The 56,222-nt window shown below is 69.5% G+C and carries 52 protein-coding genes and 5 pseudogenes (2 of these 57 running past the window's edge); 28 read left to right on the plus strand and 29 right to left on the minus strand.

Features of this window, described 5'->3' with window-relative positions; genetic code table 11:
- Window positions 1–378, minus strand: the 5' end (the start) of a protein-coding gene (locus OHA64_RS06080) for a PepSY-associated TM helix domain-containing protein (protein ID WP_405609012.1). The gene continues 1,065 nt to the left of window position 1, outside the view; the window shows 378 of its 1,443 coding nt (coding positions 1–378); the start codon lies at window positions 376–378; the stop codon falls past the left edge of the window.
- Window positions 379–522: 144 nt separating this feature from the next.
- Here OHA64_RS06080 and OHA64_RS06085 point away from each other — a divergent pair, with 144 nt between their 5' ends.
- Window positions 523–1,170: a peptide deformylase gene (locus OHA64_RS06085; RefSeq protein WP_405609015.1), complete on the plus strand. Its 648-nt coding sequence runs from the start codon at window positions 523–525 to the stop codon at window positions 1,168–1,170.
- Between the two features lie 162 nt (window positions 1,171–1,332).
- On the opposite strand, the gene OHA64_RS06090 is transcribed toward OHA64_RS06085, so the two are convergent.
- Window positions 1,333–2,766, minus strand: coding sequence for a dihydrolipoyl dehydrogenase family protein (locus OHA64_RS06090; RefSeq protein ID WP_405609018.1), 1,434 nt, complete (start codon window positions 2,764–2,766; stop codon window positions 1,333–1,335).
- A gap of 119 nt (window positions 2,767–2,885) precedes the next feature.
- Between OHA64_RS06090 and OHA64_RS06095 the strand changes: the two genes are divergently transcribed.
- The gene (locus OHA64_RS06095) at window positions 2,886–4,535 is read left to right on the plus strand and encodes a recombinase family protein (RefSeq protein WP_405609021.1); all 1,650 of its coding nucleotides are present in this window, start codon (window positions 2,886–2,888) and stop codon (window positions 4,533–4,535) included.
- Here OHA64_RS06095 and OHA64_RS06100 read toward each other — a convergent pair.
- Together OHA64_RS06100 and OHA64_RS06105 are read right to left on the minus strand one after the other, a co-directional pair.
- A protein-coding gene (locus OHA64_RS06100; protein WP_405623876.1) for an IS5 family transposase occupies window positions 4,505–5,331 on the minus strand; the annotation gives its coding sequence in 2 pieces (ribosomal slippage) (window positions 4,505–4,972 and window positions 4,975–5,331; 825 coding nt in all). The two genes, OHA64_RS06095 and OHA64_RS06100, sit on opposite strands and share 31 nt — an antisense overlap.
- 44 nt (window positions 5,332–5,375) lie before the next feature.
- Window positions 5,376–5,960, minus strand: a complete 585-nt coding sequence (locus tag OHA64_RS06105; RefSeq protein ID WP_405609024.1) for a DinB family protein — start codon at window positions 5,958–5,960, stop codon at window positions 5,376–5,378.
- Between the two features lie 370 nt (window positions 5,961–6,330).
- Between OHA64_RS06105 and OHA64_RS06110 the strand changes: the two genes are divergently transcribed.
- Window positions 6,331–7,170: an IS5 family transposase gene (locus tag OHA64_RS06110; RefSeq protein ID WP_405609027.1), complete on the plus strand. Its 840-nt coding sequence runs from the start codon at window positions 6,331–6,333 to the stop codon at window positions 7,168–7,170.
- 114 nt (window positions 7,171–7,284) lie between these two features.
- Here OHA64_RS06110 and OHA64_RS06115 read toward each other — a convergent pair whose 3' ends face one another.
- The 4 genes from OHA64_RS06115 to OHA64_RS06130 all read right to left on the minus strand — a co-directional run bounded on the left by OHA64_RS06115 (window position 7,285) and on the right by OHA64_RS06130 (window position 12,637).
- Window positions 7,285–8,559, minus strand: a complete 1,275-nt coding sequence (locus OHA64_RS06115) for an IS701 family transposase (RefSeq protein WP_405606877.1) — start codon at window positions 8,557–8,559, stop codon at window positions 7,285–7,287.
- A 257-nt stretch (window positions 8,560–8,816) separates the two neighbouring features.
- Window positions 8,817–10,193 carry an IS1380 family transposase gene (locus OHA64_RS06120; protein ID WP_405609030.1) on the minus strand — a complete coding sequence of 459 codons (1,377 nt, stop codon included), beginning with the start codon at window positions 10,191–10,193 and terminating at the stop codon, window positions 8,817–8,819.
- Between the two features lie 140 nt (window positions 10,194–10,333).
- The gene (locus OHA64_RS06125; protein WP_405609033.1) at window positions 10,334–12,025 is read right to left on the minus strand and encodes an ISAzo13 family transposase; all 1,692 of its coding nucleotides are present in this window, start codon (window positions 12,023–12,025) and stop codon (window positions 10,334–10,336) included.
- Window positions 12,026–12,079: 54 nt separating this feature from the next.
- Window positions 12,080–12,637: a hypothetical protein gene (locus OHA64_RS06130; protein ID WP_405609036.1), complete on the minus strand. Its 558-nt coding sequence runs from the start codon at window positions 12,635–12,637 to the stop codon at window positions 12,080–12,082.
- 53 nt (window positions 12,638–12,690) lie between these two features.
- Between OHA64_RS06130 and OHA64_RS06135 the strand changes: the two genes are divergently transcribed.
- A complete protein-coding gene (locus tag OHA64_RS06135) occupies window positions 12,691–13,299 on the plus strand; it encodes a hypothetical protein (protein WP_405609039.1) in 609 nt (202 codons plus the stop codon).
- Here the strand turns inward: OHA64_RS06135 and OHA64_RS06140 are convergent.
- From OHA64_RS06140 to OHA64_RS06150, 3 genes are read right to left on the minus strand one after another with little or no spacing between them, the layout of a single operon-like run.
- The gene (locus OHA64_RS06140; protein WP_405609042.1) at window positions 13,283–14,143 is read right to left on the minus strand and encodes a helix-turn-helix domain-containing protein; all 861 of its coding nucleotides are present in this window, start codon (window positions 14,141–14,143) and stop codon (window positions 13,283–13,285) included. The two genes, OHA64_RS06135 and OHA64_RS06140, sit on opposite strands and share 17 nt — an antisense overlap.
- Before the next feature lie 19 nt (window positions 14,144–14,162).
- On the minus strand, window positions 14,163–14,687 hold the full coding sequence (locus tag OHA64_RS06145) for a DUF6879 family protein (protein WP_405609044.1): 525 nt from the start codon (window positions 14,685–14,687) through the stop codon (window positions 14,163–14,165).
- A complete protein-coding gene (locus OHA64_RS06150) occupies window positions 14,668–14,901 on the minus strand; it encodes a hypothetical protein (protein ID WP_405609047.1) in 234 nt (77 codons plus the stop codon). The genes OHA64_RS06145 and OHA64_RS06150 overlap by 20 nt, the downstream gene beginning before the upstream one ends.
- Window positions 14,902–15,075: 174 nt before the next feature.
- On the opposite strand from OHA64_RS06150, the gene OHA64_RS06155 reads away from it, so the two are divergent.
- From OHA64_RS06155 to OHA64_RS06165, 3 genes are all read left to right on the plus strand, one after another.
- Window positions 15,076–15,288 carry a hypothetical protein gene (locus OHA64_RS06155; RefSeq protein ID WP_405609050.1) on the plus strand — a complete coding sequence of 71 codons (213 nt, stop codon included), beginning with the start codon at window positions 15,076–15,078 and terminating at the stop codon, window positions 15,286–15,288.
- 5 nt (window positions 15,289–15,293) lie between these two features.
- Window positions 15,294–15,548, plus strand: coding sequence for a hypothetical protein (locus OHA64_RS06160; protein ID WP_405609053.1), 255 nt, complete (start codon window positions 15,294–15,296; stop codon window positions 15,546–15,548).
- Window positions 15,549–15,735: 187 nt separating this feature from the next.
- Window positions 15,736–15,960: a hypothetical protein gene (locus OHA64_RS06165; protein ID WP_405609056.1), complete on the plus strand. Its 225-nt coding sequence runs from the start codon at window positions 15,736–15,738 to the stop codon at window positions 15,958–15,960.
- Window positions 15,961–15,981: 21 nt separating this feature from the next.
- Here OHA64_RS06165 and OHA64_RS06170 read toward each other — a convergent pair whose 3' ends face one another.
- Window positions 15,982–16,581: a hypothetical protein gene (locus OHA64_RS06170; RefSeq protein ID WP_405609059.1), complete on the minus strand. Its 600-nt coding sequence runs from the start codon at window positions 16,579–16,581 to the stop codon at window positions 15,982–15,984.
- An 89-nt stretch (window positions 16,582–16,670) separates the two neighbouring features.
- Entirely contained in the window at window positions 16,671–16,901 is a 231-nt protein-coding gene (locus tag OHA64_RS06175; protein WP_405609062.1) for a hypothetical protein, read from the minus strand.
- A 532-nt stretch (window positions 16,902–17,433) separates the two neighbouring features.
- On the opposite strand from OHA64_RS06175, the pseudogene trxA reads away from it, so the two are divergent.
- A pseudogene (gene trxA, locus OHA64_RS06180) lies at window positions 17,434–17,850 on the plus strand (thioredoxin); the annotation flags it as partial.
- Between the two features lie 136 nt (window positions 17,851–17,986).
- Here the strand turns inward: trxA and OHA64_RS06185 are convergent.
- The 3 genes from OHA64_RS06185 to OHA64_RS06195 all read right to left on the minus strand — a co-directional run bounded on the left by OHA64_RS06185 (window position 17,987) and on the right by OHA64_RS06195 (window position 21,513).
- The gene (locus OHA64_RS06185) at window positions 17,987–19,423 is read right to left on the minus strand and encodes a benzaldehyde dehydrogenase (protein WP_405609065.1); all 1,437 of its coding nucleotides are present in this window, start codon (window positions 19,421–19,423) and stop codon (window positions 17,987–17,989) included.
- Between the two features lie 224 nt (window positions 19,424–19,647).
- Complete coding sequence (locus OHA64_RS06190) at window positions 19,648–20,682, minus strand: LacI family DNA-binding transcriptional regulator (protein WP_405609068.1); 1,035 nt, start codon at window positions 20,680–20,682, stop codon at window positions 19,648–19,650.
- A 159-nt stretch (window positions 20,683–20,841) separates the two neighbouring features.
- Entirely contained in the window at window positions 20,842–21,513 is a 672-nt protein-coding gene (locus OHA64_RS06195) for a TetR/AcrR family transcriptional regulator (protein ID WP_405609071.1), read from the minus strand.
- Between the two features lie 118 nt (window positions 21,514–21,631).
- Between OHA64_RS06195 and OHA64_RS06200 the strand changes: the two genes are divergently transcribed.
- Window positions 21,632–22,195, plus strand: a complete 564-nt coding sequence (locus OHA64_RS06200; RefSeq protein ID WP_405609074.1) for an NAD(P)H-dependent oxidoreductase — start codon at window positions 21,632–21,634, stop codon at window positions 22,193–22,195.
- 187 nt (window positions 22,196–22,382) lie between these two features.
- Here OHA64_RS06200 and OHA64_RS06205 read toward each other — a convergent pair whose 3' ends face one another.
- Entirely contained in the window at window positions 22,383–23,351 is a 969-nt protein-coding gene (locus tag OHA64_RS06205; RefSeq protein WP_405609077.1) for a TerC family protein, read from the minus strand.
- Between the two features lie 246 nt (window positions 23,352–23,597).
- On the opposite strand from OHA64_RS06205, the gene OHA64_RS06210 reads away from it, so the two are divergent.
- From OHA64_RS06210 to OHA64_RS06220, 3 genes and pseudogenes are all read left to right on the plus strand, one after another.
- On the plus strand, window positions 23,598–24,572 hold the full coding sequence (locus OHA64_RS06210) for an alpha/beta hydrolase (RefSeq protein WP_405609080.1): 975 nt from the start codon (window positions 23,598–23,600) through the stop codon (window positions 24,570–24,572).
- A 304-nt stretch (window positions 24,573–24,876) separates the two neighbouring features.
- Window positions 24,877–25,866 carry a helix-turn-helix domain-containing protein gene (locus OHA64_RS06215; RefSeq protein ID WP_405609083.1) on the plus strand — a complete coding sequence of 330 codons (990 nt, stop codon included), beginning with the start codon at window positions 24,877–24,879 and terminating at the stop codon, window positions 25,864–25,866.
- Window positions 25,867–25,917: 51 nt separating this feature from the next.
- Window positions 25,918–26,166, plus strand: a pseudogene (locus OHA64_RS06220) (MarR family transcriptional regulator); the annotation flags it as partial.
- 166 nt (window positions 26,167–26,332) lie between these two features.
- On the opposite strand, the gene OHA64_RS06225 reads toward OHA64_RS06220, so the two are convergent.
- Window positions 26,333–27,256, minus strand: a complete 924-nt coding sequence (locus tag OHA64_RS06225; protein WP_405609086.1) for an NADP-dependent oxidoreductase — start codon at window positions 27,254–27,256, stop codon at window positions 26,333–26,335.
- A gap of 179 nt (window positions 27,257–27,435) precedes the next feature.
- On the opposite strand from OHA64_RS06225, the gene OHA64_RS06230 reads away from it, so the two are divergent.
- A complete protein-coding gene (locus OHA64_RS06230) occupies window positions 27,436–28,629 on the plus strand; it encodes a CaiB/BaiF CoA transferase family protein (RefSeq protein ID WP_405609089.1) in 1,194 nt (397 codons plus the stop codon).
- Window positions 28,630–28,651: 22 nt separating this feature from the next.
- Here OHA64_RS06230 and OHA64_RS06235 read toward each other — a convergent pair whose 3' ends face one another.
- The 9 genes from OHA64_RS06235 to OHA64_RS06275 form a co-directional block, all read right to left on the minus strand.
- A complete protein-coding gene (locus tag OHA64_RS06235) occupies window positions 28,652–29,482 on the minus strand; it encodes a transglutaminase-like domain-containing protein (RefSeq protein ID WP_405609092.1) in 831 nt (276 codons plus the stop codon).
- Between the two features lie 112 nt (window positions 29,483–29,594).
- The gene (locus OHA64_RS06240; protein WP_405609095.1) at window positions 29,595–30,263 is read right to left on the minus strand and encodes a formylglycine-generating enzyme family protein; all 669 of its coding nucleotides are present in this window, start codon (window positions 30,261–30,263) and stop codon (window positions 29,595–29,597) included.
- 31 nt (window positions 30,264–30,294) lie between these two features.
- Entirely contained in the window at window positions 30,295–32,355 is a 2,061-nt protein-coding gene (locus OHA64_RS06245; RefSeq protein ID WP_405609098.1) for a beta-galactosidase, read from the minus strand.
- Window positions 32,356–32,394: 39 nt separating this feature from the next.
- Window positions 32,395–33,228 (minus strand): carbohydrate ABC transporter permease, encoded by an 834-nt coding sequence (locus tag OHA64_RS06250; RefSeq protein ID WP_405609101.1) that lies wholly within the window; start codon window positions 33,226–33,228, stop codon window positions 32,395–32,397.
- Window positions 33,225–34,178, minus strand: a complete 954-nt coding sequence (locus tag OHA64_RS06255; protein ID WP_405609104.1) for a carbohydrate ABC transporter permease — start codon at window positions 34,176–34,178, stop codon at window positions 33,225–33,227. Before OHA64_RS06255 ends, OHA64_RS06250 begins: the two co-directional genes overlap by 4 nt.
- 14 nt (window positions 34,179–34,192) lie before the next feature.
- A complete protein-coding gene (locus tag OHA64_RS06260; RefSeq protein WP_405609107.1) occupies window positions 34,193–35,542 on the minus strand; it encodes an ABC transporter substrate-binding protein in 1,350 nt (449 codons plus the stop codon).
- Between the two features lie 84 nt (window positions 35,543–35,626).
- Complete coding sequence (locus tag OHA64_RS06265) at window positions 35,627–36,706, minus strand: LacI family DNA-binding transcriptional regulator (protein ID WP_405609110.1); 1,080 nt, start codon at window positions 36,704–36,706, stop codon at window positions 35,627–35,629.
- A gap of 206 nt (window positions 36,707–36,912) precedes the next feature.
- Entirely contained in the window at window positions 36,913–37,791 is an 879-nt protein-coding gene (locus tag OHA64_RS06270) for a hypothetical protein (protein WP_405609113.1), read from the minus strand.
- Window positions 37,792–38,080: 289 nt separating this feature from the next.
- Complete coding sequence (locus OHA64_RS06275; protein WP_405609116.1) at window positions 38,081–39,112, minus strand: LacI family DNA-binding transcriptional regulator; 1,032 nt, start codon at window positions 39,110–39,112, stop codon at window positions 38,081–38,083.
- A gap of 475 nt (window positions 39,113–39,587) precedes the next feature.
- Between OHA64_RS06275 and OHA64_RS06280 the strand changes: the two genes are divergently transcribed.
- From OHA64_RS06280 to ppk2, 13 genes and pseudogenes are all read left to right on the plus strand, one after another.
- Window positions 39,588–40,607: a sugar ABC transporter substrate-binding protein gene (locus OHA64_RS06280; RefSeq protein ID WP_405609119.1), complete on the plus strand. Its 1,020-nt coding sequence runs from the start codon at window positions 39,588–39,590 to the stop codon at window positions 40,605–40,607.
- Between the two features lie 5 nt (window positions 40,608–40,612).
- Window positions 40,613–41,683 (plus strand): ABC transporter permease, encoded by a 1,071-nt coding sequence (locus tag OHA64_RS06285; RefSeq protein WP_405609122.1) that lies wholly within the window; start codon window positions 40,613–40,615, stop codon window positions 41,681–41,683.
- Window positions 41,684–41,687: 4 nt separating this feature from the next.
- On the plus strand, window positions 41,688–42,608 hold the full coding sequence (locus tag OHA64_RS06290; RefSeq protein WP_405609125.1) for an ATP-binding cassette domain-containing protein: 921 nt from the start codon (window positions 41,688–41,690) through the stop codon (window positions 42,606–42,608).
- 66 nt (window positions 42,609–42,674) lie between these two features.
- Window positions 42,675–43,526 carry a sugar phosphate isomerase/epimerase family protein gene (locus tag OHA64_RS06295; RefSeq protein ID WP_405609128.1) on the plus strand — a complete coding sequence of 284 codons (852 nt, stop codon included), beginning with the start codon at window positions 42,675–42,677 and terminating at the stop codon, window positions 43,524–43,526.
- Window positions 43,527–43,674: 148 nt separating this feature from the next.
- The gene (locus OHA64_RS06300; protein ID WP_405609131.1) at window positions 43,675–44,289 is read left to right on the plus strand and encodes a PfkB family carbohydrate kinase; all 615 of its coding nucleotides are present in this window, start codon (window positions 43,675–43,677) and stop codon (window positions 44,287–44,289) included.
- Window positions 44,290–44,293: 4 nt separating this feature from the next.
- On the plus strand, window positions 44,294–45,166 hold the full coding sequence (locus tag OHA64_RS06305) for an aldolase (protein WP_405609134.1): 873 nt from the start codon (window positions 44,294–44,296) through the stop codon (window positions 45,164–45,166).
- Window positions 45,163–46,042 (plus strand): annotated as a pseudogene (gene iolB, locus OHA64_RS06310) (5-deoxy-glucuronate isomerase). Before OHA64_RS06305 ends, iolB begins: the two are co-directional and overlap by 4 nt.
- Window positions 46,039–46,782 (plus strand): annotated as a pseudogene (locus OHA64_RS06315) (thiamine pyrophosphate-binding protein); the annotation flags it as partial. The pseudogenes iolB and OHA64_RS06315, both read left to right, overlap by 4 nt.
- Window positions 46,754–47,290: pseudogene (locus tag OHA64_RS06320) on the plus strand (aldehyde dehydrogenase family protein); the annotation flags it as partial. The pseudogenes OHA64_RS06315 and OHA64_RS06320, both read left to right, overlap by 29 nt.
- A 195-nt stretch (window positions 47,291–47,485) precedes the next feature.
- Window positions 47,486–48,685 (plus strand): Gfo/Idh/MocA family protein, encoded by a 1,200-nt coding sequence (locus tag OHA64_RS06325; protein WP_405609137.1) that lies wholly within the window; start codon window positions 47,486–47,488, stop codon window positions 48,683–48,685.
- A gap of 25 nt (window positions 48,686–48,710) precedes the next feature.
- The gene (locus tag OHA64_RS06330; protein ID WP_405609140.1) at window positions 48,711–49,709 is read left to right on the plus strand and encodes a sugar phosphate isomerase/epimerase family protein; all 999 of its coding nucleotides are present in this window, start codon (window positions 48,711–48,713) and stop codon (window positions 49,707–49,709) included.
- 429 nt (window positions 49,710–50,138) lie between these two features.
- Entirely contained in the window at window positions 50,139–50,711 is a 573-nt protein-coding gene (locus OHA64_RS06335) for a carbonic anhydrase (protein WP_405609143.1), read from the plus strand.
- A 67-nt stretch (window positions 50,712–50,778) separates the two neighbouring features.
- Window positions 50,779–51,690, plus strand: coding sequence for a polyphosphate kinase 2 (ppk2, locus tag OHA64_RS06340; protein WP_405609146.1), 912 nt, complete (start codon window positions 50,779–50,781; stop codon window positions 51,688–51,690).
- 67 nt (window positions 51,691–51,757) lie between these two features.
- Here the strand turns inward: ppk2 and OHA64_RS06345 are convergent, their stop codons facing one another.
- Window positions 51,758–52,747 carry a phosphotransferase family protein gene (locus tag OHA64_RS06345; RefSeq protein ID WP_405609149.1) on the minus strand — a complete coding sequence of 330 codons (990 nt, stop codon included), beginning with the start codon at window positions 52,745–52,747 and terminating at the stop codon, window positions 51,758–51,760.
- Between the two features lie 163 nt (window positions 52,748–52,910).
- Here OHA64_RS06345 and OHA64_RS06350 point away from each other — a divergent pair, with 163 nt between their 5' ends.
- A complete protein-coding gene (locus tag OHA64_RS06350; protein ID WP_405609152.1) occupies window positions 52,911–53,972 on the plus strand; it encodes a YihY/virulence factor BrkB family protein in 1,062 nt (353 codons plus the stop codon).
- 108 nt (window positions 53,973–54,080) lie between these two features.
- Here OHA64_RS06350 and OHA64_RS06355 read toward each other — a convergent pair whose 3' ends face one another.
- Window positions 54,081–55,475: a glycoside hydrolase family 43 protein gene (locus tag OHA64_RS06355; RefSeq protein ID WP_405609155.1), complete on the minus strand. Its 1,395-nt coding sequence runs from the start codon at window positions 55,473–55,475 to the stop codon at window positions 54,081–54,083.
- A 278-nt stretch (window positions 55,476–55,753) separates the two neighbouring features.
- Between OHA64_RS06355 and OHA64_RS06360 the strand changes: the two genes are divergently transcribed.
- Window positions 55,754–56,222: the start of an amidase gene (locus OHA64_RS06360; protein ID WP_405609158.1), read on the plus strand. Its footprint extends 956 nt past the window's final position; 469 of the gene's 1,425 nt are visible here — the first part of the coding sequence; its start codon is at window positions 55,754–55,756; its stop codon lies off the right edge, out of view.

The following is a 56,222-nucleotide window of genomic DNA, read 5'->3' on the forward strand; positions in this document are numbered from 1 at the left end:
GGTCGTCGCGTCGGCCTCCGGCGAGGGGCGCACGGCGGCCACCGTGCCCTCGGGGTGCGCTTCGCGGGCGGCGGCCACCTGCTCGGATATCGGCAACTTGGCGTCACCGACGGCGGAGACGGTCATCTCGTCGGCGTACACGAACTTCTCGGCCTGGAACGAACCGGCGTACAGGAAGCCGGTGACGGCGGCTACGAGCAGGAACGGTGCGACGAGCACTCCGGCGTAGAAGTGCAGGCGCAGCACCAGTGGGCGCAGGGTGGCCCATCTGCCGGGGGACGGCGCCGGGGCGGCGGGGCGTTGCGGGGCCTCGTCCGATGGGGGTCCCCCCGCTGGAGCGGAGCCGGAAGTGGGGGAGGTCGAGGGAGCGGTGGACATCGGCGGGCTTCTCCCGGGGCAGGGGACGTTTCTCGGTAGCGGTCCAGTAGTCGGGAGGAAGGAGCGCCGAGTTCCGGGGCGCGCTAGTGGCGTGCGTCACACAGGAGTGGCAGGTGGTCCCGGGTGCCGTGGCATGCTGTCGCGATGGCATCTCCCCGTGATCGCGCCCCCGTTGCCGAGCTGGTCGAGGAACTCCTGGCCACGGACGGCCCGTTGCCCATCGTCGCGGCCGGCCATCCGGTGCTGCGCCGGGGCGCGGAACGCTTCGACGGCCAACTCGGCCCCGCACTCCTGTCCCGTTTCGTCGAGGCCCTGCGGGTGACCATGCACGCGGCACCCGGCGTGGGCCTGGCCGCGCCGCAGGTCGGGGTACCGCTGCGGATCGCGGTGATCGAGGATCCCGCGCCCGTGCCGGAGGAGGTACGGCTGGCGCGCGGCCGCGTCCCGCAGCCGTTCCGGGTCCTGGTCAACCCGTCGTACGAGCCCGTCGGCCCCGCCCGTGCCGCGTTCTTCGAGGGCTGCCTGAGCGTGCCCGGCTGGCAGGCGGTGGTGGCACGGCATGCCGAGGTGCGGCTGACCGGCGAGGACGAGCGGGGCAGCGCGGTGGACGAACTATTCACCGGCTGGCCCGCGCGGATCGTCCAGCACGAGACCGACCACCTCCACGGCACCCTGTACCTCGACCGCGCGGAGTTGCGTTCCCTGTCCTCGAACCAGGCGATGGCGGAGCGGTGGACGCAGCCGACACCGGAGGAAGCGGCGAGCGCACTGGGTTTCGGGCTACCGCGCTGATTCGGGCCACCGACGGCCACAGGCGGCTGGGCAACCGGTCCCGGGCGGGGGCGGCAGGCGGAGCAACCGGCCCGGGCGAGAGCGGCCAGGGGTCCGCCCCGCCTCCTCCGTCCGAGGCTGTCCCGCGCCTGGCAGGACCGCCTCGGAGTGGGCTGAGCGGCGTCAGTTGTCCCGGTACGCCTCCAACAACCGCAACCAGACCTCGCTGATCGTCGGATACGACGGAACCGCGTGCCACAGCCGGCCGATCGGGACCTGGCCGGCGACGGCGATCGTCGCGGAGTGGATGAGTTCGCCGACGCCGGGGCCGACGAAGGTGACGCCGAGGAGGACCTCGCGTTCCAGGTCGACGATCATGCGGGCGCGGCCCCGGTAGCCGTCGGCGTAGAGGCCGGCGCCGGAGACCGAGGCGAGGTCGTAGTCGACGGCGCGGACGCGGTGGCCCGCCTGTTCCGCCTCGGCGAGGGAGAGGCCCACGGCGGCCGCCTCGGGGTCGGTGAAGACGACCTGGGGGACGGCGGCATGGTCGGCGGTGGCCGTGTGGGCACCCCAGGGGTCGGATTCCAGGATGGGGACGCCCGACGCGCGGGCCGCGATGGCGGCACCCGCGATGCGGGCCTGGTACTTGCCCTGGTGGGTGAGCAGAGCGCGGTGGTTGACGTCGCCGACGGCGTAGAGCCACTCGCTGCCGGTGACGCGCAGGCTGTCGTCGACGTCCAGCCAGGAGCCGGGTTCGAGGCCGATGCTGTCGAGGCCGATGTCATCGGTGTGCGGCGCGCGTCCGGTGGCGAAGAGGATCTCGTCGGCCTCGATGCGGTCACCGGTGGCGGTGACGACCACGACAGTGCCGTTCTCCCGGGTGACCGACTCGACGGACGTTCCGGTGCGGATGTCGGCGCCCGCCTCGGCGAGGCCTTCGGCGACCAGCTCACCGGCGAAGGGCTCCATGCGGTTCAGCAGACCCTTGCCGCGGACGAGCAGGGTGACCTGCGAGCCGAGTGCCTGCCAGACGGTGGCCATCTCGGTGGCGACCACTCCGCCGCCCACGACGACCAGCCGGCCGGGCACCGCCTTGGCGCTGGTGGCCTCGCGACTGGTCCACGGCCTGACATCCGCGATTCCGGGCAGCTCGGGCAGGACGGCGCGAGTGCCGGTGCAGACGGCCACGGCGTGCCGGGCGGTGAGCACGTGCCGCTCGCCGTCGGGGCCGGTGACGGTGATCGTGCGCGGTCCGGCGAGGCGGCCGTGGCCGCGGTAGATGTCGGCGCCGATGCTCTCCAGCCACTGGACCTGGCCTTCGTCCTTCCAGTGGGAGGTGTAGTAGTCACGGTGGGCGAGGACCGCCGACGCGTCGAGGGGGCCCTGCACCGACTGGCGCAGACCGGGGACGCGGCGGGCGTCGGCGCGGGCGATGACCGGGCGCAGCAGGGCCTTGCTGGGCATGCACGCCCAGTACGAGCACTCGCCGCCGATCAGTTCGCTCTCCACGACCGCGGTGGAGAGGCCGGCCGCACGGGTGCGGTCGGCGACGTTCTCCCCCACGGGTCCGGCACCGAGCACTACTACGTCGTAGGCGATGGATTCCGTTTCCGTCATGGGGCCAGTCTGGTGGGTGGTGTGCGCGCAGGCCACATGGGTACGTGCGCGGAATACCGACCAGGGCTGCCGCGTTGTGCCGACGGCTTCGCCCCGACATCAGGAAGAGGGATCACGCCATGAGCAGCACCGTGTTGCTGCTTGCCCTTTGGGTGCATGCTTGGGGCATGGCCACTCCACCGCTCACCGGACGCGAGTACCTCCGCGTCAGCTTCGACCGCTCCGGCGAAGAACGCTCCAACGACGATCAGCACGATGACAACGTCGACATCGCCGCAGAGCTGGACGTCACGCTGGGCGACTACTACAGCGACGTGGGAAGCGCCTCCAGCAAGGGACGCAGCAAGCGGGGCGACTTCGGCCGCCTCATGGCCGACCTGACCGGCGGCACGTTCGGTGCCGACCTGCTCGTCATGTGGGAGGCGTCGCGAGGATCCCGCCAGCCCGAAGAATGGCTCAACCTGATCAACGCCTGCCGGGCACAGAGCGTCAAGATCCTGGTCACCACGCACCGGCGCGTCTTCGATCTGGAGCAGTGGCGCGACCGGCACGCCCTGCAAGAGGAGTCGCTGAAAGCCGAGGCGTACAGCGAGGAAACCTCCGAGCGCGTGATTCGCACCCTGAAAAGCAACGCCAGGAAGGGCAAGCCGCACGGCCTCATTCCGTACGGCTACACCCGCACCTATGAGCAGGTGCGCAATTCCAAGGGCCGTCTCGTCACCCGGCCCGACAAACAGCTCCCCGAGAAGTCCGAGGCGCTGAACGTCATCGAATTGTTCACCCGTCTCGCGGCAGGCGACTCACTGGGCGAGATCGAGCGCGACTGGAAGAAACGCGGCATCAAAACCCGCAAGGGCGCGGAGTTCAGAGTGTCTGTTCTGTCGCAGACGGCGCGGCGCATCTCCTATGTCGGCAAGCGGGTGCGCATGAAGAGCGTCACCAACGAAAAGACCGGCAAGCGCAAAAACGTCATCCTCGGCGAGACCGACGCCGCATGGCCGGTCATCGCCGATTTCGACGACTCGCCCGTCTCACCCGAGGAATTCGTGGACCTGTTCCATGAGGTGCAGACCCTGCTCGGTGCCAACGGCCGCCGCACCAATCCGGGCGGCGGCGCACAGCACGTGTTCACCCTGACCGTGCGGTGCGCTGCATGTCTCGGACCGATGACGGTTACCCGGCACCTCACGCCCGGCGGCGGACAGGCATATACCTGCCGCGACAAGGGGTGCCTCCGCGTCAACGACAAGGACGGTCTCGACGACTACCTGACCGGGATCATCCTCGCCTACCTGGCTCGCCCGGAGGTCTACGCGTCGCTCGGCGACGGCCACGACGTCGGCGAACTCCGCACCGTGCGCGCCCAGTTGGACGTCAAGCGCGCCGACCTGGACGCCACCCGCAACACCGAGGCGGAGTCGCTGGCCCACGAGGCGCGGCTGGCCAAACGCGAGGACAAGCTGACGGGTGAGATCCGGCAGCTTGAGGACCGCGAGCGCGCACTGACCCGCCCGAACCCGTTGGCGGAGCTGTTCGAGCAGGGGCCGGCCGCCACGGTGGCCCGACGCTGGGCGCGCACCCCCATCCATCGCCAACGTGCCATCGCTAGGCTGCTGTTGAGCCCGGAGCTGCTCGGTGAGGTGCGTATCCGCCGCACCCGTGACTCCGCCTCGGCCGAAGTGACGGACCGGGTGGTTTGGCGGAGAGTCGCTACCGGGCAAGCAGCTAAGAGGGCGTCTCACGTGGCAAGTTTCGCGAGCTTCTTGTAGCAGGTCAGGGCAGCGGCCAGGCCGAGGAAGGCGAGGAAGTGCGAGCCCTTTCGTTCGTATCGGATGGTCAGGCGGCGGTAGCCGAAGAGCCAAGCGATCGACCGCTCGATCTTCCAGCGGTGCCGACCGAGGCGTTCGCCGGACTCGATGCCTGGCCGCGCGATGCGCGCGACGAGCCCACGCTCGCGCAGCCAGATGAGGTGTTCGGCGGAGAAGTACGCCTTGTCTGCGCGGAGTTTGACGGGCCGGCGCCGCCGTGGTCCCCGGCGGGACCGGACGGCGGGGATGCCGAGGATGAGCGGCTTGAGGGCGAGACTGTCGTGCATGTTCGCACCTGACACCGCGACGGCGAGCGGGATGCCCTGAGCATCGGACAGCACGTGCAGCTTGCTGCCCTTCTTGCCGCGATCGACCGGGTTCGGCCCTGTCAGCGATCCCCCCTTTTGGCGCGAACGGAGGCCGCGTCGACGATCGCCGAGGTCCAGTCCACTTCGCTCCGGGCCCCGAGTTCGTCCAGCACCGCCCGATGCAGCCGACGCCACAGGCCGACCTCGGTCCATACCGTGAAGCGGCGATGCGCGGTGGCGGTGGACGTGCCGAACGTCGGCGGCAGATGCCGCCAGGCACAGCCGCTGGTCAGCACGTACACCACTGCGGTGAACACGGCCCGCTGGTCGCGCGGAGCGGTCCCGCCACCTTGCGGTCGAGCCGCGAACGGCGGCAGCAACGGGGCGACCAGCCTCCAGAGCTCATCAGGAACCAGACGCTTCGACAGATCAGCACTCACGGCCGGCATCATGCCGCTCGAACATCAAGCATCACGTCACGGGGGACAGCCTTCTATGCCTCGACTGATGCGGCCGATCTGGCGGCCTGCTCGATCTTCGCGCAGTAGGCGGTGCGGGCGTCCTCATCGATCTGCATCTCGTGTTCGGGGCGCATCCCGGTTCGGCCGTCCACGCCTTCGCGCAGGATGTCGGCGTGCCCGGCATGCCGGTTGGTCTCGCCGAGGACGTGGACCAGGATGGCGAACAGGTTCGCGTTGGCATAAGGCTCCGGCCACCACGGCACGTGGCCCGGGGCATCGAGGGCAAGCTCGTCGATCGTCGCGTCTGAGTGTTCCCACGTGCGCCGGTAGGACTCGATGATCTGATCGCGCGCCTCGTCCTCAGCCGCCCACAGATCGCTGCCGTCGTGGTCCTGCCACCGGGGCAGCGGTTCTGGGGACGGCCGGTCGAAGACCTCGCCCAAGTACCTGGCCTCGACGCTGGCCACGTGTTTGACCAGGCCGAGGAGGTTGGTCCCGGTCACTGTCAAAGGTCGGCGAGCATCGTATTCGGACAGGCCGTCGAGCTTCCAGAGCAGCGCCTTGCGGTCCCGCCGCAGTCGCCCGTGCAGGGTGCCCTTCGCGAATTCATCGATCATGCGGCATGAGCCTGCCATGGGCTACTCGTGGCCTCAAGATCCCGTACGTGGACCGCACCGACCGGCAGTGCTGAAGCTCGGCCATGGCCACCGCCCCGAGCTACTGAAGAAGCTCGCGGAACTTGCCACGTGAGACAGCCTCTAAGAGGGTGTTTACGCCTCTTTAGCTAGCTTTTGATGCGTTATATGGCCTGGCTTCGATGGTACTGATGCCGCTGGAGGGGTCTGTGAAGCTGGAGGGGCGACGGTGCGGTGGTCTTGAACGCACTCCTCCTGTTTCATCCCAGGACGCGCCGTTGCACTCCGTTCGCTTCGCGCGCCTGATGCATGCGCCTGGGCCGGGCCGGCGGCACCCGGTACTCCAGGAGACATGGCTGAGCGTCGTCACTATCCCAGCGATTTATCCGATGCCCGCTGGGAGTTGGTCGAACCGATCCTGACCGCCTGGCGGGCCGAACGCCGCGGCCGTGGACTGGACATCGGCCGCCCGCAAAACCATGACCTGCGCAGTCTCCTGGACGCGATCCTCTATGTGAACCGCACCGGGATCCCCTGGCGCTACCTCCCGCACGACTACCCGCACTGGAACACCGTCTACGCCTACTTCGCCCGCTGGCAGGAGGAAGGCGTCTTCGACCAGCTCAACAGTCTCCTGCGCCGCCAAGTCCGCAGGCAGGAAGGCCGGGACGCCGAGCCCAGCGCATGCGTCATCGACTCGCAGAGCATCAAGACCTCCGCCAACGTCCCCGCCGCCGGCCAGGGCATCGACGCCGGCAAGAAGATAGTGGGCCGCAAGCGGAGCATCGTCATCGACACCGTCGGCCTGCTGCTGGCGGTGCTGGTCACGGCCGCGAGCGTGCAGGACTCCGTCGCAGGCCGGGCCCTCATCGAGAAGGTCGCCGCCGAGCACCCCACCGTCCGCAAGACCTGGGTCGACGGCGGCTACCGCCAACACCTCGTCGAGCACGCCGCAACCCTGGGCATCGACATGCACATCGTCCGCCGCGACCCCACCGTCAGAGGATTCACGGTCCTGCCCCGCCGCTGGACCGTCGAGCGCACACTGGGCTGGCTCATGAACCACCGCCGCCTGGCCCGCGACTACGAAGCCCACCCCCACCGCTCCGAAGCCATGGTCCAACTCGCAATGATCAACCTCATGACCCGCCGCCTCACCGCAGAATCCACCCCGAGCTGGCGCGGAACCTAGAACAACCCGAACTAGTAGGACTCCGTTAGGTTGCTCTGGCTCTTGGGTTCGGGCTGGTGGTGGATGTTCTGGACAGGGGGCGGTGGCAGGTGGTGCAGGTGCCGGTCCAGCGGTTCAGCAGGTCCTGGATGGTGTCGAGGATCTGGTAGAGGGTGAGCCCGCTGTATCGGCTTTTGGGGCCAGGCGCTGTTCGGTGAGGAACGCGTGGGCGGCGGTGACCAGGGTGACGTGGTGATGCCACCCCGCCCAGGAACGTCCCTCGAAGTGGTCCAGGCCGAGGCCGTGCTTGAGTTCCCGGTAGTCGTGCTCGATGCGCCAGCGGATCTTCGCCAGCCGGACCAGTTCGGCGAGGGAGAGCGTGTCGGGCAGGTTGGACAGCCAGTAGCCGGTGGGCGCCTCGGCGCCTTCGGGCCATTCGACCAGCAGTGTGACCTCGGGCAGGACACCGTCCCAGCAGTTTTCGTCTGTGGCGACGGCCTGGGCGAGGCGTCGGGACTTGACCCCGGCCGGCCGCACCCGCAGGGACAGGAAATCCGAACGCATCGGTCCGCGGGAGCCTTCCCGCCAGGTCACCTCGGTGAAAGCCTGCCGCCCCTGGTCCGCAACGAGCGCGGCCACCGGGGACGGTTTGTCGCGGTAGCGGGGCTGGGGCTTGCGGCCGTTGCCGGACCAGGGCGGGGCACTGGGCACGGCATCGTGCGGGTGGACGGTCACGTCCGAGCGGATCGCCGCCACGTAGCCGATGCTCCGACGGTCCAGCCCGTCGCGGAAGCCGGCGTTCTGCCCGTAGCCGGCGTCGGCCACCACCACCGGCGGGATGAGACCCCAACCGGCCAGCTCGTCCAGGACATCCAGGGCCAGGCGCCACTTCTCCCGGTGCCCGATCTCCTCAGGGACCCCCGTCTTGCGTCGGCGGACCCAATCGTCCGCCCACTCCTGGGGCACGAACAGGCGCCACTGCAGCGGGCAGGAGGCGGTGTCGGAGACCGCGTGCACGCTCACCGCGACCTGACAGTTGGCCTGCTTGCCCAAGGCTCCGCAGTACTGGGGCGCGACCGCCACCGACATCTTCCCGTCTTTGGGAAACGACACATCGTCCACGGCCCAGGCATCCGGGCCGATCAGCGGCACCATCCGCTCCGCGATCCGCCGCCGCACCGGCACCGGATCCCACGTCGACTGGTTCACGAACTGCTGCAGATTCTGCTCGTTGCCGTCCGGCAGCCGCTCCGCCATCGGCTGGATCGACTTGCGGCGACCGTCCAGCATCAGCCCCCGCAGATAGCAGTCGCTCTTCGCCCGCTGGTCCTTGCGCGGCACCGACGCGAACACATCAGCAACGAACAACGCCAACTTCGCCCGAACACGGTTCACTTCATGTGCGTCCACACACCCACCATGCCGCTGAACACCACCGACGAAAAGACCTAACGGAGTCCTACTAGGACATGAAGGGACTAAACATTGGACGAAAACGCCCTCTAGCCTCGAAGTTTCGTGACGGTCCGCCGACGGAGTCGGTGGACCGTTTTCGTGCCGTGGGCTGAGGCTGGGCGGAACGAAGACCCGAGTGTCGCCTCGGGGTGGCGCCGGGTTCCACTTGCCCGGCTGTTGAGGTGCTGTCGCAGGGACGGGAAAGCCCCTGGTCATCCGGGGTTCGGCAGGCGCGCGAGCCGGTCGAGGGCTGCGGTGATGTGACCGGTCCAGGGCCAGTGCCGGGCCAGGCGGAGGATCCGGCGGCGGCCGGTGGTGACGAGCTGTCCGGCCGCGGTGAACAGGCGGAGCCGTAGGCGGCGGGGTTCCCAGAGCCTGGCCTTGCCGGTCAGGGCGAGCATCGGCATCCAGGCCAGCAGGTCGAGAGCGATCTGCACGATCTCCAGCCAGATCCGGTTCTGGGCAGTGCGGTGCAGGGGCAGGTTGCGCAGGCCGGTGGCCCGGGCGGCGCGGATGCGGTCCTCGGCCCGGGCCCGCAGCCGGTGACGGAGTTCGAGCTCGGTGATCGGCCGGCCCGAGGTGTTGGTGGCGAAACAGGTCAGCCGCATGCCGTCCGCATCCGTGAGCCGCAACTGGGCCCCGGGGTGCGGTCGTTCCTTCCTGACGATCAGCCGCATGCCCTTGGGCCAGCCGTCCAGAACGTCGCCGGTGAGTTCAGCGACCCAGGCGCCGTCGCGGATCTCGCCATCGGCCTCGACGGCCGCCGTCCAGGCCGATGCCGGAACCTTCAGCACCTGCTGGTGGATCGCGTCGGTGATCACCATGCCGACCGAGTAGGACAGCCACCGGCCTCGCTGAGCGAGCCAGGCGACGAAGTCGTGGGTGCCGCCCGCGGAGTCGGTGCGGATCAGGGTCCGGCGTCCGCGCCGGTACTTCTTCGGCAGCTGGGCCAAGGCCAGTTGGGCGGCGGTGATGTGGTCGGTGGCCGTGTTCGATCCCGCGTTGCCTGGTCTGAGCAGGGCCGCGACCGGTTCACCCGTGCCGCCCGGTCCGTGGTCGACGAACCCCATCAGCGGGTGGTGGCCGTAGGTTCGCTTCCATGTGGGTGCGGCGTCCTCCTTGTCCGAGTGCGCGATCACCAGCACCCCGTCGAGGTCCACGGTCACTGTCCCGCCCGCATCAGGCGCTTCCCGGCCGGCCAACCGCCAGACATGCTGGCGGACTTCGGTCCGCGCGGCACGGATGGCCCGCAGGGCTTTCTCTCCGGAGGCGGCGAGGGTGTCGATGAGGCGGGAGACCGTCGGGTCGGAGGCCACCGGCCCGAACACGGCCGGCTCGGCCCGCAGCATGGCGACATCCGCGAGGCAGTCTCCGCCCAGCGCGACCGCCAGGGCCACGTCCAGCAGGATCTTGCCCGGATCATGCACCGCCCGAGTTTTCCGCCACGGCGTCAGCGCCGCTGATATCGCGGTGTCCAAGCCGGCCTTGCGGACGGTCTCGACCAGCAGCACGCCCCCGGCCTGCGAGACCACCGTCCGGCCGCCGCCCTCGATGCGGACACGCGGGTACGACCCGATACGCTTCTTCACCTGGAGAGTGCTTCTTTCCGTGCAGCCAACAGGACCCTAGACAAGTCCCATCGTTGCAGTTCAGGAGCACTCTCCGCTTATTTGATCAAGCCTCGGACACCCCACCTCGTGAAAGCGCGAGGCTAAGGGCCCGTAAAGAATCAACACGTTGCTGCGGTCTCTGTTGTGAGGGTCACGCCGTGTGCGGCGGCGTGGACGAGGAGTCCGGCCACGGTGTTGAGGTGTGCTGCTGGGGTCCGGGGTGTGTGTGCGTGCTGGTCCATCAGCCGCCGGATCTCGCTGGTGGTGTGGCGGATGGTGTCCTTGCTGACGGCGAAGAGGTGGGCCAGCACGGTAGGCGGCAGGGCGAGGTTTTGGTGCAGCACGGTGACCAGGACCCGGTCGGCCAGGTCGAGTTTGGCTTTGCGGCCGCCGCCCGGGGCCCGGCGTCGCTCGCCGCCGTCGCGTCGGGCGGCGGGGTCCTGTTTTTGCAGCGTCTGCCAGTCGGCGGTCAGGGTCTCCGTCAGCTCGGTCAGTGCGGTGCAGGTCATACCGGTCAACGCGGGGTGTGACAGAGCTCCGCGGTCGAAGACCGCCGTCGGCCCGAGCGTTGGTCCGGTGGGGCCTGCCGGGCTGGCGGGGTGGGGGTGCACGGTGTAGTTCCATTCGCCGTGAAAGGCATGTCCGGTGACCGGCACTGCGTTCAGCTCGGCATCGCTGACCTTCACACCGATGGGATAGACGCCGGTGTCGAGTTCCGCGTGGACGGTGAGACCGGTGCGGGTGGTGGTCGCGGCGATGGACTGCACGACGACTTCGTGGCTGTTCAGCGGTCTGCCGCGCCAGTTCATGGTGATCGCGGAGAACAGCCGATGCTCCACCTTGTTCCACTTCGATGTGCCCGGCGGCATGTGGCAGACCGTGACGGCCAGGCCGGTCCCGGCGGCGAACGCAGCCAGCTCGGACTTGAAGGCCCGGGTGCGATAGCCGTTGGAGCCGCCGACATCGGCAGTGATCAGCAGACGTCTGGCCTGCGGATAGTCGAGGCGTCCTTGCTCGTTCCACCAGCGGCGGATCGATTCGACCGCGAAGGCTGCGGTGTCGTGATCCGTACCGACGTTCACCCAGCCGGTGTTCGCCGCCAGGTCGTAGATGCCGTATGGCAGGGCCTTGCCCAGTGCATCACCGGGGAAGTCATGGACGTCAACCCGCACGGGCTCACCGGCCGGCCGCCATTGACGTCCCGCGTTCTTGAACTCCCCGACGACTTCCTTCTTTTTCGTGTCCACACTGACCACCGGCTCGCCGTCCGCCTGATGGTCCTTGACCTGGCGATTGATGTACTGAAACTGCGCGTCGCGGTCGGCGTGTTGAACGCCTTCAAGGGTCTTGGCATTGGCCTGCAGACTGAAACCGTTCTCCCGCAGCAGCCTGCCCACGGTCGGCGCCGAGGCGGCATGACCCTGTCTCGTCAGCTCCCCGGCCAGAGACCGCAGCGACCTGGTCGTCCACCGCAGCGGCGACATCGGATCGCCCCGCTCATCCGGCTCGACCAGCGCCAGTAACGCCGGAACGAGCAGCGGGTCAAGCTCCTCGGCGCTCTTGCGACCGCCGCCAGCCCGGCGAACCCGGCCATCGGGCAATGGGTCCTCACCGCCCTCCAGCTCGAAGACCCCCTTGCGCACCGTCGTCTCGCTCACCCCTGCGGCGTGGGCGACGGCCCGGACCCCGCCGTGCCCCAGCAGCCGGGCCTCGGCGGCCAGCGCCAGCCGCTGCTGCCGCTCATTCAGATGAGGTAACAACACCCCGAGTTTCAGGGCAAGTTGGTCACGAACCTCGTTCGGTATGGGCATACCACACCAACGACAGACAGACCGGGAAGCAACGTGTTGATTCTTTACGGGCCCTTAGGTTCCATCGTCGTCGAGAGCTGCCTGAGCATCCCTGGAGAAATCCTCTATCATTTGATATAGCACAATCCGATCGGCTTCAACTAGCCTCCAGCCATTTTTGTGCTCAGGAATTCCAGGATGCTCGACACTCATCTTGATTCTTAGCAGATTGACCATTATGGACCTCGCGATTTTCCTTACCCCTTCGACCCTTTCACTCATTGACGCCGGGCCTGCAAGCGTTACTTTCGTAGCAGTTTTCCTAATGGTTTCCTCGAAAAGCTTCATTTCGTTCATGTCGGGGAGAAAGATTGCTTGCTCCTGCAAGCTTGCTTGCTTCTGCTGTGCCGTTACGCCCAGACCTACCGAGACCACTGCTTGAGCCAATGTCACCATGGCGTTTATGAGCTCTTCATAAGCGACTTGCCGCGCATCCCGCCGTTGTCGACGGTGCTCAGCACGTGCCGCGATCTTCGCCTGTTCACGTGTCGACCATCCAGTAGCGAACGCCGCGCCCGTCGTCGCGACAGCCCCTGCCAACGCTCCCAGCACTGCGGCCAATCCTGCATCCATGTAGGGGAGTTTGGCAGCCGACGCCTCTAAAGAAGCGAGCTACCCTCCCGTTCGTGAGTCAATCAACTGTTCAGCTTCTACTCGCGGCTTTGGGCGTGAGCGGCACCCTGGCAGCAGCGGTCCTGACCCAAGTCCTACAGCGGAAGGCGGAGCGAGAACGAAGAGCTGCCGATGATGCGCGACGCTGGCACGCTGACCGCTTCCGCGTGTGCAAGGAGCTCCTGTACAAGGCCATGGAGATCAGCCGCATCCTTTGGAGCGCCAGCTCAACGCTCCCGGCCCCGGACGAGTACGAGAGGATTCGAGAAGCCGGATACACGAGCTTCCTGGTCGTAGGAGAAGACGACGTCCCTCCGTACGACGGTGATCCTCAGGTCTTTACTTCAACGTCACTGGAGATCGTTAGGGAGGACTTGGAGCGTGCACATGCGCTTGTCGAGGAATCCGAGCATCTGGTCGCTGAGATCTCGCTCCTCACAGATGGCCCGGTTTCCGAGTCCGCCGCCACCTTGTTCAGAGCGGCCCTCTTCGCTGTAGGCGAGGTTGAAACCACTCGGGGCAGCCGCGAGGAAGCATGGCGGGGGGTGTTGGCTATGAAAGAGCCCATGGCCAAGTTTCAGCACGACGTGCGTCATGAGCTGGGGGTTACTGGAACCCTGTAGCCAGGGAGGCGAGAGCCCTGGTGATGCAAGCTCTCGCCTCGCGGCCGTGCACTGCGATGCCGGACAGTTCGGCGAACGCCGTCAGGTAGGTGCGGATCTCGCCGGGGGCCGTGATGTTGACCTCCGCCGTCAGCGTCTCGACGGCCACCTGGGCCTCATCGAAGGCGTAGAAGGCTTCCAGCGGCCACACCGTGCGGCGGGCTGTGAAGGGGATGATTCCGAGCGACACGTTCGGCCGGGACATGATCTCCAGCAGGTGCCGGAGCTGATCGGCCATCGCGGGCTCGGCACACACCCGGTAGTAGAGCACCGCCTCTTCGAGCAGCAGGGCGAACCGGTGGTTGCCCTCGTAGACCACACTGGACCGGTTCAGCCGCGCCTGCACGGCATCGGCCACGTCGTCAGGGGTGCCCTGGAAGTCCGTGATGGACCGCAGGAGCCCCGTGGCGTACTCGGCTGTCTGGAGCATGCCCGGAACCAGGTTCGAGGCGTAGACGCGGAAATGGCGGGTCCGCTGGTACAGCGGCAGGGTCTTCTCGTGGACCCGCCGCATGCCGTCGCGGTGGATCTGCCGCCACTGAACGTACATCGACTCGGCGGTGCGGGAGGCGGCGATCAGGTCCGCTGCCTGATCCTCTGCTCCGCAGGCCCGGCACCATGCCCTGATGTCGTCGTCGGACGGACCGGTCTTGGCTCGTGCGATGCGGGACGCCTTCGACTTGTGCCAGCCGCACCGCTGCGCCAGCTCAAGCCCGGTTAGCCCGGCATCCCTTCTGATCTCGTCCAGGCGGGAAGCAATGGCCGCGCGGGCAGCCTGTGCAGTGGACAGCGGGGACGTGGGCATGAACTGGCGTACCGGGCTTTCAGATGGCGTAATTCTCGTGGGGGATGGCCCGCTCCCAGACGGCGTCGAACGCGGCGGCGCACAGGTCAGCGACCGCCGGCTCGTCCGTCTGGTCGGTGTGAACCCAACGGCCGTTACCGTCAAAGATGTTGAACTGGACCACGCGGCCGTCGAACAGCCAGAAGTCGTTCCCCGGCAGCGCGAGATCCGATGCTTGCCGCCTCGGAAGCCAACGGATGTCCTCGCCCGCAGCGACATTCGTGAAGGTGAAGGAGTGCTCGTAGCGGATGTACTCGCTCACCGGCTCGGAGACGATCCGGGCGCGGCGCATGACGACACCCTTGGTGGTGACCTCCTGGACCAGGCCGAGCCACGGACGCCACCACGACTCACGGTCTTCGGGATCGAGCCGATGGCCCCGCTGCCACGCCGTGAATCCCCCGTCCTCGTCCGGGATCGCGTACGCGTCGCGCATCTCAAGGTGCACGGCGGAATGCTCCACAGACCGGATCAGGTCAGCAAAGCTACTGAGGCTTTGCGACATTCAGCGCCTCCCTCACGAGCGGGATCATCCGCTGCGGCAGCCGGATCACGCCCTCATGGTCTGGGAGCGGACTGTCCTGGACGGTCCGCGCAAGCGTCTCGGCGTCGGCCTTCACGCCCTGGATGACGAGATCCTGGGTCTTCTCGTCCACCCATACGGCCGGACAGCCGTGATCTCCAGACTCCGGATCTTTGCCGACGAACCGTAGCTGCATTGCCTCTCCCCACGTCGAGCCGGTTGCTGCTGGTTGCAGAGCCTGAGCGTCACCTTGCTGAGGAAGGGGGGTCAAGGGCGCAGTGCCCATCGTGCAACCGCGTGCAACTATGTGGACCCCGCAACTCCCGCTTCCTACGGTCGTAACCGGAGTCACACGAGTCGGGGAGACACGATGGCAGCCACGCGCCACAAGACCACCCAGGAACCGCCAGTAGTGCTTCCGACCGGCTTCAACGCATGGCTGCTGGACTGCGTGCCTGCTCCGGGCTGTGAGGTGTGCGCAGCGAATTGGAAGCAGCTCAAGGCAGCGGAGGGCCACGGCAACATCGCCGAGGCAGCGCGCCACGCCACCGAGGTCCGCGATCACGCCTCGGGAGTGCACTGATGCCCATGGATATGCAGACCTACCGGGACGGCCGCAAGCAGGCCGAGGACGCGGCGGAGGCGCTCCGGGAAGCCCTGGCCGCTCTCGGGCTGCCGGAGCGCGTCTGGAGCAGCGTGCGCCCGATGGTGACCCACAGCGGCAACGCATACGTCCACCTGGGCATGGTGCGTGCGGACGCGGCCGTGAAGATGGCCGAGGCGATGCAGGCTGCGGCTGAGGCCGTCGAGCAGGTTCCGGCTGGGGGAGACCGCCAAGCGTAGTGTTGATTTGTCCACGAAAATGCAGGTGCTGCCTGGCCTCGCTCGTCGAGGAGGGGCTGATGATGACTGACACTCCAAACCCGCAGTGGGGGCCGCGCCCCCCCCTGACGAGGGCCCGCCACGCCCCACGCCGGATACCAAGGCGAAGAAGCCCAGGCGAAGGGTCTTTTTGTGGATCTTCCTTGGCGTGCAAGTGCTGTTCTTGATCTGGATCATCACTGGGGTAAACGCAGCTAACGACGACCCTTCCTGTGAAGGGTTGACGGGCGATGCGCTTGAGCTGTGCCGGGATGCGGGAGACGCCGGAACCGCGATTGGTGTAGGCCTGATCATCGGCTTGTGGGCGGCCGTGGACATCATCCTTGGGGTCACGTACGGCATCTACCGGCTCAGCCAGAGGCGGCAACCGTGAGTCCGAATCTACGACCCTCAATTACTTAATGATGATGTTGAACTGGGCGTTGCCATTGCTGTCCTCGAACTGCAGCGTGCCGGAGACGTTCGGGACGCCCAGTACCTCGGTCGCCTTGATGTGCTCGCCGGGACGCGGGGCGGGCGTGCTGGAGAACGGGTCGTAAGGGACCAGTTTGGGGTCCTCGGGGCCAACCTCGAAGACAGGGCTGATCGCTTCCCCGTTGCTACCGGACCAGCGCGGGCTCTCCAGCCAAGAGGTATCCCATTCTCCGGTCGTGCCGAGGTTCTTGACCTGCATGGAATAAACCACGTACTGCTGTCCGGCGTCCGCCTTCGAGTCGCCGATCGCAGTGGTGTTATCGACAGCCAGCAGAGTGATCTGAGCAGGCCCGTCCTCGGTCGTGACGGTGATCTTTTGCCCGGCTTTCAGCTCACGCGGCGTCTGCGGCGGCGGTGACGTGGTCTGCGGCGGCGAGGTCGTCGGGGGCGACACTCCTTCCACCCCCGTCAGTGTCGGCGTCGGGGACACCTGATCGTCTCCACCGCCTCCGAAGGCTGCTGCGCCGCCGCCGAAGGCCAGGGCCGCGACGACAGCGATGCTGGCGGTCTTGTGCTTCATGACGATCTTCTACTCTTCGCGGGGTCAGTCGGCCCCCCTCGCTTCCAAGCATGCGCCCGCATCCCCCGTGACGCTGGGCGGGGCTGTGCCTACCAGGAGCCGCTCTGAGGCGCCACGGCGCGGCGCAGGATGCCTGCCAGCGGCGTGTCCGCCTTCATGGTGCAGAACAGGCCGATGGTCTCCAGCGCGTCGGCCAGCTCGTCGCGCGTGAGGTGCATCCGCAGATCGCGAACGTTCTGCTCGTCGTCTGTGGACGTGGCAAGCACGGCCATAGCGGTCAGGGCGTTGTCGGTCTCAGGGGTGATGGTGCAGCGGGACATGGTGATCACTTCTTCGGGGGTGATGGGCGCTATGTCCGTTTCGACGGTACGCCCTGATCCGGCGCTCAAGTACCCGTGCCGCATTCAGATTTGGCGTCCGGGATGAAGGGCGTTCAAGGCTGGCTGCAGGGTTGAACAGCGAGGCACGTCGGAGGTGTCCACAGGACACACTCAGGACACCAGGCAACGAGAAACGACGGGCGACGTTCGCAACCATTCGCAGTCGATCTGCCCAGCTCAGAAGCACTTTCGGGTATCGCCGCAGGTAGCCCAGGACACCGGATTAGTACTGGTCCTACTGGTGTGACAGGAGCGAGTGCTGTCCGCCCGAAGGGGAGCATGGGGTCGCGCGATGGGTTGTATCTCGACGGTACGCCCAGCACTTTTGGCTCGCCGGAGGTTGAATCGAGCGCCAGCGTTCATGGCGCAGCTACCGGCGGCCGGAATAGCCCGAGTCGGCGCGGTGCTGTGGCTGTGTGGGGTTGCTGCGGCTGGGTAGGCGCCCGCCACCGGCGAGGCCCTACGAGGCCGTGAGAGTGCGATACAGAAGGAGACCCAAACAGTGACCAGCACCGTGGAGCTCACCAAGGAGAACTTCGACCAGACGGTCACGGACAACGAGTTCGTTCTGATCGACTTCTGGGCGGAATGGTGTGGTCCGTGCAAGCAGTTCGCGCCGGTCTACGAGAAGGCGGCCGAGGGGAACCCCGACCTGGTGTTCGGCAAGGTGGACACCGAGGCGCAGCCGGAGCTGGCCGCGGCCTTCGGTATCCAGTCGATCCCGACGTTGATGATCGTCCGTGACCAGGTCGCCGTGTTCGCCCAGCCGGGCGCCCTGCCCGAGGCCGCCCTGACGGACGTCATCGGTCAGGCCCGCAAGCTGGACATGGACGAGGTCCGCAAGTCCGTCGCCGAGCAGCAGGCCCAGGCCGAGCAGAACGGCGAGTAGGGCCGGAGCACGTGCCCGCTCGAGGGCGCGTGTGCGCCGGCGAACGCGTATCCGCGGGCGGTGTGCCCGCGGATACGCGTTCCCGCAGCTTGCGTTCCCACAGCTCGCGTGCCCGCTGAAGGCCGCGTGCCGGCGGCTAGAACGGGTAGGTCGCCACATCCCCGCGGACGGTCGTCCAGCGCACCTCCGTGAACGCATCCAGGTTGGCCTCGCCGCCGAAGCGGGCACCGGTGCCGGACGCGGCGATGCCACCGAAGGGGGCGACGGCCTCGTCGTTCACGGTCTGGTCGTTGATGTGGACGATGCCGGTCGGGATGCGTTCGGCGAGGTCGAGGCCGCGGGCCGCGTCCCGGGTGACGATGCCGAGCGAGAGGCCGTAGGGGCCCGCCGCCGCCAGCGCGGCCGCCTCGTCGGGCGTACGGAACGACCTGACGGGCGCCACGGGACCGAAGACCTCCTCCGCGTACGCGGGGGTCCGGTCGTCGACGTCGGCGAGGACCGTCGGCCGGTAGAACCGGCGGTCGTGGGTGCCACCCGCGGCCAGCCTGGCGCCGTGGGCGGTGCTCGCCTCCACCAGAGCGCTCACCTTGGCGAGCTGGCCGTCGTCGATGATCGGACCGAGGTGGACCTGCTCGCGGTGCGGGTCACCGACGGCCAGTGAGTCGGCCCGGGCGGCCAGCCGCTCGACGTAGTCGCCGTAGAGGGACTCGTGCACCAGGTGACGGCCGGTCGTCATGCAGATCTGGCCCTGGTGGAAGAAGGAACCCCAGGCTGCCGTGGAGATCACCGCGTCCAGGTCCGCGTCCTCCAGCACGATCAGGGCGGAGTTGCCGCCCAGTTCCAGATGGGCGCGCTTGAGGTGGCGGCCTGCCGCCTCGCCGACGGCGCGGCCCGCCGCGGTCGACCCGGTGAACGAGATGACGGGGATCCGGGGATCGGCGACCAGGGCCTGGCCGGCGTCGGGGCCGCCGGGCAGTACGTGCAGCAGGCCCTCGGGCACGCCTGCCTCGGCGAAGATCGCGGCGAGGGACAGTCCGCCGCAGACCGCGGTGCGCGGGTCCGGCTTCAGGACGACGGCGTTGCCGAGGGCCAGCGCCGGGGCGACGGAGCGGATGGACAGGATCAGCGGGGCGTTGAAGGGGGCGATCACGCCCACCACGCCGGCCGGGACCCTGCGGGTGTAGGACAGCCGGGCGGCTTCGCTGGGCAGGACCTGTCCGGCCGGGCGGGAGGCGAGCGCGGCGGCCTCGTAGCACTCCTGGGCGGCGACGTGCAGCTCGAAGTCGGCCTTGCCGGGTATGGACCCGGATTCACGCACCAGCCACTCGCGCAGTTCGTCGGCGTGCGTGGTGAACAGGTCGCCGGCCTTGCGCAGCACCCCGGCCCGGACGAAGTGCGGGAGCCGGGACCACTCCGCCTGGGCACCGCGGGCCGTCTCGGCGGCTGCTGCGACGTCCTCGGCGGTGGCCAGGGAGACGGTACCGAGCATGTCGCCGGTGGCGGGCTCGGTGACGGTGTGTTCGGGTCCCGACAGGGTGCGGGACTGCCAGGTCTTGGGGTCGAGCAACGACATGACGGCTCTCCGTTCGGTCACCGGCGGACGCACGGGGGCAACGGTGGTCACGCGCCGCACTCCCATGTGGTTGAGCATGCAACATCTTAGTCGTGTCGCACCACACGCGGAGTGCCCGCCGCGCCCGGGCACGACACAGCTCCGATCACACGTCGCGGAGTTGTGCCCATCCTGTGCGGGGCATCCCGACGCACCCGAGACGCCCGCCGTGGACCCCGTCGGCGTCAGCTGGAGTCGCGTTGCACCGTCGACGCCCCGAGCACCTTGTGCGCCTCGGGTGCGGCGCTGGGATCACGTACCGCACGGTCGACCAGTTCGGCGAGGTCGCGGCCCGACGGAAGCTCGATGTGGACCGTGCTCAGCCGTGGCCGCAGCAGCCGTCCGATCATGAGGTCGTCGGCGCCGATCAACGCCGCGTCCTCGGGGATCCGGACCCCCTCGTCCAGCAGGGCGCGCATCAGCAGCATCGCGTACTCGTCGTTGTACGCGAACACCGCGTCGAGGCCGAGGTCGGGCCAGCGGGCGGCGAGCTTGGCGGCGGACAACTCATCGTAGGCGAGGGGCAGTTCGGTGACCGTGGCATCCGTGCCGCGCAGGGCGTCCCGGACGCCTTGGAGGCGGGGCCCGGAGAAGGACTCCAGCGCGGCCTCCCGCGGTACGACGACACCGATACGGCGCCTGCCGCGGGCGTACAGATGGGTGCCCGCGCAGTGGCCTACGGCCTCGTGGTCCATGAGCAGGGCGTGGGCCCCCTCGACGGAGTCGGGCCCCAACGTGACCACGGCCCGGGCACCGGAGCGCTTGAGCACCGTCACGCCCTTCGGGCCGAGGTCGGAGCCGGGCAACAGCACGGCGACCGGCCGCAGTTCGGCCCAGGCGCGGGCGGCGTCGTCGCCCTGGAGTCCGACCGCGCCGTACTGCACGACCGTGTAGTCGAGGCGCCCCAGCTCCCACTGGAGCTCAGCGAGGAACCGGGCGTAGAGCGGGCCCACCGGGAAGTCCGGCGCGGGCATCAGCACGATCCGGCTGTGTCCGGCGCGCAGGCTGCGGGCCGCGGCGTGCGGCACGTACCCGAGTTCCTTCGCGGCCTCATGGACGCGACGGCGGGTGGGCTCGCTGATCCGGACGGCACTGGTGTTGTTGAGGACATAGGAGACGGTCGCGCGCGAGACGCCGGCCAGGCGGGCCACATCGGCGCTCGTGGGCACGGAACGCTGTAAGGGCGACGGGGGCGTGGGTGTTTTCGGTATCTGCACCATGACGTACCGCATCTTTGCAGAACCTGTTCGCGGGCTTTCGAGTGGGGGAACTTCGCGACCGAATCGGTTACGGGGGCATGTACCGGTCCAGGCACCTCACGCTCGCCCGCGCACCGTCAGCCCTTCAACCCCTCAGCACGTTGACGGACTGTCGACCCGTCAGCCCGACAGCCCGACAGCCGGTCTACCCGTCACCCGGTCGACCAGATCGTCCCATCCGGTCTCCAGCCGTTCCAGCGGCATCCCGCACTGCCGGGTCAGGTGGTGGATCAGGACAGGACTCAGGTACCCCATGAGCGTGTGGGAGAGAAGTTCGCTGTCCGCGCCCGGCACCGCCTGCCGCAGCAGCAAGGTGACATGACCGCGCGCCACCACGCGGGGCGGCACGGAGAAACGGCGGTTCGGGCTCGGTTCGGCCGCCAGTTGGAGGTCCAGTTCGTCGACCGAGCGACGCAGCATGGCCCGCCCGAAGGCCCGCAGCCGGTCCACGGGCGGCGCTCCCGGCCCGAGCGGGGCCGGGCCGCTGAGGAAGGCGGCCTGGAACTTCTTCTCGGAGTGGTCGAGCAGCGCCGTCAGCAGGCCCGTACGGTCACCGAACCGGCGGAAGACGGTGCCCTTGCCGACGTTCGCCGCGGTCGCCACCGCCTCCATCGTCACTCCGGCCGCCCCGTGCTCCGCAACCAGTCGTGCGGCGGCCTCCAGCAGTCTGGCACGGTTGCGGGCGGCGTCGGCACGCAGGGACGGCTCGTCCTCCACGCCGCCGAGCTGGAGCAACTCGGGTGCGGCGGCCGACCACTGCGGTTCGGCGAACGGGGGCGGAAAGGCGGACATGACGCCAGCGTAAAGCATCGGGGAGAAAACTGGACCTCGGTCCGCTTCGGGTGCTACAACGTTAAACGGACCTCGGCCCGGATCGTAACGGCACTGTTTCAGCCCCTTGGAGTTTCGCATGTCTGTTCGCATCCTCGCGCTCGTCGGCAGCCTTCGCGCCGGTTCGCACAACCGCCAGCTCGCCGAGGCGGCAGTCAAGCTCGTTCCCGAGGGCGCCGACGTGGTGCTGTTCGAGGGCCTGGCCGACATCCCGTTCTACAACGAGGACCTCGACGTCGAGGGGAGTGTCCCGGCCCCTGCGGCCAAGCTGCGTGAGGCCGCCCAGGCCGCCGACGCCTTCCTGCTGTTCTCGCCCGAGTACAACGGCACCATCCCGGCCGTTCTGAAGAACGCCATCGACTGGCTGTCCCGGCCGTACGGCGCCAGTGCGTTCGGCGGCAAGCCGGCCGCCGTGGTCGGCACCGCCTTCGGCCAGTACGGCGGTGTCTGGGCGCAGGACGAGACCCGCAAGGCCGTGGGCATCGCCGGCGCCAAGGTGATCGAGGACATCAAGCTCTCCATCCCCGGCTCCGTGACCCGCTTCGCCGAGACCCACCCGGCCGACGACGCCGAGGTCGCCGCGCAGCTGACCGAGGTGGTCACCCGTCTGCACGGCCACGCGGACGGCACCGCTGCCGCCTGATCCGTGCCCCGAGGTCCCGGGAGGGGCCGGAGTTCGCGCTACGCGGCAGGTCCGCGGCGTTCCGCGAACCCCGGCCCCTTCGCGTCGCCCGTCAGGTCGACCCGCTCCCGCTCATCGCCGGCGAATACCGCTCGCGGTCCAGCCCCTCCAGGCGCCTGAACCGAGATCGGGATGAGACGGCCGCCCGTCAGATCCCGCCCTGTGCCTGCGCGGCCTCCTGCTTCTTCGACGCCCTCAGGCTGGTGATCGTGGTGACCACCAGGACGAGCACGATGAACCCGAGCGAGAACGGGATGCCGATCTCCGGGACGTGGACCCCGGACTCGTGCAGCGCGTGCAGGACCAGCTTGAGGCCGATGAACCCGAGGATGATCGACAGACCGTAGCTGAGGTGGACCAGCTTCCTCAGCAGGCCGCCGATGAGGAAGTACAGCTGCCTGAGCCCCATCAGGGCGAACGCGTTGGCGGTGAACACGATGTACGGGTCCTGGGTCAGCCCGTAGATGGCGGGGATCGAGTCGAGTGCGAACAGGACGTCAGTGGAGCCGATCGCGAGCATCACGACCAGCATCGGGGTCATGACACGCTTGCCGTTCTCCTCGATCCACAGCTTGGTGCCGTGATATCGGTCAGCCACGCCGAAACGCTTCTCCACCGCTTTCAGCAGCTTGTTCTCCTCGTATTCCTCGTCGTGGCCATCCTTGCGGGCGTCCTGGATCAGCTTCCAGGCGGTCCAGATCAGGAAGGCACCGAAGAGGTAGAACACCCAGGAGAACGTGGAGATGATCGCCGCTCCGGCCGCGATGAAGCCCGCGCGCAGCACCAGGGCCATGATCACGCCGACCATCAGCACCCGCTGCTGGTACTGGGACGGCACCGCGAACTTCCCCATGATCAGGACGAACACGAAGAGGTTGTCGACGCTGAGCGACTTCTCGGTGACGTACCCGGCGAAGAACTCGCCGGTGGGCTTCGCGCCGGCATAGAGGAACAGCCCGACGCCGAACAGACAGGCGAGGACGACCCAGACGACCGTCCAGGTGCCCGCCTCCTTGATGGATACGTCATGGGGTTTTCGACCGATGAAGAAATCCGCCGCCACGAGGGCGCACAGGGCCGCGACGGTCAGCAGCCAGACGGTGAGAGAGACGTCCACTGGTACTCCTGATGCATGGGGGGCATCGACAGCGTTGTCAGCGCATCCGACGGCTTCCACCGACAGCAGGTGAAGAACAGGCCATGACCTGGCAAAGAACAGCAGGTCACGGCAAGGCCTGGCGGGAAGTCGATGGTCCCACCCGCCAGACGGCGGGCAGCTTCCGCCGGACGGCGGCCCTCCCGAAAAGGGCATATGCGCGGAACATGGCGTCACGAGCCGCCGTGCTTCGCGTGAGGAGACGCCATGAGTCATGTCCCACCCCCGTTCGACCCCGAACTGGCCGCCACCCTCGATCTGATCAAGGACGTCGTGTCACCCGGCCTCACCCCGGACGAGATCGACGCCGTCCGCCAGGGCCCGGGCATCCAGATGTTGGCCGATCTGGATCTGACCATGGGCGGGTTCTTCGAGGTCGAGGACCGTACGGTGCCGGGGCCCGAGAACGCTCCGGCGATCTCGCTGCTGATCTGCCGTCCCGTCGGCCGGGCGATCGGGTCCTTGCTGCCCGTCCTGTACCACGTGCACGGCGGCGGCATGATCATCGGCAACAACCGGGTGGGGGTGGACGGTCCGCTGGCCTGGGCCAAGGAGCTGGGCGCGGTCGTGGTGTCGGTGGAGTACCGGCTGGCGCCCGAGCATCCGCATCCGGCACCCGTCGAGGACGTCTACGCCGGCCTGGTGTGGACGGCGGACCACGCTGTCGAGATAGGGGGCGACCCGGAGCGGATCGTCATCGCGGGGGCCAGCGCGGGTGGGGGGCTGAGCGCGGCACTGGCCCTGCTCACCCGGGACCGCAAGGGGCCGCGGCCGATCGGCCAGCTGCTGATGTGCCCCATGCTGGACGACCGCAACGACACTCCGTCCTCCCACCAGATGGCGGGCCTCGGCGTCTGGGACCGGACGGCGAACGAGACCGGCTGGTCGGCCCTGCTGGGTGAGCTGCGCGGCGGTCCGGACGTACCCGCGTACGCGGCGCCGGCCCGCGCGGAGGATCTGTCCGGTCTTCCTCCCGCCTTCCTCGATGTGGGCTCCGCGGAGACCTTCCGGGACGAGGTCGTCGCCTACGCCTCCCGCATCTGGCAGGCCGGTGGCGTGGCCGAGCTGCATGTGTGGCCCGGCGGCTTCCACGGCTTCGACGGCTTCGCTCCCCAGGCCGCCCTGTCACAGGCGGCCCGCGCGGCCCACCTGACCTGGCTGCGGAGGCTGCTGGGCGACTGAGGCCCACGGGAGCCGGAGGCGGACCCGGAGCCGGTGCCTGATCGGATCGGGCTGTCGGGCTCCGAGCACATGGGCCCCGGGGGCGGCGCGGTGGGGACGTAGGACCGAAGGCTTGCGGGCGAGAAGTTCCGCCACCTACGCGCCGCAGGCCTGTGGGCCTGTTGCGCACGCACAGCCGCAGGCCCGCGGGCCCACCTCACGCGTACAGCCGCAGGCCCCGCCAACCACCGCGCGTTCGGGCCCGCCCGACGGAATCCCAGCGCAGGGCTCCACGGAACGTGACCGCATGCCGCACCATGGGCATATGAAAGAGCTGGCCGGGCGCCTGACCGCGCTGGACCCGGACGCTGGTGCCGCCGTCCAGGTCATCGCCTACTTCGACCGGCTGGCCGAGTCCCGGGCCGGCCTGGAGGCACTGGTGCGCGGGGCGGCGGTGCTGGCCGGGGTGCCCGCCCGACTGGTCGACGCCGAGCGGCGGGTGCAGGTGCGGGTCGAGGCCGAGGGCACGCGCCGGGACCTGGGCGGCCCGCCCGACCCCGGGTGGCCCTCCGTCGCGCTGACCCCGGACGGACCGCCCGCCCTGTGGCTGGAGCGGACGGAGGCCGGGCCCAGCGTCGTCGACGCGGTGATCCTGGAGCGGGCCGCCGGCGCCGTACGCCTCGTCCTCGATCGCACCCGGGGCCGGGCCCCCGCCGACGACCCCGCGCTCGTCGAGACCGTCCTGGACGCCACGGCTCCCGATCAGGCCCGCCTGCACGCCGCCCGCGGGCTGGGCCTGGACCCCGCGGCACCCGCCCGCGCGCTGGCGCCCGGCGACGGGAGACCCCGGATCGTCCCCGCGCACCCGGACGCCGCACTGCCCGCAGGCCGCCTCGGGGTCGGCCCGGCCGTCCCGGTGCTCGACCTGCCACGCTCCTGGACCGCGGCCCGTACCGCCCTGCGCTTCACCGCCGACGGCACCGCCCAGGATCCGGGCCAACGAGTGGTGTACGCCGACGAGCTCGGCGGAGTCGCCCTGCTGGCCGACCTGGTCGCACCGGGCGCCGAACCGCCGCCGGACGTCCGCGACCTGGACGCGGCCGCCGCGTCCGCGCCCTGGCTGCTTCCCACCCTGCACGCGGTCGCCTCGACGGCGAGCCTGCGCGCGGCCGCCGCCGAGGCCAACGTCCACCACTCGACGCTCCAGGACCGCCTGACCCACGCCGAGCATCTGCTCGGCTGGCCGGTACGCACCCCTCAGGGCCGCATCCGACTCCATCTCGCCCTGACGATGCGGCACTTGGCGCGACCGTGACCCGCGCACCGGCGGTCACCGGGAACCGTCACCGGAACTCGAGTGTGCGGGAGCACTCCCCACCTGGTGACCCGGCTGGAGGACCGCGGACCGCTCTCCCGCTACCTGTGCCCCACCGACCGCCGCGGCAGACACACGGACGTCACCGAGGCGGGCCTCGAGCTGCTCCGAGAGGCACGCCCCACGAACGCGGCCGCCCTGCGCGAGGCCCTGGACCAGGCGGCGCAGAACCCCGAACTGGCCCCGCTCGTACGGGCGGTGGAGACGCTCGGGGTGGAGATGCTCGGCGCGCCGGCCTGAGGCCGACGGAACGTCAACGCTCCTCCCGCGTCACCGCTCCCCCGGCCTCGCCGTCCACCAATGCGCGGCACGCGCCGGCCTTCAGCACGCACCGGCGCGCAGCATGGGTCGGCCCTCAGCATGGGTCGGCCTTCACCTGCGCCAAGCCGCACCGTTCAAACGGCCGTCAGCGTTCGCCGACCGTCAGCACCAGTTTCCCGCGCGTGTGGCCCTCGCGGCTGAGGCGCCAGGCCTCCGCGGCCTCGGCGAGCGGCAGTGCCCGCGCGACGGTCACGGAGAGCCGGCCCTGGTCGGCCAGTTCCGCGAGTGCCGTCAGGCCGGCCGCGTCGGGCTGCACCCACACGTAGTGGCCGCCGGACTCGGCCGCGGCCGCGTCGACGACCGACGCAAGGCGCTCGGGGCTCTTCAGAACCTGCCGTGAGACGTCCACCGCGTCCCCGCCCACGAAGTCGAGGGCCACGTCCACCCCGTCCGGGGCCACCTCGCGGATCCGGTCGACGAGTCCGTCGCCGTAGGTCACGGGCTCCGCGCCCAGGCCGCGTACGAAGTCGTGGTTGCGCTCGCTCGCGGTGCCGATGACCCGGGCACCGAGGGCGGCGGCGATCTGGACGGCGCACATGCCGACACCGCCCGCCGCGGCATGGACCAGGACGGTGTCACCGGCGCCGACCCCGGCCCGCTTGATCGACTGATAGGCGGTGAGCCCCGCCAGCGGGAGCCCCGCGGCCTCCTCCCAGCTGAGGGAAGCGGGCTTGCGGGCGAGCATCCGTACATGGGCGGCGGCGAATTCGGCGTAGGAGCCGAGCTGCACCCAGTCCTTGCGGATGTAGCCGTACACCTCGTCGCCGGGCGCGAACTCATCGACGTCCAGGCCGACCTGTTCGACGACTCCGGCCACGTCCCAGCCGGGAATCATCGGGAAGCGCACCTCCATGATGGGGTCGAGGTATCCCTCCGCCAGCTTCCAGTCCACCGGATTCACTCCGGCCGCCTTCACGCGGATGAGTACCTCGCCGGGGGCCACCTTGGGCTCCGGATGGTCCACCAGTTCCAGGTCCTGACCGTATTTCTGCAGTGCGATGGCCTTCATGGTCACCATGGAATCACACGCCTCGCGGCCGCACTTTTCAGGCGTGCGTACCTGGCTCTTGGCGTGCGCGGCCGACGCGGCGCACCAGCCCGCGACCCTGGAAGCTCCGGGAAAAGCACAGGTCAGCGGGGATGGATGCCGTTGACAGCGTCTTCAACGCGCCCGTACAAATGGGCCCCATGAGCCTCCCGCAGCGTCCCCTGTCCGGGATCACGGTGGTCAGCCTGGAGCAGGCCGTCGCCGCCCCCTTCGCCACCCGCCAACTCGCCGATCTCGGCGCCCGGGTGATCAAGGTGGAGCGGCCCGGTGACGGCGACTTCGCCCGCCGCTACGACACGACCGTCCACGGACACTCCAGCTATTTCGTCTGGCTCAACCGGTCCAAGGAGTCCCTCACCCTTGACCTGAAAGATCCCCGGGGCCGCGAGATCCTGCACCAACTCCTGGACGGCGCCGACGTGTTCGTACAGAACCTGGCCCCGGGCGCGGCCGACCGCCTCGGGCTCGGCGTCGGCGCTCTCGGGGACCGGCACCCCCGGCTGATCCCGTGCACGATCTCCGGGTACGGCACCTCCGGACCCTGGGCCGACCGCAAGGCGTACGACCTGCTGGTGCAGTGCCAGACCGGCCTGGTGTCCCTCACCGGGACCGCCGAGGAGACCGCCCGGACGGGGATCTCCGTCGCCGACATCGCCGCCGGTATGTACGCCTACAGCGGTGTGCTCACGGCCCTGTACACACGCGCCACCACCGGCACGGCACATCCGGTGGAGGTGTCCCTGTTCGAGGCGCTCGCGGAGTGGGTGAGCCAGCCCGCCTACTACACCCTGTACGGCGGTGCCCAGCCCCCGCGCCTGGGCACCCAGCACGCCACCATCGCCCCCTACGGCGCCTTCACGGCCGCCGACGGCAAGGACGTGCTGTTCTCCATCCAGAACGAGCGTGAGTGGATCGCTCTGTGCGCGCGCTTCCTCGGCAGCCCCGAGCTCGCCGAGGACCCGCGCTTCGCCACCGGTTCCGACCGGGTCGCCCATCGCGAGGAGCTCAACGGCATCGTCGCCGAGCGCGTCGCCCGCTCCGACGCCGAGCGGATCCTCGGGGAGTTGGAGGGCATCGGCATCGCGTGTGCCGGTGTCAACGACGTGGCCGCGTTCCTCGACCACCCGGTCCTGGCGGATCGTGACCGCTGGCGAGAGGTGGGCGTACCCGGCGGCGAACGGGTGCGGGCGCTGCTGCCGCCGGCCGACCTGGCGGGACTCCCGGCGCGGATGGACCCCGTACCGGCGGTCGGCGAGCACACCGAGGCGATCCTCGCGGAGCTCGGCCGCGGTCACGACGACATCGCGGCGCTGCGCGCCGGCGCAGTGATCTGATCGACTCCCGTGGCGGACGCGGTCAGCCGACCATGCCCTGCGGGACCGCCAGTTCGTCGTGCGCGAACAGCCGGGTCAGGGCCGCCTGGTCCTCGGCGGCGCAGGTCTCGGCCACTCGGTCCACGAGTTCGTCGTACTCCGCTCCGGTGCTGCCCTCGTAGGCCTCGGTCATCCGGCCCCACTCGTCCCAGGGCAGCATCTCCCGCTTGCCCAGCGCGGCGAGGTCGCGGACGGTGTTGCCGCTGATCTCGGCGGGACCCCAGGCGTGTTCGGTTCCGACGACCCCGAACATCTGTGGGTCGATCAGACCGGCGCGGTACCGCTGCCAGGCCTCACCGCCGGTCAGGAACTCGCCGGGCGCGAGGTCCTCGTGACGCTCGACGAACCCCTTGCCCAGGTGTTCCGTGTCGACTCGCACCCAGCGTCGCTCGGCGTCGTGCCAGTACTCGGTGACCCAGTGGTCGGCGCCGCGCCCCTCCACGAAGTAGGTGCCGAAGCCGCAGCGGGCCCGGGACGGTACCCCCCTGGCGCGCAGCAGCGCGCAGGCCAGGGTCGCGAAGTGGCGGCAGCTGCCTACGACCCGCTTCTCCGGTGGCCGGGCCCGGTGCAGCGGAGCGGGGTCGAGGGCGGTCAGTGCCGAGACCAGTTCGCTGACCGGGCGGATGTCCTTCTCAGCGATCCTGGCGTCGGGTATGCCGAGCGGGACGGCGTCGAACGGCTGGATGAACAGGCTCTGCACGGCGGCGCAGATGCCGACCGGGTCGTCCGGAAGTCCTTCCGTCAGCTCCGACTGCTCGACGCGGAGGCGGGTGAGCGGCCCGGGCCGGGCGTGGTCGAGCTGGGTATCGGTCATGGCAGGCATGCTAGGGGGCGGGTCTGACAATCCGGCGGCGTCGGATGCGCGGGGTCGGGCCCGCAGCCGCGCAGCGGTGATCTCGGTCCTCGGCACTCAACCCCTGGTTCGGTCAGGACCTGCCCGCCGCGGAACGCGCGACCCGGAACCCCACGTCGTCGACGCGGAACGTCGGGTGGCTGCGGCGGCGGACCGACGCCCGGCAGCTCCAGTGTTCGTCGAACCAGCCGCCGCCGCGCAGCACCCGGTAACTGCCGTAGACCTCGGGGTCGTAGAGGTCCCAGCACCACTCCCAGACGTCGCCGAGCATGTCGTGCAGGCCCCAGAGGTTGGGGCGTTTGCCGCCGACCTCGTGGATCCGTTCGTCCGCGTTGCCGCGGTACCAGGCGATCTCGTCGAGGGGCCCGTAGCGCGGTCCGGTCGTGTCGGCGCGGCAGGCGTGCTCCCACTCGGCCTCGGTCGGCAGCCGGTACCCGTCGGCGTCCGGGTCCCACTCGGCGTCCTCCCCGTCGGCGGAGAGGCGGTAGGCCGACGGCAGTCCGGCGTGCTCGGACAGGGCGTTGCAGAACCGGATCGCGTCCCACCAGGAGACGCCCTCGACGGGCAGCCGTTCCCCCGGCGTGGTGCTCGGGCGGCCGCCGGTCACCCGGGCGTACTGCTCCTGGGTGACCGGGTGTGCCGCCAGCCGGTAGGGCGCGAGCCGCACGTCCCAACGTCGCTCGGTGCGCCGGTCGGACAGCGTGACCCGGCCGGCCGGAACGGCGATCATCTCGTCTTCCATGCCCGGATGATCTCACCAAGCGGCGGCTGCCCTACGGGAGTTCGTCCGTGAGCACCTTGACGTCCCAGGGGCCGAGCGGAACCTCCCGCGCGTACTCCGTGTCGGAGAGCACATCCCGGACCGCCCTCGGCACGGGCACGGACGCCGGCTCCCAGGACCAGTTGTGCAGGAAGCGCACGCGGCGGCCGTCGCGTGCGGTGGCCGAGGCCGAGGTGACGCTCGGGTGGGACGGCCGCCACGGGTCGGCGGGGGCCGCCCACGCGAACAGGGCGCGGGCGAAGGCTGCGTCGGGGACGGTACCGACGTAGGTGATCCGTCCGCTGCCGTGAGGGTGTGTGGTGGCGGCGGGCCAGCGGCCGAAGTGCGGGTGCTCGTAGGTCGCCAACTGCTCGGCTCCCTGCGCTTGGAGACCGTCCACCCAGTGCAGGGCCCCGGCTCCGGGCGGCAGGGGCAGGGTTGCTGTGCCGGTCACCGGGAGCGCCGCGGCCAGATTGCTGAACTCGTCGTAGGTGACCCCGGCCGCCTCGGCCAGCCGCGCGGGCTGGACGTCCGTGCGGGCCCTGGCCTCGGTGTCGCCGTAGGCGGTACGCGGGCCGAGCACGAGGTGGCCGCCCGCCTCGGCGTACGCCCTGAGCCGGTCGAGGGTGTCGTCGTCGGCCGCGTAGAACGCGGGGACGACCAGCACCGAGGGCAGCGTGCCGTCGGCGAGTTGGCCGGGGTGCAGGACGCGGGCCTGAAGGCCGGCGTCGAAGGCGCCCCGGTAGAAGGCGTCGAAGACCCTCTCGTACGACCGCCCGTCCGGGCCCCCGTCGGGGGTGGCCAGCGGTGGCTGCGCCTGGAGCGCCCACTTGCTGGGACCGTCGTACAGGAAGGCCACGTCGGCGTCGGGGGTGAGCGTCGCCACCAGGTCGCCGGCCTTCTCCAACTCGGCGCCCAGGGCCGCGAGTTCACGGTAGACGCGGCCGGGCCTGCCGTTGTGGGGCACGATTCCGCCCCAGTAGGTCTCGGTGCCGAAGTGCAGGGTGTGCCAGTGCCAGTACTCGATCATCGAGGCGCCCCGCGAGACGAGCGCCCAGGCGGCCTGCCGCCACTGGCCGTCGTAGGCCGGGCGGTTGTTCCAGGGGTAGCTGATGGCCTGGGCGTTGGTCTCCGTGACCAGGAAGGGTTCCTGGCGGGAGGCGTACATGCGGTCGGCGCTGCGGTACAGCGCCCAGGTCCCGTTGGTCGTCCAGTCCTGGCTCACGCCGCCCGCGTCCGGAAGTTCCAGGGCGTCCTGCATCGTGTAGTACGGGTTGCCCGCGGTGACGTCGAGCCGTTCGGTCAGCTTGTCGTCCTCGACGGCCGGGCGGTCGTAGGAGATGCAGGTGGTGACGAACTGGCCGGGGCGGGTGTACTCGCGCACGATGTCGGCCTGCCAGGCGATGAACTCGGTGACGAGCTTCGCCTGGAAGCGCCGCCAGGCCAGGTCGTACTGCGGCTGGGCGTTGCCGTCCGGGGTCCACAGGTCGGCCCAGGTGGACAGGCGGTGCGACCAGTAGACCAGGCCCCATTCGTGGTTCAGGGTCTCCACATCCCCGTACCGCGCCCGCAGTTCGTCGACGAAGCGCTGGAACACGCCGTGGTTGTGCAGGAGGTGCAGGCCCGGTTCGTTGTCGACCTGGAAGCCGATCACGGCGGGGTGGTCGGCGTACCGGGCGACGATCTTGCGGATGATCCGCTCGGCGTGGAAGCGGAACGCGGGGTGCGTGAGGTCGACCTCCTGGCGGCCGCCCCAGTCGATGCGCTCACCCGTGCGTCCCTCCCCCGCGATCTCGGGGTACTGCCGGGCCAGCCACGGCGGGACGGCGTAGGTCGGGGTCCCGAGGATCACCGAGATGCCCCGCTCGTGCGCGCCGTCCAGGACCGGCTGCAGCCAGTCGAGGTCGAAGCGGCCGTTCTCCGGCTCCCAGGTCGACCACACGGACTCGCCGACCCTGATCACCGTGAAGCGGGCCTCGGCCATCAGGTCGAGGTCGTCCTTGAGCCGCTCGTACGGCTGGTACTCGTGGTAGTAGGCGGCGCCGAACAGAACGCGGCGGGGAAGCTCGAACATCCTTCTCCAATCAGGTGCATGAGGGATCGTCAGGTTCGGTCAGCCCTTGACGGCGCCCGTGGACAGGCCTTCCAGGAGCTGCTTGCGCAGGACGACGAAGAGGGCGACGGCGGGCAGGACGGCCAGCACGGCGCCGGCCAGGACCAGGTCGTACTGGCGGTTCTCCGACACGAACAGGGTCTGCAGGCCGAGCGGCAGGGTGTACTGGGAGCTGTCGGTGACCAGCACCAGCGGCCACAGGAAGCTGTTGTAGCTCTGCAGGAACTGCCACACGGCGAGCGCGCCGAGGGACGGCCGCAGCAGCGGCAGCACGATCCGCCGGAAGATACCGAACTCACTCGCCCCGTCGATGCGGGCGGCTTCGAGCACCGAGTCGGGGATCGACTGCACGATGTACTGCTGCATCATGAAGATCCCGAACGCGGGCGCCACCCACGGCACGATCAGGGCGAACCACGGACTGCCGAGGCCGGTCTTCACCAGCATCACGAACAGCGGCACCAGGATCACCGCGAACGGGATGGACAGCGAGCTGAACATCACGTTGAACAGCAGTGTCCTGCCCGCGAACCGGAACTTGGCGAAGCCGTAGCCGGCCAGGGCGCACACGAACACCGACACGACCGTGGCGACGACCGCCACCACCGTGCTCATCAGGAACCAGCGTACGAAGGGCTGTTCGGCGAGGAGAGTGCGGTAGTTGTCGAGGGTGAACGGATCGGGGAACAGGTCCGGCGGGTAGCCGAAGATGTCGCCGCGCGGCTTGAACGAACCGCTCAGGGCCCACAGCAGCGGGGTGAGGAAGGCCAGGAGCAGCAGGCTGAGGGTGATGTGGAGCAGGGCGCGCCCGCTCCTGGTGCCGGCGGTGTTCATGCGGCTGCCCTCCCGATGCCGAGGACGCGGTTGAAGAGCTGGCTGAGCCCGAAGACGAGGGCGAACAGCACGACGGCCGCGGCGGCCGCGTAACCGAACTGCTGGCGCTGGAAGGCGGCCCGGTAGATGAACATCGACACCGACAGCGTCGACTCCGCCGGCCCGCCGCCGGTCAGCAGGTACGGCTCCTCGAAGATCTGGGCCGCGCCGATGAAGGAGGTGACGACGACGAAGGCCGTCACCGGCTTCAGCGCCGGCAGGGTGACGGTGCTGAAGGTGCGCAGGCGTCCGGCGCCGTCGAGGGCGGCGGCCTCGTACAACTCCCGTGGTACCGCCTGGAGTCCGGCGAGGAAGAAGATGGTGAGGTAGCCGGTCCAGCGCCACATCATGACCAGGGCGATGCTCACCTTGGCCAGATCGGGGTCGCCGAGCCAGTCGACGCCGCCGCTGCCGAACAGGGCGCGCAGCACGGAGTTCAGGAGGCCGAACTGCCGGTCGAAGAACAGGCCGAAGACGAGCGCGACCAGGATCGGGGAGACGACGATCGGCACGAAGTAGGCGGTCCGCCACAGGTCGCGGGCGCGCAGCCCACGGGTGTGCAGTGCCTGGGCGATCAGCAGGGCGAGCGGGACGATCACACAGACCGCGACCAGCACGAAGACGGCGGTGTTGCCGAGGGCCCGGTGGAAGCTGATGTCGGTGGCCAGGAGCCGGTAGTTGCGCAGGCCGACCCAGCGCGGGGTGCCGAGGCCGACCCACTCGGTCAGGCTCAGCCACAGCGAGACTCCGACGGGGACCAGCATGAACAGGACGTAGAGGACGTAGAAGGGCGAGATGAAGAGGTAGGGAGCCCAGGTCCGCTTCGGGCGGGCCGTGGGTGCCGTGCCGCCGGTTTCACGCGCGGTGCGTGCCGGGCGGCCGACCCCTTTTCCGGTGAGGGCGGTGGTCATGGTGGTGTGTCCTCCTAACGTCCCGCCTGGTCGCGGAAGTCGGCCGCGGTCTGCTTCAGCGCCTGACGCGGGGTCAGGTCGCCGTGGTAGGCGCGCAGCAGGTTGCCGGCGAGCACGTCGAAGAGGATCGACTGGTCGGGGCTCTGGTGGACGGCGGGCACGTCCGGGAGCAGGGTGCGGTAGAGGCTGAACAGACGTTGGCCGTCGCAGAACTCGTCGCGTACGGCGTTGAGTCGGGGGTCCTCGTAGACGGACCGGCGGGTGGGGAGGTAGCCGGTCTCGGTGAAGCGGCGGACCTGGCCGTCGTGGGTGAGCCAGGTGGCGAGGAGGAACTCGGTGGCGGCGCGGGTGTTGGCCTTGTCCGTCAGGACGCCGAAGCCGGTGCCGCCCAGGGCGGCTGTCGCCCTGCCGTCGTCGGTGAACCGGGGCAGTGCCCTGATCCGCCATCTCCCCTTCTGTTCGGGCACGTTGGGCATCAGGCCGTAGTTCTTGTACCAGATGGCCATGGGCAGGCCGATGACCTTGCCCTGTTTGAGCGCGGTCTGCATCGAGGCCCCGTAGTAGTCGGAGACGTCGACGACGAAGCCGGTGCGCAGCCCCTCGCACAGGAAGCGCAGGACCTCCTCGGCCTCGGGCGAGTCGAGGACCAGGTTCTGGTCGGCGTCGAAGAAGGCGCCGCCGCGCTGGTAGAGCAGCATCTGGAAGGAGCCGACGAGCTGGCCGACATCGCTCCCGGCGGTGCTGACGACGCACAGGGAGGCGCCGTGGTCCCGGTGCGTGCGGGCGCCGAGTTCGGCGAACTCCTCCCAGGTCTGGGTGTCCTGCGGGATGCCGTACTCGGTGAAGAGGTCGTCGCGGTAGTAGTAGACGACCATCGGGGTGTCGGAGTCGAGGGCGTAGACCCTGCCGTCCTGGCTGTAGGGGGCGGTGCGGGCCGGGAGCAGGTCCTCCTCCAGGCCGGGGACGGCGGCGATGTCGGGGGTGAAGTCGTGCAGCAGGCGCGGGGCGATGTCGCCGCGCAGCATGCGGGTGAAGCTGCCGATCTCGAAGCCGATGGTGTCGGGGGTGCCGCGCCCGGCGACGGCCTGCGCGAGCAGCTTGGTGACGAGGTCGGCGGCTCCGGCGCGGGTGACGTCCAGGTGGTAGCGGAAGTCGGTGGCCCGGTCGGCGGCCGGTATGCCCTTGGTGAAGAAGGCCTGGTAACCGGGGTCGTGGGTCCACAGGGACAGCGTCACGTCTCCGTCGGTGCGGGCCGTGGTGCTCTCGGCTCCGCAGGCGGCCAGTGCGCCGGCCGCGCCGAGACCGAGGCCGCCGCGCAGCAGGGTACGCCGGGATGTGAGGGGTGGGGGCAGGGGCGGGTACACACGTGGCTCCTCACGTGGTGCGGCTACAGGGGAGCGCGGGCGCGGCCGTCCCGGGCCACGAACGCGGGCAGTGGTACGGCCGGGTCAGACGGGTGCTGGACCGGGTGCCGGACCGCTGGAGGCCCGTACGGCCAACTCGACGGCGTGGGTCGTCTGGTGGGCCGGGCGGGGGCTGCCCTCGATCAGTGCGATCAGCACGTCGACGGCCTGGTCGGCGAGCGCGGCCGTGTCGTGCCGGACGGTGGTCAGGGGCGGTGACAGATAGGGGGCGGCGGGAATGTCGTCGTAGCCCACGATGCTCACGTCGCCGGGGACGGACCGTCCGGCCTCGGCGAACGCGCTCAGGGCGCCGATGGCCATGTCGTCGTTGGCGGCGAACACGGCGGTGACGTCGCGGAGCGTGGCGAGTTGTCGTCCGGCGGCGTGTCCGGACGCCGGGCTCCAGTCGCCCTCGGTCGGCAGCGGTGGTTCGGGGGCCCCCGAGGCGGCGAGCGCTTCCCGCCAGCCGCGCAGCCGGTCGCGGGCGGCCCACCAGTCCTGCGGGCCGGGGATGTGCCAGACCGTGCGGTGGCCCAGCGAGAGCAGGTGCTCGGTCGCCAGCCGGGCCGCGGCGACCCCGTCGGCGCGGACCACCGTGCAGGCTCCCTCGGCGAGTTCGACACCCTCGCCGAGGCTGACGACGGGCACGTCCGTTCTGAGCCGGAGCCGGGTGCCGTCGTCGATCGGTTCGGACAGGACGATCCCGTCCACGCCCTGCTCCAGGAGTGCCTCGACGGCGACGGAGATCTTCCCGCCGATTCCGTCCGGGGGGACCCCTGTCCCGCTTCGCTCGCCCTCCAGGGTGCTGGCCAGGGCGAACGAGTACCCCGCCCGCTGCATCGCCCGCTCCAGGGCGATCAGCAGGGTGGAGGGGCCGTACAGGGCGGTGCCCAGCGAGACGACACCGATCCGCCGGTAGCGGCCCAGGAGCAGGGCGCGGGCCGCGTTGTTCGGGCGGTAGTCCAGCTCGCGGATCGCCCGGAGCACGCGGTCGCGCACCTCCGGGCTGACGTGCGGCTCGCCGTTGACGACCCGGGACACCGTCTTCTGCGAGACACCGGCGGCCCGGGCCACCTCGGTCATGCCGGGCCCACGACGCCGACGTGCGGTTCCGGTGGTCGCCATATGCCCTCCCCGAGGAGTTCCGAGCCGTGGACTACGTAGTCAGTACAGCCCGCACGGATGCGGCGGGGCTGCGTGACTACGTAGTCAGACGGTGCCAGGAGTGCCGGGGCCGCGTCAATGGGTCGTGCGTCGTCGCATGGCCGGACCCACGGGTGACCGGCCCAGAGGGCTCGGTCATCCGTGGGCGTGCGGAGGGCGAGGACGAGTCAGAGGCCGTAGCGGCTCTTGAGGTGGCGCCAGAAGTCGCGGAACATCCACTTGTCGAACTCCGTGATCTGCGTGGCGCTGCCCGCTTTCATGAGGAAGCAGCACTGGCCGGTCGGAGTCCAGTCGTAGAAGTCGTCGAGGCCGAAGGTGTGGCCGACCTCGTGCAGATAGATGTGGATGTTCTCCTGGCTCAGCGCGCCGGTGAAGTACTCCTGACCGACCCGCTGGCCCCAGTCACCGCCGGCGCCGCCCTGGAAGCCCTTCGTCAGCCACAGCGACTGGTCGTAGTGGCGGGCCGCGCCGCCCGGACACCTCGAGTAGTTGCCGTCCTGGTGGAAGAAGCGGCCGCAGTCCGGGGAGCACTGCGGGGCACCGCCGCCGTCCAGGTTTCCGGCGTAGATGTCGACGGAGTTGTCGGTCCACTGGAGGGTGGAGCGGTTCTTCACCGCCCAGCCGACGATGTTGACGGGGACGGTGGTGTACGGCCACGCGTTGTGCCCCTTGCCGCCCTCGACCATGGCGGCCATCCACTTGGCGAACTGCTTCTTCAGCGCGGCGTGCACGCGGTCGCGCAGGGCGGCGGAGACGGGGGCGTCGGACTCCCAGCGGACGCAGTAGTTGACGCTTCCCTTGTTGGCCATGACCTGGTCCCAGCCATAGTTGCGGAAGCCGTAGAGGTCCGGGTAGGTCGACTGGACGTGGTTCCAGACCTCGTTCAGCGGCTGGACCAGGTTGGCGGGCGGGTTCCAGTCCTCGGCGGCCCGCGCGGCGGACGTCGCGGGTGCGGCCGACGCCGCGGACGCCGCCATACCGGGTGCGGCCAACAGCACGGCCAGAGCGGCGAGGACGGCGGCCAGGCGCGCCAGTTGTCTGCGCATGGGTGAACTCCCTCGGTGGGGGACGGGATTTCACCCTCTGGTCGCCGCCGAAGCCCTACGGGTTGCCGCGTTCCGCCGTCTGCTCGGCCCGGCTGCCTGCGCTCGCGGACCGCCCGCGGCGGGCAGGGCGGGAAGCCGTGACGCCCCGCCGGCGAGCAGGCCCGTGCCCCGCCCGAGCGCCGGTGTCAACAGCGCGGTGACCGCGCCCGGCACCGACCCAAGGTCGAGCGAGTTGAGCGCCTTGAGCAGCCCGCCCAGCCTCCTCCCTGCCATCGGCGGCGCACAGGAGTCAGGCGGGACCGGCCGTGGTGCCGCGGGCGACGAGTCGCGGGGTGAGGACGACCTCGCGGGGCTCGGTGCGCCCCTCGTCGAGGCGTTCGACGGCCGCGGCCACCGCGTGCCGGGCCTGGTCCCGGGCCCCCTGGCTGACCGTGGTCAGGTTGAAGCAGCTCAGCCGGGAGAGCGTGTCGTCGTCGTATCCGGCCACTGACACCTCTCCCGGGACGGCGACCCCGGCCCGGGACAGCGCGGCCAGGACGCCGATCGCGGACTGGTCGTTGAAGGCGGCCACGGCGGTGGGCAGGTCGCCGCCGTCGAGGAGGTTGCGGACGGCCCGCTCCCCGGCCGCCTCGGTGTGGTCACCGCGCAGGATCCTGATGTGCGCGTCCAGGCCGTGGCGGCGCATGGCGGTGCGATAGCCGTGGCGCCGGTCGGTGGCGATGGCCCCCTTGCCGCCGTCCACGTAGGCGATCGCACGGTGGCCGAGGTCCGCCAGGTGATCGACGATCTGGCCGACTCCCGCGTCGTCCGCGGTTCGCACGACGTCCAGGTCGGCGTCGGTGATGCGGCGGCCGACGACGATCACGGGCGACTTGCGGTCGAGGGCGGCGAGCGCGTCCGAGGGGGCGGTCGGGCCGAGCAGGATCAGCGCCTCGCTGCGGAAGGCCAGCAGCGTCTCGACGGCGGTGTGCTCGTCGCGGGTACGGGTCAGGGTGCTGAGGACCAGGTCGTAGCCGATCTCCTCGGCGGCCGTGTGCAGATGCTCCACCAGTTCGGCGTGGAACGGGCTGTGGATGTCGACCATGACACCGAGCAGCCGGGTGCGCCTGCTGGCCAGCAGGCTCGCGGTGCGGTCCACCTGGTAGCCGAGGTCGGCGGCGGCCTTCAGAACGCGCTGCCGGGTGCGTTCACTGGGACCGGGCACGCCGCGCAGGACCAGGGACACGGACGCGGTGGACACGCCCACCCGTGCGGCCACGTCCTCCAGCCGCGGACGCTTGTGCGAGCCGTTCCGGTCACGTGCGGAACCGACATGATCCACTTGCGCCTCCCCGCGGAAATCTGGTCGTGCAACAGCCTTGACACGCTCGCGAAACAAGCCGATAGTACCAGGACTTAAAGCGCTTTAAATTGTCCTGTTGTTCCGACGAAGTCAGTCCAGGAGCGCGGCACCCCTCGGCTCGCGCTCTCCGAACTCTCCCGGCAGAGCACGTCGTGCGCCGGAGAGAAGTCTCGAACCAACTGCCCAGGCCGTGCACGACATCGGGAGCCTGAGATCCGCCCGGCCGGCGTCGACGCCCACAAGGCGCAGGCGCCGCAGGATCTCCCCACCCCGGCGTGGCCGTCGCAGTCCGCACCGAGCCCGGGCCGAACCGGCCTCAGCCCGGTACGCGCGGCAGGGGCCGGCGCTCCGCACGCCTCTTCCGCTGCCGTGACCGACCCGCCACGACCGCCCCGGCCCATCCACCGGCCGCCGTTCCACTGTCCCTCCAGTCGCACAGCGAGGTGCACGCACCATGAAACAGACACCCCTTCTCCGTTCCCGCAGAGTCGCCCCCGTCGTGGCGGTCGCAGCCGTGGCCGCCCTGGCCCTCGCCGGCTGTTCCAGCAGCTCCGGCGGCAAGAAGGCCGAGGAGGAGGCCGGCAACGCCTCCGCCGGCAAGGCCGACACGCCCCGCATGACCATCGCGATGGTCACCCACGCGCCCTCCGGCGACACCTTCTGGGACACCATCCGCAAAGGCGCCGAAGCCGCCGCCGCCAAGGACAACATCAAGCTCATCTACTCGAACGACGAGAACGCCGGCGACCAGGCCAACCTTGTGCAGAACGCGATCGACCAGAAGGTGGACGGGATCGCCGTCACCCTCGCCAAGCCGGACGCCCTCAAGGACGTGGTCACCAAGGCCGAGAAGGCCGGCATCCCGGTCGTCGGGCTCAACGCCGGTCTGGGCGTCTGGAAGCAGCAGGGCCTGCTGTCGTTCTTCGGCCAGGACGAGGCGGTCTCCGGCCAGGCGCTCGGGGACAAGATCAACGGCACCGGCGCCAAGCACGCGCTGTGCGTCATCCAGGCCCAGGGAGACGTCAACCTCGAAGAACGCTGCGCCGGCGTGAAGAAGACCTTCAGCGGCAAGACCGACATCCTCTACGTCAACGGCACCGACATGCCGTCCGTGAAGTCGACGATCACCGCCAAGCTCAGCCAGGACAAGTCCATCGACGAGGTGGTCACCCTGGGCGCCCCCATCGCGCTGACCGCGACGCAGGCGGTGTCCGAGTCGGGCAGCAAGGCGAAGGTCGCCACCTTCGACCTCAACAAGGACCTCGTCTCCGCCATCGAGAAGGGCTCGATCCAGTTCGCCGTCGACCAGCAGCCCTACCTCCAGGGCTACCTCGCGGTGGACTCCCTGTGGCTCTACAAGAACAACGGCAACTTCAGCGGCGGCGGTGAGCAGCCCGTGCTGACCGGCCCGGCCTTCGTCGACAAGACCAACGTCGAGGCCGTCGCCAAGTTCGCGGCGAAGGGCACTCGGTGAGTGGTATGACCCAGCAGGCTGAGCCGGCGGTGACCGCACCGCCGGCCCCCGGCCCGAAGCAGTCCGACGGCCGGACCTCGCAACGCCCCCTGGCGCTACGGCTGTTGGCCCGCCCCGAAGTCGGTGTCTTCCTCGGTGCCGTCGCGGTGTTCGTGTTCTTCCTGATCGCCGCGCCGCCGGTGCGCGAGGGCAGCGCGATGTCCAACATCCTGTACCAGTCGTCGACGATCGGGATCATGGCCCTGCCGGTCGCGCTGCTGATGATCGGCGGCGAGTTCGACCTGTCGGCCGGTGTCGCCGTCATCTCCTCGGCGCTCACCGCCGCGATGCTGAGCTACCAGTTGTCGCTGAACGTGTGGATGGGCATAGTCCTCGCCCTGGCGATGTCACTCGCGGTCGGCTTCTTCAACGGCTGGCTCCTGGTGCGGACCGGTCTGCCGAGCTTCCTCGTCACGCTGGGCACCTTCCTGATCCTCCAGGGCGTGAACCTCGCGGTCACCAAGCTGGTGACGGGGAATGTGGCCACGGACGACATCAGCGACATGGACGGCTTCGGCCAGGCGAAGAAGGTGTTCGCCTCGTCCTTCGAGGTCGGCGGCGTCTCGGTGAAGATCACCATCGTGTACTGGCTGGTCTTCGCGGCGCTTGCCACCTGGGTGCTGCTGCGCACGAAGTACGGCAACTGGATCTTCGCGGTCGGCGGCTCCAAGGACAGCGCGCGGGCCGTCGGCGTGCCGGTGACCTTCACCAAGATCTCCCTGTTCATGCTGGTCGGCTTCGGCGCCTGGTTCGTCGGCATGCACCAGCTGTTCTCGTTCAACACCGTGCAGTCGGGTGAGGGCGTGGGCCAGGAGCTCATCTACATCGCCGCGGCCGTGATCGGCGGCTGTCTGCTGACCGGCGGCTACGGCTCGGCGATCGGGCCGGTCTTCGGGGCGTTCATGTTCGGCATGGTGCAGCAGGGCATCGTCTACGCCGGCTGGAACCCCGACTGGTTCAAGGCCTTCCTCGGCGTGATGCTCCTCGGCGCCACCCTGATCAATCTGTGGGTCCAGCGCACAGCGACCCGGAGGTAACCCCATGACATCCACCGAACAAGCGGGCACCCACGGGGCCGTCCTCCCCGACGGTGACAGCGCGCCCGGCGAGGACGGGGCAGTCGTCGAGTTGCGGGGTGCGGGCAAGGCGTACGGGAACATCCGCGCCCTGCACGGCGTCGACCTGACGGTCCATCCCGGCCAGGTCACCTGCGTGCTGGGCGACAACGGCGCCGGCAAGTCCACCCTCATCAAAATCATCTCCGGGCTGCACCAGCACACCGAGGGCGACTTCCTCGTCGACGGCGTCCCGGTGCGTTTCTCCACCCCGCGCGAGGCCCTCGACAAGGGCATCGCCACGGTCTACCAGGACCTCGCGACCGTCCCGCTGATGCCGGTGTGGCGCAACTTCTTCCTCGGCTCCGAGATGACCAAGGGCCCCTGGCCGGTACGCCGTCTCGACATCGAGGCGATGAAGAAGACCGCCGACCAGGAACTGCGCAACATGGGCATCATCCTGGACGATCTCGAGCAGCCCATCGGCACCCTCTCCGGCGGCCAGCGCCAGTGCGTGGCCATCGCCCGCGCCGTCCACTTCGGCGCCCGCGTCCTCATCCTCGACGAGCCCACCGCCGCCCTGGGTGTCAAACAGTCCGGCGTGGTCCTGAAGTACATCGCCGCAGCCCGCGACCGCGGCCTCGGCGTCATCTTCATCACCCACAACCCCCACCACGCCTACATGGTCGGCGACCACTTCAGCGTCCTGCGCCTGGGCACCATGGAGCTGAACGCCTCCCGCGACGAGGTCAGCCTCGACGAACTCACCAACCACATGGCCGGCGGCGCCGAACTCGTGGCCCTCAAACACGAGTTGAGCGCGGTACGCGGCGTCGACGTCGACGAACTCCCCGGAGAGGACGACCTGCCCACCCCCGCCACCACCACCGGCCAGGGAGCCTCCTGAACGCCACGGCGCGAACGCCCTGACCTCACGCTCCACCGTCTCCCCCTGACGAGAAGGCATTCCCTCATGAAGATCGCCCTCGACCCGTACATGATCCGCAATGTTCCGCTGCTCGAACTTCCGTCTGTGGTAGCCGAGTTGGGCTACGAGTGGATCGAGCTCTCTCCCCGGGAGGACTTCATCCCCTTCTTCCGGCACCCCCGGGTCGACGACGCCACCGTGCGCAAGTTCCGCAAGGCACTGGACGCGGCAGGCGTCGGCATCTCCTCCCTGCTGCCCCTGTTCCGCTGGTCCGGCCCGGACGAGGACGCCCGGCAGGCCGCCGTACGGTACTGGAAGCGCTCCATCCGGATCGCCGCCGACCTCGGAGTGGCCAGCATGATCTCCGAGTTCAACGGCAGGCCGGAGGATCCCGACCGCAGCGAGGCGCAGTTCTGGAAGTCGATGGAGGAACTCCTTCCCCTCTTCGAGCAGGAAGGCATCCAACTCGCCCTGGAACCGCATCCGGACGACTTCATCGAGAACGGCTACGACGCCGTCAATCTGATCCGGGGCATCAACCACCCCAACGTCACCTTCCTCTACTGCGCCCCGCACACCTTCCACATCGGCGACGACGCCCCCGGCATCATCGAGTACGCGGGCGAGCTGCTCACCCACGTCCATCTGGCCGACGCCTTCGACCACACCGCCTCCTCGGGCAACCGCTACATCCTCAACCCGCCCGGCACCGCGGCCCGTATCCACCAGCACCTCGACATGGGCGAGGGCGAGGTCGACTTCGACGAGCTCTTCCGCACCCTGCGCGCCAACGGCTTCGACGGCACCCTCACCGCGTGCGTCTTCGCGTGGGAGGAACGGGCGAAGGAGTCCTCACTGTTCATGCGCGAGAAGATCAACGCGTACCTGTCCGCCTGATCCTGGCGGACCACGGCTCTCGGGCCCGGGCCCGAATATTGACATGACATTTCAGCCGAGGGCATCGTTCTCCGTGAGGCGCTTTTAAAGCGCTTTAAATCCCACTCCATGCCACCCCGGGATGTCTCCGGAGCGAAGGGAAACCGCTATGCCGTTCGAACTGCTGACCATGGGCCGTGTGGGGGTGGATGTGTATCCGCTCCAGACGGGCGTGGGGCTGGCGGAGGTCACGTCGTTCGGCAAGTACCTGGGTGGCAGTCCGACGAACGTGGCCGTCGCGGCGGCCCGGTACGGGCGGTCGGCGGCCGTGATCACGAAGACGGGCCGGGACCCCTTCGGCGAGGCCCTGCGGCACGCCACCGTCGCCGTCGGCAACCTCGACGAATGCGAGGTGGCGACCGGCGAGCGTGAGCCGTACGCCGCCGCGAAGGCGCTGCTCGCCGCCGGTGTCGAACTGGCCGTGGTGAAGCAGGGTCCCAAGAGTGTGCTCGCCATGGACCGGGACGGCTCTGCCGCAGAGATCCCGCCGGTCCCGGTGGACGTCGTCAACGGCCTCGGCGCCGGTGACGCCTTCGGCGGCGCCCTGTGCCACGGCCTGCTGTCCGGCTGGGACACCCGCACCACCGTGTCCTTCGCCAACGCCGCAGGCGCCATCGTCGCGGGCCGGCTGTCCTGCTCCGACGCGATGCCCACCGAGACCGAGGTCGAGACCAAACTCCGCGAGGCGTCCCTCGCCACCTCCCTCACTGAACGAAAGGCGTGACGACGTGCTGTCCGACAACGTGAGCCGGATTGTGTCCGCCCGGGTGGGTGACCCCGGTGCCGTCGTGACCGCCGCCGTCCGCAGGGTGAAGGCGACCTCGCTGCTCGGCGAGCACGGCAAGGCGATGATCATCGCAGCGGACCATCCCGCGCGCCGCGCCAATGGTGTGGGCGGGAACCCCCACGCCATGGCGGACCGCTTCGAGCTGCTGGACCGCCTGTGCGTCGCGCTGGAACGCCCCGGAGTGACCGGTGTGCTGGCCACGGCCGACATCCTGGAGGACCTGTTGCTGCTCGGGGTGCTGGACGGCAAGAGCGTCTTCGGCTCGATGAACCGGGCCGGGCTCGCGGGGTCGGTCTTCGAGATCGACGACCGTTTCACCGGGTACGACGCCGAGACCATCGCCGCGATGGGCTTCGACGGCGGCAAGATGCTCACGCGCATCGCCCTCGACGACCCGGCCACCCCGTCCGCCCTGGCCGCTACGGCGCTGGCCGTCAATGAGCTGAACGACCGTCAGCTCATCGCCCTGGTCGAGCCGTTCATGTCGGTGTGGCAGGACGGCAGGATCCGCAACGACCTCTCCACCGACGCCGTCGTCAAGTCGGTCACGATCGCTTCGGGGCTCGGCCGCCGCACCGCCCACACCTGGCTGAAGCTGCCGGTCGTCGACGGCATGGAGCGCGTTCTGGCCTCCTCCACGCTGCCCGCGCTGCTCCTGGGCGGCGAGGTCACCGACTCCGAGGCGGCCTTCGCCTCGTGGGGCAAGGCGCTCAAGCAGCCCACCGCGCAGGGCCTGGTCGTGGGCCGCTCGCTGCTCCATCCGTCGAACGGCGACGTCGCCGACGCTGTCGACAAGGCGGTGAGCCTGCTGTGACCGACACCAGCACGTACCACCTCCCGAGGGGCACGTCGGCCGACGGCCCCTACGACCTCGTGGTCACGCCCGAGTCGGCGGGCTGGGCATACTCCGGCCTCAGGATCCTGACCCTGAGGCCGGGTGAGGCGCACGCCCTGTCCACCCATGACTGCGAGTTCCTGGTCCTGCCGCTGACGGGCTCCTGCACCGTCACCACGGACGGCAGGGCCCTCGAACTCGAAGGCCGGACGGGCGTGTTCGCCTCGGTCACCGACTTCGCGTATCTGCCGCACGAGTCGGTGGCCCTGATCAGCAGCGCACAGGGAGGTCTGTTCGCGCTGCCCTCCGCCCGTACCGAGCGGAGCTCACTCTCCGTTCGGTACGGGCGCCAGGAGGACGCGCCGGTCGAGCTGCGGGGTGCGGGGGCGTACTCGCGGCAGGTCGACAACTACTGCCTGCCCAACACGTTCGACGCCGAGCAGCTGCTGGTGCGCGGTGCTCACGCCGGGCGGCAACTGGTCCTCCTACCCGCCACCGCACAAGCACGACGAGGCTCGGCCGGGCCAGGAGTCGGAACTGGAGGAGATCTACTCCTTCCAGGTCTCGGGCGAGAACGGCTTCGGCTACCAGCGGGTCCACGGCACGCAGGACCGGCCCCTCGACGTAATCGCGGAGGTCCGTTCCGGCGACACCGTCCTCATTCCGCACGGCTGGCACGGGCCGTCGATCGCCGCGACCGGCTACGACCTCTCCTACCTCAACGTCATGGCAGGCCCGGGCCAGGACCGCGCTTGGCTGATCTGCGACGACCCCGCCCACGGCTGGGTGCGGGCGACCTGGGCGTCCCAGGACACCGACGACCGGCTTCCCTTCGAAGGACTCAACGAGCGATGAACACCGTCCGACTCACCACCGCACAGGCCCTGGTGCGCCTCCTGGCCAACCAGTACAGCGAGCGCGACGGCCAGGAGCAGCGGCTGATCCCCGGGATGTGGGGCATCTTCGGACACGGCAACGTCGCCGGGATCGGCCAGGCGCTCCTCCAGGCCGCCGTCACCCAAGAGGCCGATCTGCCCTACTACCTGGCCCGCAACGAGCAGGGCATGGTCCACGCCTCCGTGGCGTACGCGAAGATGCCCGACCGGCTCGCGACGTTCGCCTGCACGGCGTCGACGGGGCCCGGCTCGACGAACATGATCACGGGTGCGGCGCTCGCGACGACCAACCGCGTTCCGGTGCTGCTGCTGCCCAGCGACATGTTCGCCACCCGCGCCGCCGACCCGGTCCTCCAGCAGCTGGAGGACACCCGCGGCGGGGACGTCATGGTCAACGACGCCTTCCGCGCCGTGTCCAAGTACTTCGACCGCGTCTCCCGCCCCGAGCAGCTCATCCCGGCCGCACTCGCCGCGATGCGGGTGCTGACCGACCCGGTCGAGACCGGCGCCGTCACGCTCGCGCTGCCGCAGGACGTGCAGGCCGAGGCGTACGAATGGCCGGTCGCGTTCTTCCGGCGGCGGGTGTGGCACGTGGGCCGACCGGTGCCCGAACCAGCCGCCGTCGAGCGCTCGGCACGTCTGGTGCGCGGCGCGAAGAAGCCGCTGATCGGGCCCGCTGGTCACCAAGGCCGCTCAGGAACGCGTGGAGCACGCGGTCGGTGCCGCGGCCGGGCAGGGTGCCACCGTCGTCGTCGACGGGCGCGCTCTGAAGGTCGACGGCCACGAGGACGGCTTCTTCACCGGTCCGTCCCTCCTCGACCATGTCACGGCCGAGATGGACGCCTACCAGGAGGAACTGTTCGGCCCGGTTCTCGCCGTCGTTCGCGCGGACTCCCTCGACGAGGCGATCGCGCTAGTCAACGCCAACCCCTACGGCAACGGCACCGCCCTGTTCACCGCCTCCGGCGAGGCCGCCCGCCGCTTCCAGCGCCAGGTCAAGGTCGGCATGATCGGCGTCAACGTGCCGGTGCCCGTCCCGATGTCGTACTACTCCTTCGGCGGCTGGAAGGACTCCCTCATCGGCGACTCCCCCATCCACGGCCCCGAGGGCATCCGCTTCTACACCCGCCCGAAGGTCGTCACCACCCGCTGGCCACAGCCCACCCAACAGCTCGCCGCCGGGTTCGACTTCCCGACCTCCAGCTGAGATCCGCGCACACACGTTCCTGATCTTCGCCGCGATCGACGTCGCCACGTTCGTGTTCTGTCTCCGCACCGTTGCCAAGACCGGGGCCGCTCGATGGAGGCCATCGAGTCCCATTGCCGTCGGCAGTTCGCCACCTGATCCCGCCCTGCCCTTCTTCTCCCCCTGGCTCTTCGCACCTCTTGGAAAGGCACCGCCATGACCACGTCCGCCAAACCCCTCTCCGTCGCGGTGATCGGAGCCGGCATGGCCGGCCGCAGCCACGCCGCCGGTTACCGCAACGTCAATACGGTCTTCGGTGCCGGTCTGCCGACCGTCCGGCTGGCCGCGATCGCCGACGCCAACGTCGCGCTCGGCGAGGACGCCGCCCGCCGCTACGGCTTCGAGAAGGCGCTCCCGAGCTGGGAGGCCGTCGTCGAGGACCCGACGATCGACGCGGTCAGCATCGTCGTGGGAAACGATCTGCACCGCCCGATCGCGGAAGCCCTGGTCGCCGCGGGCAAACACGTGCTGTGCGAGAAGCCGCTGGCCGGGTCGTTGGAAGACGCCCGCGCGATGGCCGAGTTGGAGCGCACCGCCGATGTCGTGACCGCCGTCGGCTACACCTTCCGGCGTTCCCCCGGCATCGCGGCGATCCGCGACCACGTCCAGCGCGCCGAGCTGGGCGATCTGACCCTGTTCAGCGGCCGGTACTGGTGCGACTACGCGACCGACGCGAACGGGCCCCTGAGCTGGCGGTTCAAGGGCGGCCCGGGCTCCGGCGCGCTCGGGGACGTCGGGTCGCACGTCATCGATGTCGCCGAGTACGTCGCCGGGCCCATCGCGGCGGTCTCCGGCGCCACTCTGTCGACGCAGATCCCCAAGCGGCCGCTGCCGCTGGGCGCGGTCGTCGGACACAACGCGGCCCCCGTCTCCGACGAGTTCGGCGAGGTCGAGAACGAGGACACCGCGTCCTTCACCGCCCGCTTCGAGTCCGGGCTCGTCGGCACCTTCTCGGTGACGCGCACCGGCTTCGGCCTCCCCAACGGGCTCGGCTTCGACGTCGTGGGCCTCGGCGGCCGGGCCGCGTTCGACCAGCACCGGCCCGCCGAGTACCTCTTCGACGACGCCCAGCCCGAGGCCCGCACGCGCGGCCCCCGCCAGATCATCGCCGGCCCGAACCTGCCGTACTTCGCGGGCGGGGTACCGATGGAGGCGCCGGGGGTGGGCGCCAGCAACGCCGACAACTTCACCTACCAGGCCCGGGCCTTCCTCGACCAGATCGCGGGCGTCGCCGACCCGCGGCCGGCCTGCGCCACCTTCGCCGACGCGCTGCGGACCATGGAGATCATCCGTGCGGTCGTCGACTCCTCCCGTAACGGCGGCGCGCTCACCCCGGTTCCGCCGGCCTGCGCCTGACCACCCGTACCCAAGGAGTACGTACATGGCTCTCAAGCTCGGCGCCTACACCGCCTGTCTGCACGACCGCCCGCTCACCGAGGCCCTCGACATCCTCAAGGAGAACGGACTGACCTCGGTGGAGGTCAACACCGGCGGCTTCATCCCCGCCCCGCACTGCCCCATCGACCTGCTGCTGTCCTCGGCCGCCGCACGCGACGAGTACCTGGCGACCTTCGCCGACCGCGGCATGGAGCTGACCGGCCTCAACTGCAACGGCAACCCGCTCAACCCGCTCCCGGGGGTCGGGCCGAAGCACGCCGACGATCTGCGCCGCACCATCCGCCTCGCGGGTCTCCTCGGCGTCAGGCACGTCGTCACCATGTCCGGCACCCCGGGCTCCGACCCCGACGCCAGGTACCCGTCCTGGGTCGTGAACCCGTGGGACGGCGTCTACATGGACGTCCTCGACTACCAGTGGGGCGTGGCCGTCGAGTTCTGGAAGGAGATCGACGCGCTGGCCCGGGAGCACGACGTCCGGGTCGCCATCGAGATGCACCCGCACAACGTGGTGTTCTCCCCGGTCACCCTGCAGCGACTGGTCGACGAGACCGGCGCGACGAACATCGGCGCCGAGATGGACCCCTCCCACCTGATGTGGCAGGGCATGGACGTCGTCGCCTCCATCAAGTGGCTGGGCCCGCTGGTCTTCCACGCCGCCGCGAAGGACGCCACTCTCTGTCCCGGCGCCGACATCCGCGGTGTGCTGGACACGTCGTTCACGCGAGTGCCCGCCGACGCGCCCGGCAAGGTGCCCACCGGCTACGGGTTCTGGTGCAATGCCTGGCCTCAGAACCCGGCGTGGAAGTTCGTCGCCGTCGGTGCCGGAAACGACGTTCCCTACTGGACCGGGTTCCTGCGCGCCCTGGCCGAGATCGACCCGGACATGGCCGTGAACATCGAACACGAGGACGCCGCCTACTCCCAGACCGAAGGGCTCGCCCTCGCGGCCAAGAACCTGCACAGCGCCGCGTCCGCTCTCTGACAATTCGCCTCGTGGCCCCGTTTCCGCCGGCCGGGAACGGGGCCGCCGTATTTCTGCCTGCGCGGCTCCCCCACGCTCACGATTTGGATGTGCCCTTCCCGTGCGTTTGATCAGCGCTGTACGCCCGCTTACCGACGCCACGACAGAGTGGAATCACCCACTCCACCTGGGAGAACGGGTTTCCGTACCGCATGTTGAGGCGAAGGGGAACATTCCATGGGCACATACGCGCAGACGCAGCGCCGAGCCGTTCTTACCGGAGGGCTCGCGGCTACCGCGGCTCTGATCACCGGTTGTTCGTCGAAGACGGAGAACACGGATTCGGGGAAGGACGGTACGGGGAAAGCGTCAGCCGGCGCGGCGGCGAATTCCCCCTCCCCGGTCGCGAACACGCGACCTGATTCTCCCTGGACTGCGTTCGCCAGGCTGATGGAGGGCAACGAACGCTGGGTCGACGGAACACTTCAGCACCCCGACCGGGATCCGAAGCGCCGCAAGTTCGTCGCCGAGGCGCAGGATCCCTACGGCGTGATCCTCTCGTGCATCGACTCCCGGGTCCCGCCGGAGCTCGTCTTCGACACCGGTCTCGGCGACCTGTTCGTGCTGCGCACCGGAGGACAGGTGGTGGGGCCGGTGGTCACCGGCTCCGTCGAGTACGGGCCCATGACGTCGGGGACCCCGCTGATCGTCGTACTCGGGCATCAGCGCTGCGGCGCCGTCAAGGCGTCGTACGAGGCGATCCGCGACGGCAGGACGCTGCCCGGGAACCTCAGCGCGATCTCCGAGGCGCTGCGGCCCGCGTACGAGGCGACCGTCAAGCAGAAGGCGGCCGACCCCGTCGACGCCATGGTCCGCATCCACGTGAAGCAGACCGCGGCGAATCTGCGGTCCAACAAGGACCTCGCTCCCCTTGTGAAGAAGGGCGACCTGGCCGTGGTCAGCGCCTACTACTCGCTCGACACCGGCCGGGTGGAGGTCCTCACCGGGGCGCCCTCCGCCTGACGCGCTCCGCACACGGGCTTTGCCTGGGGTTCGCCTGGAGTACGACCGCGCTTGCTTCCATCGGGGCATGGAGCACAAGGGCGAGACGACCGAACTGATGTCAGGGCTGCGCGTCGACTACACCGACCACGACGACCCCGTCCTGATCCGACCGGACGGCACCCCCATCGACACCTGGCGGGAGAACTATCCGTACGCCCAGCGCATGGAACGCGGGGAGTACGACCTGCACAAGCGGCTCCAGCAGATCGAACTGCTGAAGCTGCAGAGCTGGATCAAGGAGACCGGCCGTCGTCTCGTCATCGTCTTCGAAGGGCGCGACGCGGCCGGCAAGGGCGGCACCATCAAGCGGTTCACCGAACATCTCAATCCGCGCGGTGCCCGTGTGGTGGCCCTGGAGAAACCGACCGAGCGCGAACGCGGTCAGTGGTACTTCCAGCGGTACGTCGAGCATCTGCCGACCGCCGGCGAGATCGTGCTGTTCGACCGGTCCTGGTACAACCGGGCCGGCGTGGAACGGGTCATGGGGTTCTGCTCGGACGACGAGTACTGGCGCTTCATGCGGCAGACGCCCGCCTTCGAGCGGATGCTGGTCGACGACGGAGTGGACCTGATCAAGTTCTGGTTCTCGGTCTCGCAGGGCGAGCAGCGCACCCGCTTCACCATCCGTCAGGTGGACCCCGTACGGCAGTGGAAGCTGAGCCCCATGGACCTGGCCTCCCTGGACCGCTGGGACGACTACACCGCCGCGAAGGTCGCCATGTTCCGTGAGACGGACACCGAACAGGCGCCGTGGACGGTCGTGAAGAGCAACGACAAGAAACGGGCCCGGGTGGAGGCCATGCGCAGCGTGCTGGCCCGTTTCGACTACTCGGACAAGGACGAGGAGGTCGTCGGCAGCCCCGACCCCCGCGTCGTCGGCGCGGCGGCCACCCTCCTGGAGGCCGGCGAGGACGACTTCGTCCCGGTGCGCTTCTAGAAGCCGGTTGGCGCATCGACTCGCGGGAGCGTCCTGGACGCTGCCGGGCAGCCGCCTCCCGCGGGTGTCAGGACCGGACCAGTTCCAGCGCCATGTTCAGGTTGTGCTCGGCGATGCCCGCCATGAAGGCCCGATCGGGAAAGTCCCCGTCGAGCAGCCGCAGTGGCCCCGCCGTCAGCGAGAGCCGCTGCGCCAGCATGTAGAGCGCGAGCCGGTCCTCGTCCAGTCCGTCCACCGCCAACGGCCGATAGTCGTCGTGCAGGCGGATCCGCAGAAAGACGTGCTCCCACTCCACGTCGAAGTACATCAAGCCCTCGATGTCGATCACCACGGGGTCACCGTCCGCGTCCACCAGCACGTGGTCGGGCCCCAGTTCGCCGTGCACGACCGCGTACTGCTCGCGCGGCCGGACCGTCCGCGCCAGGCCGAGCAGTCGTTCCTCCAGACGGCCACGGGCTGCCGCGATCCTCGGATCACGCGCCGCCGCCTCGGCGAGATCCCGCAGCGCACGCTCCAGGACGACCCCCTCGCACGACGTCCCCCGCGACGTTCCTCCCCCGTCGACCACGGCCACCTTGCCGTACCTGGCCGCCCGATGGCCCCGCATCGCCTCCAGCGCCTCCGCCAGGCGGGCCATGACCGGGGCGGCCGAACGCGGGTCACGCCCGAGCAGGTCCTCCAGGCTCTCGCCCCGGAGGTCCTCGACGATCGCGAGGTCGGCCGGGTAGTGGGCGCCGTCACGGTCGACGAGACGGAGAGCGGGGACGCGAACGCCGAGCGCGTCCAGGCGGGCGTGTGCGGCCTCGAACAGGTCGAGGCCGAGACCGGGCGAGAACGGGTCGGTGAGGTCGTCGTCGCCCTCGGCCGCCGGCCAGTAGTTCTCGGCGTCGTCCCACACGTAGGCGATCGCCGTCGTCGCGTCGTCCATCACCAGGCGGTACACGCCCTTCTTACTACCGCCCGCGACCGGCTCTACCGCCTCCAACAGGCGCCCACCGCCGAACGCGGACCGCGCCGCACCCGCCAACTGCTCCCGCGTCACCGCTCTGGGTGCCATGTTCCGAACCGCCTCTCCGCCACCGCAACCCGCGCACTCTAAGGCAGCGGCGCCACGGGGCGATCGGTTCCGCGGGGCGATGACGACCACCGAGACGGAGAAGAAAAGTCACATATGCGACATATTTACGTATAGGTGCTTTAGCTCCGGATACCCGGGCGCAATGGTACGGACAGTGAAGCGGCATGGACGGCACGGCGGACGCGTCGAGACCGGCCGCGAGGACGAAATCGAGCAGCGGACCCCGGACGCGGGGCCGGATGAGCGCGTGGAGCAGCGGGCGCCGAAAAGTCCGACTGACCTGCCCAAACGCTCCTGGGGGGAGGTACTGAAAGGCACCCTGAAGGAGTTCAAGAAGGACGAGCTGACCGACCGGGCAGCAGCCCTGACCTACTACTCGATCCTGGCACTGTTCCCCGCGCTGCTCGCGCTCGTGTCGCTGCTGGGCATCGTCGGACAGTCGGCGACACAGCAGGTGCTGGACAACATCCAGAAGCTCGCCCCGGGCGCCGCGCAGGACATCCTGCGGAACGCGGTGCAGCAGATGCAGGGCAACGCCGGGCTGGGCTCGATCATGGCGATCGTGGGCCTGTTGCTCGCGGTGTGGTCGGCGTCCGGCTATGTCGCCGCGTTCATCCGCAGCGCCAACGCGGTCTACGACATCCCCGAGGGCCGTCCGGTGTGGAAGGTACTGCCGGTGCGTGTCGGTGTGACCGTGGCGCTGATGGTGATGGCCGTGATCAGCGCGGTGATCGTCGTGTTCACCGGAGGTCTCGCACGGGAGGTGGGCACCGCACTCGGGGTCGGCGACGCGGGGCTGACGGCGTGGTCGATCGCGAAGTGGCCGGTGCTGCTGATCCTGGTCACCATCATGATCGCGGTCCTGTACTGGGCGGCCCCGAACGCCAAGGGCCGTGGGTTCCGCTGGATCACTCCGGGCAGCTTCCTCGCGCTGTTGATCTGGATGATCGCCTCCGCGGGGTTCGCGGTGTACGTGGCCAACTTCGCCTCGTACAACAAGACCTACGGAGCCCTCGCGGGCGTGATCGTCTTCCTGGTGTGGCTGTGGATCACGAACCTGGCGATTCTGCTCGGCCTGGAGTTCGACGCGGAACTGTCGCGCCAGCGCGCCGCCGCCGGAGGCCACCCGGCCGGGAAGGAACCGTACGTCCAGCCGCGCGACACCCGGACGTGGGACGAGGAGGACCGCCGCAACCTCGGATGAGGGAGCCGGCACATGAAGCCGCCGCCCGGGCGTTCGCGCGGAAACCGAGTGCTGCCCGAAGAGCTTCGGGCAGCACCCTGACAGCTTCCGTGTCAGCCAGGGCGCGGCTCAGGCCCAGGCCGTCACGGGCACGAACGAGCTGTCCTGTCTGAAGAGGTCCGTGCCGTTCGTGCGCTCCACCCGGAGTTGGTAGTCGTAGTGGCGCAGGTAGTAGCCCGGGTAGTTGTACGACTCGAAGCGGATCGAACCCGACGCGCTGCCGGTGCGGGCGATGAACGTGGCGTCCTTGGCGAAGGTCGTCGTGCCGTCGTTCGCGTCGAAGCGGGCGCGGAAGTCCCAGTGGCGCAGATACTTGCCGACGGCGTCACGGAAGGAGTAGCCGTTCGCGTCGGCGAGTCCGGCGACGACCGTGAAGGTGGAGGCCTGCTTCTCGGCGGTGCCGCTGGAGCCGCTCACCACGGGGAGGTTGAGCAGGGAGGACTGCGACTGCCAGTAGCGGGTGGGGAAGTTGCCCGACTGGAAGGAACGCGTGACGTTCCTCGCGAGGCTCGGGCCCCCGGAGACGGTCTCCTTGACCACCGTGAAGTGCCGGGCGGTACCGGAGACGACGGGCAGCGCGGTCGGGGCGGACCAGGTGGCGAAGGTGTCGTAGCTGTCGCTGTAGTAGTAGGTGCCGTCGCCGTAGCCGTCGAAGAAGATCCGCCAGCCACCGTTGTCCAACTGCACCAGTGCCGGGCCCTCGCGGTAACTGCCCCAGCCCGCCCAGTCGCTGGTGCGGCTGATCGTGTAGGGGCCGGTGAGGCTGGAGGCCGTCGCGTACTCGATGTACTTCGCCGTCTCGTTCTTGGTGAAGGCGTGGTAGGTCGAGCCGGTCCTCACGATGTACGTGTCGATGTGGTTGGCGCCGATCCCGGACAGGGCCACCGGTGAACTCCAGGCGGTCAGCGCCGAGTTGGTGGCCTTCAGCCGGTACGGCGTGAAAATCCACTCGTCGTTCGCCGTCGAGCAGGACACGATGACGTTCACACTGCCGTCGCTGTCGACGAACCACTCCGGAGCCCACGCCCGGGACAGGTTGGCGATCGGGACCGTGTAGTCGTACAGGAAGGTCCAGTTGAGACGGTCCGAGCTGCGGGCGAAGCCGATCGTGGTGCTCGGGTCCTGCCAGGTGTGGGTCGTGTAGGTGAGGTAGTAGGAGCCGTTGGTGTGCTTGAAGACGCTCGCGTCGCGGATGCGGTTGCTCGGCGGCGTGTACGCGGACGATCTGGCGAGCCGGAAGTCGACGGCGTCGTCGGACTGGTAGACGTTCACGGTGCCGTCGTTGCTGTTGAGGAACGGCACGATGGTGTAGCGGGTGGCGGAGCCGCTCGGCGGCGCGGCGGCGAGGGCCGTGCCGGATAGTCCGGGCGCCTCCCCGAGCAGCACGGCCGAAGCCGGCAGGACGGCCAGTGCGCGCAGCATGCTGCGACGGGACGGAGACGGCGTGGGGGGACGTGTGCTCACGGGCGGCTCTCACTCTCGGACTCATACGGCCCAACGTGCGGCTCGACGTTCGGGGCAAGCTCGACGTTCGAATGACCGAACAAGGTTCGGAAATTCGATCAGAAAGTAGGGGTGAGGCGCGGACCCGTCAATGGTTTGCGCATGACTTGGTGAGCCCTGTGGGCCATCCGTGGCGCCCGGACGTCCGCGCCACCGGCCCCGCCACCGAAGAAGAGGTCCCGCCGCACCCGCGCGGCCGTTACCGTTCGGTAGAGAACGTGCTTCCGGAGGTGCGCAGCATGACGCTCGACCGTTCCGCAGGCCTGGCGGAGTCCGCCCGTGCGCTGGCCGCCGGGGAGGTGACCTCGCGGGCGCTCGTGGAAGGGGCCCTGGCGCGGATCGAGGCCTCCCAGCCGTCCCTGAACGCCTTCCGGATCGTACGGGCACTTGCGGCGCTCGCCGAGGCGGAGGCGGCGGACAGGGAGCTGGCCGCCGGGGTCCGCAGGCCGCTGCTCGGGGTGCCGGTGGCCGTCAAGGACGACATGGACGTGGCGGGAGAGCCGACCGCGTTCGGCTGCCGGGGCGAGTTCCCGCCGGTGGTCGAGGACGGCGAGGCGGTACGGCGGCTGCGCGCGGCCGGCGCCGTGATCGTCGGCAAGACCAACACCTGCGAGTTCGGGCAGTGGCCCTTCACCGAGGGCCCCGCCTTCGGCGCGACCCGCAATCCGTGGAACCCGGATCACACGCCCGGTGGTTCGTCGGGCGGTT

Source organism: Streptomyces sp. NBC_00076, from assembly GCF_045041235.1.
GTDB lineage: Bacteria > Actinomycetota > Actinomycetes > Streptomycetales > Streptomycetaceae > Streptomyces.

Coding starts and splice junctions, on each gene's coding strand:
- OHA64_RS06290 (WP_405609125.1), top strand. CDS start 41,688: ATGACATCCACCGAACAAGCGGGCACCCACGGGGCCGTCCTCCCCGAC.
- OHA64_RS06245 (WP_405609098.1), bottom strand. CDS start 32,355: ATGTTCGAGCTTCCCCGCCGCGTTCTGTTCGGCGCCGCCTACTACCAC.
- OHA64_RS06350 (WP_405609152.1), top strand. CDS start 52,911: ATGGTACGGACAGTGAAGCGGCATGGACGGCACGGCGGACGCGTCGAG.
- OHA64_RS06145 (WP_405609044.1), bottom strand. CDS start 14,687: ATGTCGCAAAGCCTCAGTAGCTTTGCTGACCTGATCCGGTCTGTGGAG.
- OHA64_RS06150 (WP_405609047.1), bottom strand. CDS start 14,901: ATGCAGCTACGGTTCGTCGGCAAAGATCCGGAGTCTGGAGATCACGGC.
- OHA64_RS06175 (WP_405609062.1), bottom strand. CDS start 16,901: ATGTCCCGCTGCACCATCACCCCTGAGACCGACAACGCCCTGACCGCT.
- OHA64_RS06325 (WP_405609137.1), top strand. CDS start 47,486: ATGACCACGTCCGCCAAACCCCTCTCCGTCGCGGTGATCGGAGCCGGC.
- OHA64_RS06085 (WP_405609015.1), top strand. CDS start 523: ATGGCATCTCCCCGTGATCGCGCCCCCGTTGCCGAGCTGGTCGAGGAA.
- OHA64_RS06200 (WP_405609074.1), top strand. CDS start 21,632: ATGTCTGTTCGCATCCTCGCGCTCGTCGGCAGCCTTCGCGCCGGTTCG.
- ppk2 (WP_405609146.1), top strand. CDS start 50,779: ATGGAGCACAAGGGCGAGACGACCGAACTGATGTCAGGGCTGCGCGTC.
- OHA64_RS06090 (WP_405609018.1), bottom strand. CDS start 2,766: ATGACGGAAACGGAATCCATCGCCTACGACGTAGTAGTGCTCGGTGCC.
- OHA64_RS06250 (WP_405609101.1), bottom strand. CDS start 33,228: ATGAACACCGCCGGCACCAGGAGCGGGCGCGCCCTGCTCCACATCACC.
- OHA64_RS06270 (WP_405609113.1), bottom strand. CDS start 37,791: ATGCGCAGACAACTGGCGCGCCTGGCCGCCGTCCTCGCCGCTCTGGCC.
- OHA64_RS06230 (WP_405609089.1), top strand. CDS start 27,436: ATGAGCCTCCCGCAGCGTCCCCTGTCCGGGATCACGGTGGTCAGCCTG.
- OHA64_RS06295 (WP_405609128.1), top strand. CDS start 42,675: ATGAAGATCGCCCTCGACCCGTACATGATCCGCAATGTTCCGCTGCTC.
- OHA64_RS06255 (WP_405609104.1), bottom strand. CDS start 34,178: ATGACCACCGCCCTCACCGGAAAAGGGGTCGGCCGCCCGGCACGCACC.
- OHA64_RS06170 (WP_405609059.1), bottom strand. CDS start 16,581: ATGAAGCACAAGACCGCCAGCATCGCTGTCGTCGCGGCCCTGGCCTTC.
- OHA64_RS06095 (WP_405609021.1), top strand. CDS start 2,886: ATGAGCAGCACCGTGTTGCTGCTTGCCCTTTGGGTGCATGCTTGGGGC.
- OHA64_RS06105 (WP_405609024.1), bottom strand. CDS start 5,960: ATGATCGATGAATTCGCGAAGGGCACCCTGCACGGGCGACTGCGGCGG.
- OHA64_RS06265 (WP_405609110.1), bottom strand. CDS start 36,706: ATGGCGACCACCGGAACCGCACGTCGGCGTCGTGGGCCCGGCATGACC.
- OHA64_RS06160 (WP_405609053.1), top strand. CDS start 15,294: ATGGATATGCAGACCTACCGGGACGGCCGCAAGCAGGCCGAGGACGCG.
- OHA64_RS06140 (WP_405609042.1), bottom strand. CDS start 14,143: ATGCCCACGTCCCCGCTGTCCACTGCACAGGCTGCCCGCGCGGCCATT.
- OHA64_RS06235 (WP_405609092.1), bottom strand. CDS start 29,482: ATGACCGATACCCAGCTCGACCACGCCCGGCCCGGGCCGCTCACCCGC.
- OHA64_RS06225 (WP_405609086.1), bottom strand. CDS start 27,256: ATGAAGGCCATCGCACTGCAGAAATACGGTCAGGACCTGGAACTGGTG.
- OHA64_RS06240 (WP_405609095.1), bottom strand. CDS start 30,263: ATGGAAGACGAGATGATCGCCGTTCCGGCCGGCCGGGTCACGCTGTCC.
- OHA64_RS06335 (WP_405609143.1), top strand. CDS start 50,139: ATGGAGGGCAACGAACGCTGGGTCGACGGAACACTTCAGCACCCCGAC.
- OHA64_RS06345 (WP_405609149.1), bottom strand. CDS start 52,747: ATGGCACCCAGAGCGGTGACGCGGGAGCAGTTGGCGGGTGCGGCGCGG.
- OHA64_RS06330 (WP_405609140.1), top strand. CDS start 48,711: ATGGCTCTCAAGCTCGGCGCCTACACCGCCTGTCTGCACGACCGCCCG.
- OHA64_RS06190 (WP_405609068.1), bottom strand. CDS start 20,682: ATGGTGCAGATACCGAAAACACCCACGCCCCCGTCGCCCTTACAGCGT.
- OHA64_RS06300 (WP_405609131.1), top strand. CDS start 43,675: ATGCCGTTCGAACTGCTGACCATGGGCCGTGTGGGGGTGGATGTGTAT.
- OHA64_RS06130 (WP_405609036.1), bottom strand. CDS start 12,637: ATGGATGCAGGATTGGCCGCAGTGCTGGGAGCGTTGGCAGGGGCTGTC.
- OHA64_RS06280 (WP_405609119.1), top strand. CDS start 39,588: ATGAAACAGACACCCCTTCTCCGTTCCCGCAGAGTCGCCCCCGTCGTG.
- OHA64_RS06285 (WP_405609122.1), top strand. CDS start 40,613: ATGACCCAGCAGGCTGAGCCGGCGGTGACCGCACCGCCGGCCCCCGGC.
- OHA64_RS06110 (WP_405609027.1), top strand. CDS start 6,331: ATGGCTGAGCGTCGTCACTATCCCAGCGATTTATCCGATGCCCGCTGG.
- OHA64_RS06195 (WP_405609071.1), bottom strand. CDS start 21,513: ATGTCCGCCTTTCCGCCCCCGTTCGCCGAACCGCAGTGGTCGGCCGCC.
- OHA64_RS06185 (WP_405609065.1), bottom strand. CDS start 19,423: ATGTCGTTGCTCGACCCCAAGACCTGGCAGTCCCGCACCCTGTCGGGA.
- OHA64_RS06125 (WP_405609033.1), bottom strand. CDS start 12,025: ATGCCCATACCGAACGAGGTTCGTGACCAACTTGCCCTGAAACTCGGG.
- OHA64_RS06210 (WP_405609080.1), top strand. CDS start 23,598: ATGAGTCATGTCCCACCCCCGTTCGACCCCGAACTGGCCGCCACCCTC.
- OHA64_RS06215 (WP_405609083.1), top strand. CDS start 24,877: ATGAAAGAGCTGGCCGGGCGCCTGACCGCGCTGGACCCGGACGCTGGT.
- OHA64_RS06155 (WP_405609050.1), top strand. CDS start 15,076: ATGGCAGCCACGCGCCACAAGACCACCCAGGAACCGCCAGTAGTGCTT.